The sequence below is a fragment of the Zwartia vadi genome (assembly GCF_030410375.1).
Classification (GTDB): domain Bacteria; phylum Pseudomonadota; class Gammaproteobacteria; order Burkholderiales; family Burkholderiaceae_B; genus Zwartia; species Zwartia vadi.
In genome coordinates this window covers 171513-229183 of sequence record NZ_JAUHHE010000004.1, presented here as the reverse complement: position 1 = coordinate 229183, position 57671 = coordinate 171513, and the positions used below count along the sequence as shown (strand labels likewise).

General features: G+C 49.3%; 53 protein-coding genes (1 of these 53 only partly in view). 37 read left to right on the top strand and 16 right to left on the bottom strand.

The features are described from left to right. Window positions 1-2349, bottom strand: the 5' portion of a protein-coding gene (locus QWY27_RS05290; RefSeq protein ID WP_290195428.1) for a S8 family serine peptidase. The gene continues 852 nt to the left of window position 1, outside the view; only the first 2349 of its 3201 coding nucleotides appear in the window; it begins with the start codon at window positions 2347-2349; its stop codon lies off the left edge, out of view. Between the two features lie 122 nt (window positions 2350-2471). Beyond that, window positions 2472-3845, bottom strand: coding sequence for a metal-dependent hydrolase family protein (locus tag QWY27_RS05285; protein WP_290195426.1), 1374 nt, complete (start codon window positions 3843-3845; stop codon window positions 2472-2474). A gap of 293 nt (window positions 3846-4138) precedes the next feature. Between QWY27_RS05285 and QWY27_RS05280 the strand changes: the two genes are divergently transcribed. The 5 genes from QWY27_RS05280 (at window position 4139) to QWY27_RS05260 (ending at window position 9910) form a co-directional block, all read left to right on the top strand. Beyond that, window positions 4139-4531, top strand: coding sequence for a VOC family protein (locus tag QWY27_RS05280; protein ID WP_290195424.1), 393 nt, complete (start codon window positions 4139-4141; stop codon window positions 4529-4531). Window positions 4532-4747: 216 nt separating this feature from the next. After that, a complete protein-coding gene (locus tag QWY27_RS05275) occupies window positions 4748-6463 on the top strand; it encodes a di-heme-cytochrome C peroxidase (RefSeq protein ID WP_290195422.1) in 1716 nt (571 codons plus the stop codon). After that, window positions 6439-8157 (top strand): di-heme-cytochrome C peroxidase, encoded by a 1719-nt coding sequence (locus QWY27_RS05270; protein WP_290195421.1) that lies wholly within the window; start codon window positions 6439-6441, stop codon window positions 8155-8157. The genes QWY27_RS05275 and QWY27_RS05270 overlap by 25 nt, the downstream gene beginning before the upstream one ends. Before the next feature lie 24 nt (window positions 8158-8181). After that, entirely contained in the window at window positions 8182-9036 is an 855-nt protein-coding gene (locus QWY27_RS05265) for a carotenoid biosynthesis protein (protein WP_290195419.1), read from the top strand. A gap of 100 nt (window positions 9037-9136) precedes the next feature. After that, on the top strand, window positions 9137-9910 hold the full coding sequence (locus QWY27_RS05260) for a c-type cytochrome (protein WP_290195417.1): 774 nt from the start codon (window positions 9137-9139) through the stop codon (window positions 9908-9910). A gap of 24 nt (window positions 9911-9934) precedes the next feature. Here the strand turns inward: QWY27_RS05260 and QWY27_RS05255 are convergent, their stop codons facing one another. Next, entirely contained in the window at window positions 9935-11425 is a 1491-nt protein-coding gene (locus QWY27_RS05255; RefSeq protein WP_290195416.1) for a M81 family metallopeptidase, read from the bottom strand. A gap of 141 nt (window positions 11426-11566) precedes the next feature. On the opposite strand from QWY27_RS05255, the gene QWY27_RS05250 reads away from it, so the two are divergent. Together QWY27_RS05250 and QWY27_RS05245 are read left to right on the top strand one after the other, a co-directional pair. Then, complete coding sequence (locus QWY27_RS05250) at window positions 11567-12085, top strand: DUF6790 family protein (protein ID WP_290195414.1); 519 nt, start codon at window positions 11567-11569, stop codon at window positions 12083-12085. Between the two features lie 2 nt (window positions 12086-12087). After that, complete coding sequence (locus QWY27_RS05245; protein WP_290195412.1) at window positions 12088-12798, top strand: hypothetical protein; 711 nt, start codon at window positions 12088-12090, stop codon at window positions 12796-12798. A 6-nt stretch (window positions 12799-12804) separates the two neighbouring features. On the opposite strand, the gene QWY27_RS05240 is transcribed toward QWY27_RS05245, so the two are convergent. Continuing rightward, window positions 12805-13692, bottom strand: a complete 888-nt coding sequence (locus QWY27_RS05240; RefSeq protein WP_290195409.1) for a proline iminopeptidase-family hydrolase — start codon at window positions 13690-13692, stop codon at window positions 12805-12807. Window positions 13693-13772: 80 nt separating this feature from the next. Here QWY27_RS05240 and QWY27_RS05235 point away from each other — a divergent pair, with 80 nt between their 5' ends. The 3 genes from QWY27_RS05235 to QWY27_RS05225 are packed head-to-tail and all read left to right on the top strand — an operon-like array spanning window position 13773 to window position 16734. Next, the gene (locus QWY27_RS05235) at window positions 13773-14411 is read left to right on the top strand and encodes a trimeric intracellular cation channel family protein (protein WP_290195408.1); all 639 of its coding nucleotides are present in this window, start codon (window positions 13773-13775) and stop codon (window positions 14409-14411) included. Between the two features lie 22 nt (window positions 14412-14433). Then, window positions 14434-16278 carry a nitrilase-related carbon-nitrogen hydrolase gene (locus QWY27_RS05230; RefSeq protein WP_290195406.1) on the top strand — a complete coding sequence of 615 codons (1845 nt, stop codon included), beginning with the start codon at window positions 14434-14436 and terminating at the stop codon, window positions 16276-16278. A 3-nt stretch (window positions 16279-16281) separates the two neighbouring features. Beyond that, window positions 16282-16734, top strand: a complete 453-nt coding sequence (locus tag QWY27_RS05225) for a hypothetical protein (RefSeq protein WP_290195405.1) — start codon at window positions 16282-16284, stop codon at window positions 16732-16734. 59 nt (window positions 16735-16793) lie between these two features. On the opposite strand, the gene QWY27_RS05220 is transcribed toward QWY27_RS05225, so the two are convergent. Next, window positions 16794-19340 (bottom strand): diguanylate cyclase domain-containing protein, encoded by a 2547-nt coding sequence (locus QWY27_RS05220; RefSeq protein WP_290195403.1) that lies wholly within the window; start codon window positions 19338-19340, stop codon window positions 16794-16796. A gap of 159 nt (window positions 19341-19499) precedes the next feature. Between QWY27_RS05220 and QWY27_RS05215 the strand changes: the two genes are divergently transcribed. After that, window positions 19500-20567 (top strand): ABC transporter substrate-binding protein, encoded by a 1068-nt coding sequence (locus QWY27_RS05215; protein ID WP_290195401.1) that lies wholly within the window; start codon window positions 19500-19502, stop codon window positions 20565-20567. Window positions 20568-20602: 35 nt separating this feature from the next. Then, complete coding sequence (locus QWY27_RS05210) at window positions 20603-21136, top strand: CIA30 family protein (protein ID WP_290195399.1); 534 nt, start codon at window positions 20603-20605, stop codon at window positions 21134-21136. Here QWY27_RS05210 and QWY27_RS05205 read toward each other — a convergent pair. Next, window positions 21130-21744 (bottom strand): alpha-ketoglutarate-dependent dioxygenase AlkB family protein, encoded by a 615-nt coding sequence (locus tag QWY27_RS05205; RefSeq protein WP_290195397.1) that lies wholly within the window; start codon window positions 21742-21744, stop codon window positions 21130-21132. The two genes, QWY27_RS05210 and QWY27_RS05205, sit on opposite strands and share 7 nt — an antisense overlap. 42 nt (window positions 21745-21786) lie before the next feature. Beyond that, entirely contained in the window at window positions 21787-22125 is a 339-nt protein-coding gene (locus QWY27_RS05200) for a hypothetical protein (RefSeq protein ID WP_290195395.1), read from the bottom strand. 327 nt (window positions 22126-22452) lie between these two features. Between QWY27_RS05200 and QWY27_RS05195 the strand changes: the two genes are divergently transcribed. Both QWY27_RS05195 and QWY27_RS05190 read left to right on the top strand, forming a co-directional pair. Then, window positions 22453-23919 (top strand): class II fumarate hydratase, encoded by a 1467-nt coding sequence (locus tag QWY27_RS05195; protein WP_290195393.1) that lies wholly within the window; start codon window positions 22453-22455, stop codon window positions 23917-23919. 65 nt (window positions 23920-23984) lie between these two features. Continuing rightward, the gene (locus QWY27_RS05190) at window positions 23985-24788 is read left to right on the top strand and encodes an MIP/aquaporin family protein (RefSeq protein ID WP_290195391.1); all 804 of its coding nucleotides are present in this window, start codon (window positions 23985-23987) and stop codon (window positions 24786-24788) included. A 42-nt stretch (window positions 24789-24830) separates the two neighbouring features. On the opposite strand, the gene QWY27_RS05185 is transcribed toward QWY27_RS05190, so the two are convergent. Next, window positions 24831-25814, bottom strand: a complete 984-nt coding sequence (locus tag QWY27_RS05185; RefSeq protein WP_290195389.1) for a Bug family tripartite tricarboxylate transporter substrate binding protein — start codon at window positions 25812-25814, stop codon at window positions 24831-24833. 286 nt (window positions 25815-26100) lie between these two features. Between QWY27_RS05185 and QWY27_RS05180 the strand changes: the two genes are divergently transcribed. Further along, window positions 26101-27315 (top strand): acyl-CoA dehydrogenase family protein, encoded by a 1215-nt coding sequence (locus tag QWY27_RS05180; protein WP_290195387.1) that lies wholly within the window; start codon window positions 26101-26103, stop codon window positions 27313-27315. Between the two features lie 19 nt (window positions 27316-27334). Then, on the top strand, window positions 27335-28495 hold the full coding sequence (locus QWY27_RS05175; RefSeq protein ID WP_290195385.1) for an acyl-CoA dehydrogenase family protein: 1161 nt from the start codon (window positions 27335-27337) through the stop codon (window positions 28493-28495). Here QWY27_RS05175 and QWY27_RS05170 read toward each other — a convergent pair. Beyond that, window positions 28483-29478 (bottom strand): Bug family tripartite tricarboxylate transporter substrate binding protein, encoded by a 996-nt coding sequence (locus tag QWY27_RS05170; protein ID WP_290195382.1) that lies wholly within the window; start codon window positions 29476-29478, stop codon window positions 28483-28485. The two genes, QWY27_RS05175 and QWY27_RS05170, sit on opposite strands and share 13 nt — an antisense overlap. A gap of 79 nt (window positions 29479-29557) precedes the next feature. Here QWY27_RS05170 and QWY27_RS05165 point away from each other — a divergent pair, with 79 nt between their 5' ends. From QWY27_RS05165 to QWY27_RS05140, 6 genes are all read left to right on the top strand, one after another. Beyond that, window positions 29558-30253, top strand: coding sequence for a response regulator transcription factor (locus QWY27_RS05165; protein WP_290195380.1), 696 nt, complete (start codon window positions 29558-29560; stop codon window positions 30251-30253). A gap of 100 nt (window positions 30254-30353) precedes the next feature. Then, window positions 30354-31316 (top strand): MBL fold metallo-hydrolase, encoded by a 963-nt coding sequence (locus tag QWY27_RS05160; protein ID WP_290195379.1) that lies wholly within the window; start codon window positions 30354-30356, stop codon window positions 31314-31316. Window positions 31317-31448: 132 nt separating this feature from the next. Further along, a complete protein-coding gene (locus tag QWY27_RS05155; protein WP_290195376.1) occupies window positions 31449-32684 on the top strand; it encodes a lytic murein transglycosylase in 1236 nt (411 codons plus the stop codon). 9 nt (window positions 32685-32693) lie between these two features. Next, complete coding sequence (locus QWY27_RS05150; protein ID WP_290195375.1) at window positions 32694-34274, top strand: cation:proton antiporter family protein; 1581 nt, start codon at window positions 32694-32696, stop codon at window positions 34272-34274. A gap of 153 nt (window positions 34275-34427) precedes the next feature. Further along, window positions 34428-35000, top strand: a complete 573-nt coding sequence (locus QWY27_RS05145; protein ID WP_290195373.1) for a chromate transporter — start codon at window positions 34428-34430, stop codon at window positions 34998-35000. Continuing rightward, window positions 34997-35590 carry a chromate transporter gene (locus QWY27_RS05140; RefSeq protein ID WP_290195371.1) on the top strand — a complete coding sequence of 198 codons (594 nt, stop codon included), beginning with the start codon at window positions 34997-34999 and terminating at the stop codon, window positions 35588-35590. The genes QWY27_RS05145 and QWY27_RS05140 overlap by 4 nt, the downstream gene beginning before the upstream one ends. A gap of 3 nt (window positions 35591-35593) precedes the next feature. On the opposite strand, the gene mtnP is transcribed toward QWY27_RS05140, so the two are convergent. After that, complete coding sequence (mtnP, locus tag QWY27_RS05135; RefSeq protein WP_290195369.1) at window positions 35594-36475, bottom strand: S-methyl-5'-thioadenosine phosphorylase; 882 nt, start codon at window positions 36473-36475, stop codon at window positions 35594-35596. A 150-nt stretch (window positions 36476-36625) separates the two neighbouring features. On the opposite strand from mtnP, the gene QWY27_RS05130 reads away from it, so the two are divergent. From QWY27_RS05130 to QWY27_RS05105, 6 genes are read left to right on the top strand one after another with little or no spacing between them, the layout of a single operon-like run. Beyond that, window positions 36626-37747 carry an FAD-dependent oxidoreductase gene (locus tag QWY27_RS05130; RefSeq protein ID WP_290195367.1) on the top strand — a complete coding sequence of 374 codons (1122 nt, stop codon included), beginning with the start codon at window positions 36626-36628 and terminating at the stop codon, window positions 37745-37747. A gap of 14 nt (window positions 37748-37761) precedes the next feature. Then, window positions 37762-38748 (top strand): arsenosugar biosynthesis radical SAM (seleno)protein ArsS, encoded by a 987-nt coding sequence (gene arsS / locus QWY27_RS05125; RefSeq protein WP_290195365.1) that lies wholly within the window; start codon window positions 37762-37764, stop codon window positions 38746-38748. After that, entirely contained in the window at window positions 38745-40928 is a 2184-nt protein-coding gene (locus QWY27_RS05120; protein ID WP_290195363.1) for a dihydrolipoyl dehydrogenase family protein, read from the top strand. Before arsS ends, QWY27_RS05120 begins: the two co-directional genes overlap by 4 nt. 4 nt (window positions 40929-40932) lie before the next feature. After that, window positions 40933-41619: a TIGR04283 family arsenosugar biosynthesis glycosyltransferase gene (locus QWY27_RS05115; RefSeq protein ID WP_290195361.1), complete on the top strand. Its 687-nt coding sequence runs from the start codon at window positions 40933-40935 to the stop codon at window positions 41617-41619. Next, a complete protein-coding gene (locus QWY27_RS05110; RefSeq protein ID WP_290195358.1) occupies window positions 41616-42269 on the top strand; it encodes a TIGR04282 family arsenosugar biosynthesis glycosyltransferase in 654 nt (217 codons plus the stop codon). Before QWY27_RS05115 ends, QWY27_RS05110 begins: the two co-directional genes overlap by 4 nt. A 16-nt stretch (window positions 42270-42285) precedes the next feature. Continuing rightward, entirely contained in the window at window positions 42286-43026 is a 741-nt protein-coding gene (locus tag QWY27_RS05105; protein ID WP_290195356.1) for a DUF3047 domain-containing protein, read from the top strand. A gap of 12 nt (window positions 43027-43038) precedes the next feature. On the opposite strand, the gene QWY27_RS05100 is transcribed toward QWY27_RS05105, so the two are convergent. The 4 genes from QWY27_RS05100 to QWY27_RS05085 all read right to left on the bottom strand — a co-directional run bounded on the left by QWY27_RS05100 (window position 43039) and on the right by QWY27_RS05085 (window position 46883). Next, window positions 43039-43386 carry an FKBP-type peptidyl-prolyl cis-trans isomerase gene (locus QWY27_RS05100; protein WP_290195354.1) on the bottom strand — a complete coding sequence of 116 codons (348 nt, stop codon included), beginning with the start codon at window positions 43384-43386 and terminating at the stop codon, window positions 43039-43041. A 24-nt stretch (window positions 43387-43410) separates the two neighbouring features. Further along, window positions 43411-44529 carry an LPS export ABC transporter permease LptF gene (lptF, locus tag QWY27_RS05095; RefSeq protein WP_290195352.1) on the bottom strand — a complete coding sequence of 373 codons (1119 nt, stop codon included), beginning with the start codon at window positions 44527-44529 and terminating at the stop codon, window positions 43411-43413. 88 nt (window positions 44530-44617) lie between these two features. Continuing rightward, window positions 44618-45571 carry an aldo/keto reductase gene (locus QWY27_RS05090; RefSeq protein ID WP_290195350.1) on the bottom strand — a complete coding sequence of 318 codons (954 nt, stop codon included), beginning with the start codon at window positions 45569-45571 and terminating at the stop codon, window positions 44618-44620. Between the two features lie 13 nt (window positions 45572-45584). Then, window positions 45585-46883: an NTP/NDP exchange transporter gene (locus QWY27_RS05085; protein ID WP_290195348.1), complete on the bottom strand. Its 1299-nt coding sequence runs from the start codon at window positions 46881-46883 to the stop codon at window positions 45585-45587. Between the two features lie 178 nt (window positions 46884-47061). On the opposite strand from QWY27_RS05085, the gene QWY27_RS05080 reads away from it, so the two are divergent. Then, entirely contained in the window at window positions 47062-47628 is a 567-nt protein-coding gene (locus QWY27_RS05080; protein WP_290195346.1) for a DUF2889 domain-containing protein, read from the top strand. Here the strand turns inward: QWY27_RS05080 and QWY27_RS05075 are convergent. Beyond that, window positions 47615-48553: a 1-phosphofructokinase family hexose kinase gene (locus tag QWY27_RS05075; protein ID WP_290195345.1), complete on the bottom strand. Its 939-nt coding sequence runs from the start codon at window positions 48551-48553 to the stop codon at window positions 47615-47617. The genes QWY27_RS05080 and QWY27_RS05075 overlap by 14 nt on opposite strands. Window positions 48554-48671: 118 nt before the next feature. Here QWY27_RS05075 and QWY27_RS05070 point away from each other — a divergent pair, with 118 nt between their 5' ends. From QWY27_RS05070 to QWY27_RS05035, 8 genes are all read left to right on the top strand, one after another. Then, a complete protein-coding gene (locus tag QWY27_RS05070; RefSeq protein WP_290195343.1) occupies window positions 48672-49565 on the top strand; it encodes an HpcH/HpaI aldolase/citrate lyase family protein in 894 nt (297 codons plus the stop codon). Window positions 49566-49587: 22 nt separating this feature from the next. Next, on the top strand, window positions 49588-50808 hold the full coding sequence (locus QWY27_RS05065) for a CaiB/BaiF CoA transferase family protein (RefSeq protein WP_290195341.1): 1221 nt from the start codon (window positions 49588-49590) through the stop codon (window positions 50806-50808). Window positions 50809-50931: 123 nt separating this feature from the next. After that, window positions 50932-52098, top strand: coding sequence for an acyl-CoA dehydrogenase family protein (locus QWY27_RS05060; protein ID WP_290195339.1), 1167 nt, complete (start codon window positions 50932-50934; stop codon window positions 52096-52098). Between the two features lie 9 nt (window positions 52099-52107). Continuing rightward, window positions 52108-52560 carry a MaoC family dehydratase gene (locus tag QWY27_RS05055; protein WP_290195338.1) on the top strand — a complete coding sequence of 151 codons (453 nt, stop codon included), beginning with the start codon at window positions 52108-52110 and terminating at the stop codon, window positions 52558-52560. A gap of 3 nt (window positions 52561-52563) precedes the next feature. Then, complete coding sequence (locus QWY27_RS05050) at window positions 52564-53874, top strand: MFS transporter (RefSeq protein ID WP_290195336.1); 1311 nt, start codon at window positions 52564-52566, stop codon at window positions 53872-53874. Window positions 53875-53883: 9 nt separating this feature from the next. Beyond that, window positions 53884-54471 (top strand): histidine phosphatase family protein, encoded by a 588-nt coding sequence (locus QWY27_RS05045; protein WP_290195334.1) that lies wholly within the window; start codon window positions 53884-53886, stop codon window positions 54469-54471. A gap of 89 nt (window positions 54472-54560) precedes the next feature. After that, complete coding sequence (locus QWY27_RS05040; RefSeq protein ID WP_290195332.1) at window positions 54561-55391, top strand: undecaprenyl-diphosphate phosphatase; 831 nt, start codon at window positions 54561-54563, stop codon at window positions 55389-55391. A gap of 44 nt (window positions 55392-55435) precedes the next feature. Then, a complete protein-coding gene (locus QWY27_RS05035) occupies window positions 55436-56308 on the top strand; it encodes a fumarylacetoacetate hydrolase family protein (protein WP_290195330.1) in 873 nt (290 codons plus the stop codon). Between the two features lie 108 nt (window positions 56309-56416). Here the strand turns inward: QWY27_RS05035 and QWY27_RS05030 are convergent, their stop codons facing one another. Continuing rightward, entirely contained in the window at window positions 56417-57613 is a 1197-nt protein-coding gene (locus QWY27_RS05030; protein ID WP_290195328.1) for a CaiB/BaiF CoA transferase family protein, read from the bottom strand. Window positions 57614-57671 lie beyond the last annotated feature (58 nt).

Genomic DNA, 57671 nt, shown 5'->3' with positions numbered 1-57671 from the left:
AGTTTTGCCAGGTCGACTCCACCGATTAAAATTTGAAGCACTATTCATCTCTCCCAACAGAAATAAAGTGTTCTGCTGAGCTAAGCCTAGAAGTTGCACATACGATACGCCAGCCAACTGGTCCATACTCACTGGCAAACTTGATGTCGATTGAGGTGCAAGTGCATCAAATAAAGTTTTGCGGGTGATGTCTGATTCTCGCACGCCTGCCGTAGGTCGAATCCCTTGCAAAATTCTTCCCAAACCATCGCGGTTGACGTTGCTTGAGACAGACGCTGCACTGATGTTTGCATAAGAAGCCGGCGTTACATGTAGCTTCAGCATATTTGGACTGTAAACCACATCCATTTGCGTGCCAGGCAACAACCCAGAAGTAGGCTGCTCGAGTGTAGTGAATGAATTCGATATGACACCGTAGGTCGAGAGAAACTCAAAACCCTGCCCAAGTGCTGGACTGTAATTGTTGTTTGCAGAAGCACTGATACCACGTAGCAAAACCTTTAAAGTGCCATTTGCGTTGAAGTTGCTATCTACTGATGTGAATATTAGCCGATCAAAATTGCCTGGACCATCAGACGTGCCTGGCCCGTCAATATCGATTTCAAGCACTGATTGAGGGGTCATCTGCATTGAGCCAGTACTCGTTACCGTACCCGGTGAATTACCCGGACGGTAACTTCCATTCATAGTGAGTTTGCCGAGGATGGCTCCACTGCCACTTAAGCTCAAGCCAGACGGGATAACCAGATCAGCGTTCCAGTCAGCGTTGAGTTTTAAATCTGCCACGATAGACATCGGCGTACCGATAAATGACAGCGTTCCCATTGAGCCATCTTTATTCGTTAAATCAATCAGCCCACCCGCATAAGAAATAATGTTTCCATTGGTATCGATGACCGCACCATTAGCACCCACTCCAATTGGTTTTCGCCATTGCCCATCAACGGCAGTCACAAAACCCGAACCTAGCCTTAAAGTCCCATTGGAAATCACCACCTGACTTTTATCTGAGCCAAGACTGACGTCTTTATCGGCGTAAAGCACACCCTCAAGTATTTCTGTTGGTCCCTTGAACGTATTGTTAGCAGACAGTCTCAAGGTGCCTTGCCCGATTTTCTTCAGCCCATAATCACCAGAAATCGGATTGCTAAAAATAGAAGTCATTTGTTTGGGCAGATTTGCAACGAATGTCTCTTCAAATATCGCTGGGCCATTGATCGCGCGATTCACGTCGAGCAGACCCCGTCCGTAAATAGGGCTTGGTGCATTGTGCGCTTCGCTTGCAGTTGTCAGAATGGTAGTGACCAGATTACGGTTGGTCATCCATGGATATTTTTCCGCCACCAAGGCAACCGCGCCAGCGACGATTGGTGCGGCCATGGAAGTGCCAGTCATTCCGACATAGCGGTCATTAACCGTGTAAATATTGGTTGAAGGATCCCGAGTTCCGGAGGCGGCACCATTGATCCCCTGCCCAGTTTCCGAACCGCCACCAGGCGCTGCGATGCAATATGAAGCTGCCACCCCGCAATAACTTGCATAACTCGGAATTCTTTCTGCTAGCGGACCACTGGTTGCAAGGTCCGTTGATGTCACGGCAATCCAGCCTCCGTAGGCGGCAATCGAAGGTATGTAAGTCGGCAATGCTGTGGGTGCTCCCGGGTTGAGTCCCATTCCTGGTTCGTCGCGATCATTACCGTTGGCAAATACGATCACCACGTTGTTTGCAAGTGCACGTTCCATTGCCTGCACCGTAAGCGGTGCATTCTTTACAAACGCGAGCGACTCCTGCTTCGGATCAAGGCCGGGACTGTTGTCACCCCAACTATTATTGATGACACGTACGCCTTGACTTGTCACATAATCAAAGGCTCTTCCCCATTGAGGATCCAGTCGGCTAAGTGCTTCCACCGGTGTCAATGTGGGATCTATACCATTAGCATCCCATCCTGCAATCACTAGGCTAGAGTTGTACGCGACGCCTTGCATGTTGTTTGGACGCGTACTGTTTCCATCTAGACGTGCTGCGGCAATACTCGCCACATGTGTGCCATGACCATCTCCTTTTTCATCATTGCTATCGTAAAGACGTCCTGTAAAGCCGGATAGCCCAGACCACACTGGGTTTGCTCCCGCACTCATACCGGCCAAAATTTTGTTGTTGAACTCGATATGGTCAGGATTAATACCGGAGTCGATGATACCGACCCTGACACCATTACCGGTAAAGCCCTGGTCATAAGAGGATGGGTTGAGTGGATCAGGGTTATGCACACCGATAATCGAGAGTGCAGGTTGGTTTTGGTATTCAGTACTGGGAACCCACTGAGCATAGACAGATGTGCTCATGGCAAGATGGGAGCTTGTTACTACAATCAAAAAAGAAGTGGACAACTTGAGGTTAGGCACCGCACTCTCATTATTCAAGGATGGCGAACATTAGTCACGCGATAATCGTGCGCGTTGAAACATCAATTTCTCTTGTTTACCTGAAGCGTATTCTTATAAATTTTTCCATCTTTCACTATCACGTTAAAGTTTTTATCAGGATCAGCGATCAATTGGATATTTTCAAGTGGATTGCCATTTACTAGAATCAAGTCCGCTAAAGCACCTTGCTCGATGACTCCAAGCTTTCCCTGATAAGGACTTCTCGGTCCTGATAGCGCCAACAACTCAGCATTATCGTGCGTCGCCATTTTCAGAATTTCTGCCGGTGAATACCATCTCGTGAGCTTTGTCAAAATCTTTCCTTGCTTGACTCCGCCTTCAGGAGAAAAAAGAATATCGGTACCAAACGCAGTTTTGACGTTGTATTTTTTTGCGAGTCGGTAAGCCTGCTCAGTACCTTTCTGAGTCATTTGCTTTTTTATGTAAGCCATTCCGGTTTGATGATTGGCGTCCTCATCATCCAAAAAAGGTTGCAAACTCCACCAGATACCTTTATCGGCCATCAGCTTAACGGTATCTTCATCAAGCAAATGCCCATGTTCAATTGCTTTAACACCTGCCTCGATCGCCATACGAACAGCTCTGGGTGTGTAAGCATGGACAGTCACATAGGTATTCCAATTTTCCGCTGCCTCGACTGCAGCTTTCATTTCAGCCAAAGAGTACTGGGAGACGTCAATGGGATCATACAGAGACGTCACTCCACCTCCGGCCATGATCTTAATTTGGCTCGCCCCTTGCATCAGTTGCTCTCTAACGCGTTTTTGAACTTCCGCGACACCGTCCGCAACGATGGCGTGATTATTTCGAACCATGAAGTTGGGCGCGTTACTTTCAGCCGCAGGAATCTCATTGATACTACGAAAGTCAGCATGCCCACTTGTCTGAGAAATGCCCGCTCCCGATACCCACATGCGCGGACCATTCACCACACCTTGATCGATTGCTTGTTTTAAACCATAGGTTCCTCCAGCCAAATCCCTGATGGATGTAAAACCGCGCATCAACACTGCTTGCGCCTCTCGTCCGGCACGATAGTATGCAAGCGATGGATCGCTCGTAAAAAACGAACTCATCTTACCCGACGCAAAAGCAGTGTGATAATGGTTGTCAATCAGACCGGGCATCAACACTCGTCCGGAACCATCAATAATCGTTATGCGCGATTGATTAGAAACGACAGGTTCAGTATGGGTAATGGACTCGATTTGGTTTTCCCTCACTAAAACGTAAGCGTTCTTTACAAGCTGAGGAGACTTACCGTCAAAAACATCTACATTTTTAAAAATAATCACACTTGGTAGATCGAGCTTTTCTGCTGAGTGAGCAGAAAGCGGAACTATCACAGTAATGAGAAGATATGATGCGATGAAGGATCTCAAGAAGATTTTCATTTTGTATCAATTCTCTATTAAATGGATAAAGTTAGATAATTATAGGAAGGAGAAATTCTTTAAATCCGACCAATAACGACAATCTAGCCGATGCTGTCGAGTATCAACTTTCTTGGTATTGATTAACTATGATGAAGATAGAGTGCTGGAGATCTTAAAATTCAATGTGCTATCAGCAAGTGACTTGTCGTGATCCATTGATCCCTGCAAATTTGTAGAGGATTTGGATCGATGACACAATAAAAAAATTTATAGTGATTTAAAGATAAATTAAAGATAAATGGAGTTTTGAGATGATTGAAAGACTTGATCACTTCGTCTTAACAACCTCACGGGAAAAAGCTTGTATTGATTTTTACACGCGTGTGCTCGGCATGCATCTTGAAAACTTTGTTGCAGGCTCGCCACCCATTCAACGCAAGGCATTCAAGTTTGGTAATCAAAAGATCAATCTTCATGTGCAGGGTGCTGAGCTTTCACCCAGGGCACATTTGCCAGTCCCCGGCGCGCTGGACTTATGCTTTATCGTCACGGACACATTGGATTCGGTGATCGAGAAAATCAATCATGCTAATTGGGAAATTTTAGAAGGCCCCGTTCAACGTACAGGTGCGATCGGCAAGATTCGCTCAATTTACCTTAGAGATCCGGACCTAAATTTAATCGAGTTGTCAGAGTTAATCTGAGATGCCATCGAGGCAAGACTTTTAGACTTTCTGATGCGGCACAGGAATTGTTGTTGCAGGATTTGCAGGGGTCTACAGACATTTTCGTGAATGAGTTTGGTTGCCTCAAATTCTTATGATGTCAGTTGTCAGAATTCGTAAGATTTATCCGGCTCTTTAACAGATAGTATTGATACGATTTCGTAGGATCAAAATCCGCAATTTTGAACACCTATCATGAAAAAAATTAAATTTTTATTTCTTTATTTAGCCTTGCTGACCCCTGTGCATGCAGCGCAAGACGGCCTACAGACAAAATGGCTGGACCAGGGCTGGACTAAAAACGAACGAGAGTACTGGCACTATCGTTCCCTGGGACAAGCACTTGCGCCGGTGAGTTGGCTTGTATCCGTTGAAAGAAAAGATTCAAATTCACTTTTGATGGGCCGAACATACCTCAAGAGTCTAGGTTTTCTGTTCGAGGAAAAGAACAAACATAATCCTTACGATCTCCCAATTGGTTTTGCTGTCGCACCAAAGGGTTCCTCCGTGCAGGGCCACGTAGGATTATCATGCTCTGCATGTCACACCAGTCAGATCTCTTATCAAGGCAAGTCGATCAGGATGGACGGTGGATCAGCAAACTTTGATATCAGCGGTCTTTTGGGTGAATTTTATGCTTCACTCGACAGTACCTTTAAAGATAAAGATAAATGGAATCGCTTTGTCTCGCGTGTGCAAAAAATCGAAAGCATCAGCGATGCTGATTTAAATAAGCAAATCACTCATGTACTGAGTAATATGGCCTGGAGTACGGAAGCATCAAACAAGGCGCCCGGAACGTCCACACAACCCGGACCTGGTCGAGCCGATGCATTAAACAGGATTGGAAACTATGTGTTCGGGCAGCGACTGCTTGAATCTTCCAATTTTCACAAAACGAATGCACCGGCTAATCATCCTCCGCTTTGGAATATTTGGAAATTCAATTGGGTGCATTACAACGCCTCGTTTAGTCAACCCATGGCGCGTAACATTCTTCAGGTTCTTGGCAACAACGGCACAACTAATTTTATTGATGCGAAAGGAAATCCTATTGAAGGTGAGGATCGATGGATCACTTCGGTTGATTTTTTAGCTGCGGCTGACATGGAGGAGGCAATACGTTCCCTCACTGCTCCCCGTTGGCCGGAGGACCTGCTCGGACGAATCGATCAGGGAAAAATAAATAATGGCAAAAAACTTTTTGAACAACATTGTTCAAGCTGTCATGCCGCTCATCCTATTCGACCCCCTCACAATCTCAAAGCTGAATTAGCCGTTGTGACTGTACCTCTTTCGATTATCGGGACAGATCCCGCCCACGCAAAAACTTATCATGACCGAAGATACGATCTATCGAAATTGAGTGGAAATTCAGCGCCTGTATCAGGCTCGGAGGGCTTGAAGTTTGGGATCGATTCGATTCAAAACTATGCCTACAACAAGTTACGTATTAGCAAAGACGAACGTGACAAACTAAATGGTTTTGGACGTGCCAATGAAATCCGTGGACCGCTGGCTTACAAGGCTAGAACGTTGGAAGGGATTTGGGCAACTCCACCCTATCTGCACAATGGTTCTGTGCCGAATATGTATGAATTATTGAGTCCTGTCGCTGAGCGCTCCAAACAATTCTGGACGGGGAGCTATGAGTATGACCCTGTCAAACTTGGCTATACCTCGACAAAATCCAATGGCAACTATTTCTTGCTCGATACTTCACTCGTCGGGAACTCGAATAGCGGCCATGAGTTTAATGATGGAAAAGGGCCTGGCATTATCGGTCCTAAACTCACACACAATGAACGGATGGATTTGATCGAATATCTGAAAGTACTTGATCAACTCCCACCTTCTCCAAGACCTGCAGTTGATTTTGATTGGGAATGGACTTCGAAATTCAAACAATGAAGACCTCTCTTTGGTTTAGAAATTTCCTTCAATTAGTGGCTGTGAGTGCCATATTTTTTCCAGTCATAAGCTGCTCATCCGACATTGCATTGACAGCGTTCGATCAACCGCAGGAATATCAGTGGCTCGATCAAGGCTGGACAGAGCAAGAAAGGAACCATTGGCACTATATATCCGCAGGCCAAGCCTTTGCACCAATTAACTGGCTGCTGGCTCTAGAAAGAGTCGGGACAAATCAAAAGCTGACCGATCAAAAGTTTCTTCAAAGTATTGGTTTTCTTTACGATAAAAAAACCAATAAAAATCCATATGAGTTACCAATAGGATTCGCCGTAGGCAAGGATGAGCTTTTCGCTAAGGGGATGGTGGGTTTTACCTGTGCAGCCTGTCACACCACTCAAATCAAATACGGTAAGAAGGGAGTCAGGATAGATGGCGGAGTCAGTCTGGTTGATTTGACTATTTTTTTTCAACAATACAGTGCTTCGCTTGTCGAAACTTATAACAATCCTGAAAAATGGCAGAAATTCAGCACAGCTGTTCGCCGAGGCAGTCAACAGACTGACAAAGAACTTCGCGATGAAGTGTTGAGTGTGCTGAATGCCAGAAAGTGGGCATCTAAGGAGCTGTCAGAGGTGGCGAAAGGCAGCGTCGTCAATGGTCCAGGCAGGCTTGATGCGTTGAATGGGATTGGCAATCTTCTTATGGGATTGAGCCTCAAAACTGCTTCGAATTTTCATGAAAGTTCCGCTCCCGTGAGTACTCCATTTCTATGGGATATCTGGCGCTTTGACTGGATGCACTACAACTCCTCGTTTAGCCAGCCCATGGCGCAAAACGTGTTGCAAGTTCTGGGTGCGAATGGTTACACGAATTTCATTGATGCGAAGGGAAATCCAAATCCAGTCCCTTCGAGATGGAATAGTTCAGTTGACATTAAAGCCCTCGAAAGTACTGACATCGGATTCAGAAAGCTTCTGTCGCCTGAGTGGCCAAGTGAGATTTTTGGGCCCTACGACACAATCAAGGCAGCGCGGGGTGAAAAACTCTTCGCATCACAATGTGCAAGTTGTCATGGCGCAAAGGCCAACCCTAATCCCCTAAACCAAAAATTTCAATTAAGTGTGACGAACATTCCCATTGAACGTATCGGGACAGATCCTGTTTACGCTCAAAAATTTGCAACGCAGACTTTCGATATCTCGAAAATATCGAATGAACAGGGAAGGGTGTCTGGTAGTACCGCTTTGTCGTACATCACTGAAATGGTTAAAAATCGAGCCTATGACCTGTTGAATTACACCCCTGAAGAACGTCGTATCGCTGACGGTTTTGGTCGATCAAACGTGATGCAAGGTGTGTTGGTGTATCGCGCACGAACCCTTAATGGCGTATGGAGCAGCCCACCATATTTACACAATGGTTCTGTGCCGAATATGTATGAACTTTTGAGCCCCGTTTCTGAAAGATCTTCGAAGTTCTGGGTAGGATCATATGAATATGATCCAGAGAAGCTAGGATTCATTCACACAAAAATTGAAAATGGTTTTTTGTTTGATACATCGATCACGGGTAACAGTAATCAAGGTCATGAGTTTTCAGATAAACCAGGTGCTGGTGTCATCGGTCGGTTACTGACCCATCAAGAGCGATTGGATATCATCGAATATCTGAAGTCTATGAAGCGACTTTAAAAACCCAATCAATATGGCTGACATATGCAAATCTCAACGCGTCTGACTTGGATTTTAGTTTTTACATATCTGTGCTTTATTGTTCTCAGAACATTCACAGGTTTGTTTTCCCCGACCGTCGCGATGATGTTGAATATGACGATTCTGGTGGCAATCACTGTTTTGCATGCTCAAGCTCATTACGGACTGAAGACTCTCGGTATTTTCTTTGTCATTGTTTTTGTGATCAGCAACGCATACGAAAACATGAGTGTGTTGACTGGATTTCCGTTCGGATATTACAACCATGCGGACTCTCTCGGTCCAAAACTCTTTCTGATCCCGCTCATCATCGCGCCTACTTATTTTGTTGTGGGGTATTTCTCCTGGGTGATTGCATTGGTTTTACTCAATGCCTTTGATAAAAAACTGACTGGCCACCAACTATGGAGTGTTCCGCTCGTTGCGTCGTTTGTCATGACAATGTGGGATCTGCAGGTAGACAGTATTTCATCTACGATTAGAAAGGGTTGGTTTTGGCATGACGGGGGACATATTTTTGGCGTTCCCTTTATCAATTACATGGGATGGTTATTGTGTACCTTTAGTTTTTTCCTTGTTTTTGCGATGTATCTTAAGCGCCGCTCAAACTCGGAGGGAGATCATCAAACGCCATTTGGTCGATCGCACTGGTATCAAGCAGTCAGTATATATTTCATTCTGAGTTTACCTATGATGGTCTTGCCGATGATCGGTGTCGATACCATCGTGACGGACCCCACAGGCAAAGAGTGGAATACGATGGATATTTACCAAAACACGGTACTTGTCACCATTTTTACTATGTGGTTTGTTTCGTTGATCACTACATTAAAAATTCACGACCATAAAATCGATTGAATTTTTCCCAGATGCAACATAGACTCAAGGCTTGAGGCTGTTTAGGTATAGCGGAGATTTTGCACAACTAGTCGTAAACGATTTGTTTAAGGAGATTTTTATGACAATCAAGTTTCGACTCGTTGGATGCTTAATCATGCTTGGCGCCATCAGTTACGCAAGTGCGCAGACTAATCTGGCAAATTTCATTGTGCCGCCTGAGTCGAGCATTCCTCCAGGGGAGCTTGGCGTCGCAATCAAGCAAGGCAAGAAACTCATTGATCAAACTCAATCACTCTTACCCAAAAATGTTGGGAATGGGTTGAATTGTTCGAGTTGCCATCTTAGCGCGGGTACTGTTCCTAAAACTGCGCCGTTTGTCGGCCTGTGGGGGGTATTTCCTGAATACAATTCGAGGGACGGCAAGGTGGTGACACTGTCTCAGAGAATTAATGATTGTTTTGAGCGATCAATGAATGGTCGTCCGTTGTCTTACACCTCGGACGAAATGATTAGCATGCTGGCTTATATGCAATGGCTTTCAACTGGTGTTCCAACTGGTCAGAGCGTCAAAGGTCGCGGATTTCAGGAGATCAATCAGAAACTGACTCCAGATCGCTCAAAGGGCCAAGCGCTGTATGCACAAAAGTGCGCCAGCTGTCATGGTGCCGAGGGTGCAGGCCTGAAACTGCCGACAGGAAGTTATGTGTTTCCCCCGCTCTGGGGAGATGAATCATTTAATGTGGCCGCAGGCATGGCCCGTACCTTTGCAGCTGCTGCTTTCATTCAATCCAAAATGCCGGTCGGTCAAGACAACTCTCTCACCGAACAAGAAGCAATCGATATTGCAGATTTTTTTGTGCATCAGCCCCGTCCCGCGTTCAAACCAAAATAACCATTCGTGAATGAGTGAGGGGACCTACGGCCGAGTACGAGTCGTTTTGGCCAGCTTGGTCCAGGGTAAATCGGCTGGATCTGCAGCCATCGGTCCCGCAGCCTTGGCAACCAATATATGCGAAGCGATAGGCGTGAAATCCGCGCGGAAGTGGTTTGAACTTTTCACGACCAAAACCTTCATCGTTTCAGGATGAACGCCTAGCATCCTAAACAGTTCGCGATCAAGAAGCTGTTTCTTGCCGCTGGCAACGGCAACCAATACGCCTTCAATTTCAAGCAGGGCGCACTGCCCGAGTCCGATTGTGGAACCCGTCATCATGGGGCCTTTGAGCGTTACCTTGCCATCAGAGAGCGCTTTGACTTTAAAGGTGCCCTGCACAGGCGGATCGCTGAGTTGTCCAGTGAAAGTCGGCACTGCCGTTCCGATGGATGTGGTGATCGAGGCGCCTAATCCAGCTTCGTGAGCCATAGTCGCCGCATCGCAATCAAATAACAAACCCAAGGCAACTTTGCCGGGAAGGCGTTTACCGGCATTTTTCTCAAGCAGAGCCCTTAACAGGCCAGTCGTGTTGCTATCGCCCCCAGCCCCCGGGTTGTCTTGAGTGTCGGCAATGACAACCGGTTTTTCGCTTGTTTCAGCGAGTAAGCAGGCACGTTCGACTGCATCCCGGGCGGAAAGCATTTCAAGTGCCCATTGAGTAGGTTCGCTGACTTTGTCATACAAACGTTGTACAGCCATTTCGGCTCGATCACCGTATCCCCAAACCATGGGTGCGCACTCGGCGATATCCGAGGCCGGAAATGCCATGCAGAAACTCAGACAGGTATCAAACTCGCGATCAAGATCAACGATTTCCTGATAGCGAGATTTTGCAGGTTCGAGCCAAGTGCTTTGAGCGTTGAGTGGGATCAAGAATGGCAGTCGGTGGAAGAACAAAGGTTCTTTTAAGCCCCGCTTCACGCGTCGTTTTAGAAGTGTTGCAGCGAGCTCTCCTGTTTTGGCCATATCCACGTGCGGATAGGTGCGGTAGGAAACAAGCGCATCGGCCTCGGCAAGCATGCGGTGCGTAACGTTGGCATGCAGGTCCAAACTCGCAACAATAGGGACATGAGGACCGACTGCTGCGCGAATACGCGCAATGAGTTCGCCTTCTGTATCATCAATGTGCTCGGCTACAGCGGCGCCATGCAAATCGAGGTAAACAGCATCAAACCCTCCTTGGTGAATATCGCTCAGGATCGAATCGCTGATTCGCTCGAAGGCGTCGCGGGTGACATGCGCAGATGGAATCGCTCCGCACCATGAGCCCGGAATCAGCTTCCAGCCTTCGGTTCGCGCCGCCTCCATAAATCCTGCAATAGGAATATTGACATCACGCAAGCTATCAAGCATTGGCTGGCCCTTGATAAAAGCCGGAAATGACTCGCCACGATTAAAAGCTGCCCAGTCTGCCTTGGTAGGGGCAAAGGTATTGGTTTCGTGCTGATAGCCTGCGACGTAAATTTTCAACATTTCACTCCAGCGAGGATGCTCTCATAAGCTAGCTAAATATTGACCATAGCAAATTTTAGTTTCCGAGGGAAGGTGAGAATGACTTATTATTTGAAGCGTCATGGATGTATTTGACAATGTTCATACATTTTGGAGATACATATGGCTGACATCATTAAATTTGCGGTATTTAATTTCACGCTCACATTTTTCGTGATTGGGATGTTGATTGCAGTCATACAGATCTTTAAAGCCTCACCTGAACACCGCACGGCAGAAAATATTTATGAAATAGTGTTCAAGTGGTTTGTACTTTTTTCAGTTGGCGTGACCTATTTCTACAACTTTATTGTGCATACTTTTTTTGGTGAAGTGTCAGCAAGATTTATTGGCTGGGCCGATAGCCCTTTTCAATTGGAAGTTGGTTTTGCAAGTCTAGGTTATGCATTCGTGGGATTCATCGCTTTCAAAAAGAACTGGTGGCTCAGGCTGGCTGCCGTAGTCGGCCCTGGCTTGTTTATGCTGGGCGCGGCTGGCGGCCATGTCTATCAGATGATCGTTGCCAATAATTTCGCCCCTGGCAACGCTGGGATTATGTTTTATTCGGATCTGTTCTTACCGGCTTTTGGTGTGTTGCTGCTGTGGCTGACCAAAGCAAAAGATCAATCACATACGGGGTGATCATGAAACGATTCGTCACGGCTTTATTTCTTTTTTTGATCGCTCACTCTGCTATCAGTGCACCTGCGCGTATTGTTGTGCTGAGACACGGTGAAAAGGAGAATGCCTATGCCTTGTGCGATGTCGGCCAAGATCGCTCGCTTGCTTTAAAGGCACAGTATCTCGGTAAAGGCGCGGAGAAATCACTCTTTCCAACAGCTCCGCCTGCTGCTTTTTTTGCTATCACTTTGCACACGCTGGAGTTGATTGCGCCTTCTGCGGATTCATGGGGATTGCCAGTCACGACCTATGCCGTCGTTCCGCTCAAGTCAATGAGCGATGCTGAGACTACTGTTTGGCTCAATAGACAAACGCAGCGTGCCGCTGCTGAGGTCATGACAGACTCTCGTTGGCGTGGCCAGACAGTTGTCATGGCTTGGGAGCATAAACATATCGCCAATCATAAATTACAAAAAAGCGAATCAGACGCCCTCATAGAGTTGCGTCAGTTACTGAAGATTGATCAGTTGCCAGAGCCTTATCGGCATCGTGTTCCGCACACTTGGAGCGGTAGTAATTACAATTTTTTTTGGGTCATTGATTACGATACATCGGGACAGCCAAGTGCATTCAACATCATGCGTCAAGACTTTACTGGCAGATTTTCAAACGTGCCGAATAATGATTGGGGTGCGCCAGAAGGTCTGCCAAGCAGCAGTCTCTGTAAGCAGTGATTGAACTCAGTGATTGAGCCGGTCCAAAAAGTTTTGAATGATCACAAAATATTCGTTAGGGTTTTCAAAGTTAGGTAGATGTGAGCAGCCGGGCATCATGACCCACGTTGAATCAATAAGTCCGCGGTGGAGCACTTCATTAACTTTCGGTGTGGATTCATCAAACTCACCAGAAATAATCTGAATGGGGAGTTTGATCGCTGACAGCTCTTTACTGCGATCCCAGTCCTTTAAGTTACCAGTCACGGTAAATTCATTTTTGCCCCACATCACTTCATAGACTTGATTCGTGGCTACCATCTTTTCCAGAATATGTTTTGGAAATGGCTGCAGCCGGAGCACATGCTGTGAATAAAAATTAAACAAGATTTCTTGATCATGCGAGGCTTGATCGACTTCGCCTTGAGCGGCTTGCTCACGCGTAGAAGATTTTTTTAAAGTGAGCGCACTTACCAGACGTTGAATTTCATCGCTAAACGCAGGAGCGCTCGATAATGCGTTGGAGAGAATGCCGCCGATGACACCCTTTGGTTGAGTTAAGAAGTACTCAATCGCAAGCATGCCTCCCCAAGATTGGCCATAGATCACGACTTTGTCGAGTCCAAGCGACTTTCGAACTGATTCGATTTCGGCAATAAAGCGCGGGAATTTCCATCGGTTGGGATCATCTGGCGCATCGGAACGCCCGCAGCCGAGTTGATCGTAGAAGATGATTTTTTGTCTGTCGCTCGCAAGTGCTTCAAGATTGTCCAGATAGTCGTGACCCATCCCTGGCCCGCCATGGAGCACAAGCAAAGGTGGTCGTTCATACGGCGCGCCACCGCCGATAGATTGCGTCCAGACCTTGTAGCCATCTTCGACTTCAACATATGATTCAGTTTTGATCGTTTTCATATCAATCCTAATTTTCCTTAATATTTTGACCAATTTGTTAAAATTAATAAATATCCCATTCCTTATTTTGAGAATAAAAAATGCTTGAGACAATGCCGACGTTGCCGTTATGGGTTGATGTCACTGCGATGGCAACAACGGCAATTTATGGTGCTGCGACTGCCCGCAGTCGGAATGTCCCTGTCGCTGGGACCCTGTTTGCCGGGATTTTGGGTGGTGCGGCAGGTGGGATTGTCAGAGACCTATTGTTGGGTTTGGAGCCGATCGCGATTACGGGTCCCTATTATTTCCCCTGGATTCTATTGGCGACAGTTTTTGGCGCATTCTTTTTTTATAAATTTATTTCGGAGCGAATTCCCTACCTTGTTTTAAAAGGTGTAGCGATTGGTTTGCTCATTTCAATTGGGTGCCAAAAGGCGCTCATCCATGAAGTGCCGTTTGTCTCGATTATCTTGTGTGGCGTGTTAACAGCGACCGTTGGTGGCATGGCGATCGATACCTTGACACGCCATAGGGCTGCCGTCTTTAGTCAGGCGCACTGGTATGCAACGGCTCTCATTATCGGAAGCCTTGTTTTCTATGGATTGACCATCACTACAAATTTCTATGTTGCGACTGCGGGCGCAACACTGACTGCTTCCGTCCTATATGTCACCAGTGTGCTTCGAAATTGGCCATCACCCACGTGGCCAAAAGAAGGCTCCGACATGTCTGCTTGAACTCAAATGCTAGGAAAAAAATATGTCAGTTGTGAAAGAAGCTTTTAAAGTCGCTGCTATTGAGTTCAATCCGGAATTCATGGAACTTGATAAAAATATTATTGCTGCGACTGCCATTGCAGAGGAGGCGGCAAAAAATGGCGCACGACTCATTGTGATGCCTGAAGCAGCCGTATCGGGTTACATCTATCGTGATCTTGAGCAGTTCTTGCCTTATATGGATACTGTTCCTGGCAAGACAACTGATTCTCTTGCAGGCGTGACCAAGAAATATAACTGTTACATCGCGATCGGCATCGCTGAGATTGATCGAGATACGGGTTTGACTTACAACACTGGGGCGCTCATCGGTCCCCAAGGATTCATAGGTAAATATCGTAAGAATGGATTAAATCCTTCTGACGTTTTGTGGTTTGTGCCTGGCAATACTGGTTATCCAGTCTTTGAGACTGAGCTCGGGCGCATCACGATGATTATTTGTTACGACGATACGTATTGGGAACCTGCGCGTGTGGCAGCCTTAAAAGGTTGCGACATGATCGCCTACATTTGCTCCTCTGATCGGTTGTTGCCGCAACTCGGAGAGCAGGCTGCTGGCAAGCATTCAACGATTGCTGCTGTTCAACACCAGAGCGCCTGGAGCGGTCTGGCAATGATTGCTGCAGATCGTAATAATGCCGAGACTAATCCCACCACTGGTGTGACCGTTACGTATGGTGGATCAGCCTCGATCTGGCAGGCTGACGGAGAGCGTATCGCGCACGCGTCCGCGACCGACTACAACAAAACCATGACAAACAAGCCATCCATCATATACGGAATGATCGATCCCGCTCGATTTGATAACGCGCAAAAGCAGACGCTTGAGCGTCGCCGTCCTGAGTTGTACAAAGAGCTTGCTTTTTATAGAGCTCCGACAGATACGGCTGCCACAAAAAATCCTTGTGAAGTCTTTGCCGCAGCCGTGCAATATCGCCTCGACGAAAATGACTTCGAGGGGAATTTAAATCGGTGCGATGCATTGATTCAAAAAATGCAGGGAGGATCGGCAGCGTTCAATTTGGTGGTCTTGCCTTCGCTTTCGTTTAGCGGCCCTGTTTCAAAGAACAATGTTGAGCAAATATCTGAAAAAGCTCTTGGTCGATCCACGCAAGCCGCAAGTGATTTTGCTGTGCGTTTAAAGACCCATCTTGTCGCGAGTTTTATTGAAAAGGATGGAGCACGCTATTTTCATACTGCGGTGTTGCTCGCCCCTGATGGAAAAGTACTGGGTCAGTATCGTCAAACTCATCTCGATCCTGCTGAAAGTGAGTTTTTAAGTGCGGGCGATGATCTGCCTGTGTTTGAAACCTCGATCGGAAAGGTTGGGATTTTATTGAATGATGATTTCCGGTTCCCTGAAGCCTCAGGGATGTTGTCTTTGCGTCGCGCAGATATTATTGCCGCACCAGTAAATTGGTCTGGTCAATATGGAGGGCGATTGCAAGATGCGGCCGGATTGTTCGATCATCCTTACGCTGCCAATACGATGGTTTTTTGGTATGCAGCTGCTAAAACAGCTCAGGCTTACACGGTCGTGGCCAACTCTGTCGGAAACGGCTGTCTGGGATCCAGCGGGATTTTTACAATCAATCCAATCGATTCGCTAGAAATACCTGTTGTGGGTTCTCTTGATAATGAAGAGGTTGTTTCGCTCAAGTTCACCACACTCGGTCAGGGCTATTGGATGAATCAGAGCAAACTCATCGGCGGGCGTCGTGCGGATCTTGCCTCGCCACTTGTCTTCCCTTCGCAGTCCAAAGCGCTGCAACGATGGCGGGCCACACCGGGTTTTGATGTTGACGCTTGGTCAGCTTATAAGCAATGAAGCATGAACAACACTGCGATGAATTATGTTTTTAATTTTGATGCCCTGATTTTAGGGTGCGTGACGATTTTGCTTTGCTTGGTTGTGCAAACATTGTTCGTTATGATTGTCACGACCAAGTTTAAGCTTGGTGTTCGAAATCTAATTAATAGTGACAGATGGATATTGGCACAAATCGTATTTTTCGCCGGAATCTTGTTGTTACTGATTTCTCATTTGGTACAAATTTACGTGTGGGGACTTTCTCTCAATATTTTTGATATTATCCCCAACATGCACCAAGCGATGGTCTTTGCTGGAAGCACCTACACGACAGTCGGTTTTGTTAGTGATCCGCTACCTGTTCATTGGCAGCTCATGACCGTGATCATGGCCGCTTCAGGATTTTTCTCGTTTGGTTGGAGCACGGCTGTGATGTTTCTGTTGTCACAAGCTCTTTTTCCATCTGAAAAATAACGAACCCTCATATCTGTGATACTGGCAGACTGGGTGTGTCGTGATAAAAGATGATGTTCCTACACAGCGTTGCAAACATGAATGTTATTTCGACCCGCAATTTTGGCTTCATACATTGCAGCATCAGCTCTGTTCAAAATTTTCATTTGATTAAGCTCTTTCCCTAAAAACAAAGTCAGTCCAATACTGGCTGTACAAATGTGAGAGTGACCATCGAGATGGGTGCCTTTCTCTCCATCCCTGATCAAATAGGGTTGAGAAACGGATATCCTTATTTTTTCAGCGACCTGATATGCATATTGTTGGGCTTTTGTTGGATCCTCAGACAAGGATTCCAATAAGATGACGAACTCGTCTCCACCTAGGCGGGCGACTGTGTCAATTTCTCTCACGGAGGCAGTGAGCCTTTGCGCGACATCAATCAGGAGTTGATCGCCAGCCGCGTGACCATATTGGTCGTTAAGAGGTTTGAAATTATCCAGATCGAGCATCATCAATGCGCCGTACTGGCCACTGCGCTGGCTTGTCGCCATAGCAAGGGCAAGGCGTTCATTGAGTTTTTGTCTATTCGGGAGCTGCGTTAGAGGATCATGCAAGGCAAGCTGTTCGAGCCTGATTTGCTGTTGCTTTTGAAGACTGATGTCGGAGAACATCGCAACGAGATGCTGGATCGTGCCATCGTCAGAGCGCACGGCACTGACTTTGAGTTGTACGGGAATCGGTTCCCCGCTTTTTCTTTTGAGCTCAATTTCTCCCGCCCAGAAGCCGATATTGTTTACGCTCGACAGAATATTATCGAACATGTGGCTCTCGACATCTGTAAAACCCACGATTTTGTAATTTAATCCGATCACTTCGTTTTTTTCAAAGCCTATGATTCTTGTGTAGGCGTGATTAACATCCGTGATGATGCCCCGTGGGTCTGTGATGACGATCGCTTCGAGAGCAGCATTAAACACGCTCGCTGAAATGATTAGTCTATCTTCTTGCTGTTTACGCAAGGTGATGTCGCGTATCAGCATCAGTATGAATTTTTTCCCTGCCCACTTTGCATGGCTGATTGAGATTTCCGCTGTATATAACGAGCCATCTTTTCGACGATGGTTCGACTCAAAGACTGCTCCTTCATGCACCATTTGATTGATTTTTTTAACAAAATCGATCGTTTGAAAACCCAGGTCCCAGTCAGAAATTTTTAATAGTTTGAGTTCATCAGATGTGTAGCCAAGCATAGAAAATATTTGTGGATTTGCCTCAAGTATTTCGCCTTGTTCGCTCAGGATCATCACCCCATCCGTCACACTATTGAAAATAGCGCGACGTCGCGAGGCTTCGTCCGATATTGATTGTTGAGCGGCGGCTTGCTCTTGTTCTTGTCTGGAGATGGTATTCAGGAGTTTATTGACGTGTTTGGCTAAATTTCCAAGCTCATCGCGTCGCTCGATATTTTCAATGCGTGCGAGCCGATTGCCTTGACTGAATCCTGTGATGATGTCTGTGATTTTTTTAATTTGTATAACGATTGCCCGACCAGCTTGCAGATAAATCAAGGAGATAGTCAGCATGATCAAGCCGAGCATGGCACTCACGATTCCTAACAGCAACCATGCCGTATTGGTATAGGGCGCGAGAGGAAAGCCTACAGCGAGAGCGGCGATTGTTTTTTCATCGCCATCCATAATAGGAGACACAGCTAATCCAAATTTAACTCCGCCAATTTCTTGTGTGCCGTATTTATTAGGCGCCAAGATGACATGAATATCTGGAGATAGGTTCGCGTCGAGGATGGCTGAATGAGAGCCGAGCGTTTTTAAGCGACTGTTAATGACACTCTGATTGTCGACGAATATTCCAACAAAGCCTTCCGAGCGTTCGGGTAGTTTACCTGCGGGATAAATGATCTCTCGCATGTGATCGATCAGCGCAGTATTGTTGTTAAGGAATAGTCCTCCGATAAGCACAGCGTCTTGTTCAGTCACTGACAAGGGAAAGTGTGCCGCAGCATTGATGAGTGTTGCGCGCGTGGCGGGTGTGACAGGTGCTGCATTGAGTTGTTTAGCTCTTTCAGGGGAAAAAGCTAATAACTGATCTGGAGTGAATTGTTCAAAACCTGAGCTCGCAACACCAATTTGCGCTTGCTTGATGACATAACTCTCCGGGACGCGAGCGTCTTGGGCCACCCGGCTGCTTGAGCCCAGAATGGTGCCATCTTTGTCTACGATGAGTAAGAAATCAAAGCCGCTACCTCTTAAAGTTCCGGCAAGCGTCTGATCAATGAGTTGTCGGGATGTTTTTTCTTGTACAAGTTGAGTGATACGTTCAGACTGGACAAGGTCTGCGATGCGCGATTGGAGTTCTGATTGCACGACGCGTAAATAGTTTTGCGCACCTGACAAATTGCTGTTCAGTTGGCTTTGAATTAACTGGCTAAGTTGAGTGCTGCCTGATATGCCTAGGGAGAGCAGCACGATGGGGAAGGCGACTAGCAAAGGCATGAGACCAAGCCATAAAAGCTTGAATCTTAAGGAGTGGTTCCAGGCGTGCCTCAGTCGTCGATAAATTGGTTCGGCGGCTAGGGTGTCTGCATTATTTTCGGATGTGCTCACGCAGTTCCCTATTCATCGTCCGAAGGTGCAAATTGGATTTAATTTCCAGTTCGCAGATCATCTTACAGCAATGTGTATAAAATGTTTAAACGCATCTTATTTTAAAAGTGATTGATTCAAATGATCAAAATAGCCCGGTACCTTCTCGCATTAATGCTGATGACTTTTATTGTCGGTTGCGGAAAACAAGAACCTATTTTGGTTGGTTTTATCGGTGGTTTATCAGGCCCCAATTCAGATAATGGTCAGGCGGGACTCAATGGTGTCACACTCGCAGTTGAAGAATTCAACCGGGAAGGCGGTGTGAAAGGCCGATTGGTTGAGCTAATCGCCAAGGATGACGGACAAAATAAGGCAAAAGCAGAAGCCTCGACTAATGAGCTGGTACAAGCTAAAGTTCAGGCGATTATCGGGCCTTTTACAAGCGGAATGGCGGAAGTTATTGTTCCAATCGCAGGTAAAGCCGGAATATTTGAAGTCAGTCCCACGATTACTTCCATGGACTTTTACGGTCAAGATGACAATCTTTTCCGTATTAATCGAACCACCCGAGATAATGCCATTGATTATGCAAAATTTCTGGTGAATCAGGGTACCAAACAAATATCCGTTGCGTATGATCTGAGGAATAAAAACTTTACTGAGTCATGGCTCAGTGAGTTCAGAACCGCTTTGCAGAGTCAGGGTGGTCAGGTGGTTTCAGCGATCCCCTATGAGTCAGGCAGTACGACGCCTTTTGATCGGGTCATGGAGAGTATGCTTGGAGCCAAACCACAAGGACTCTTGTTTATTTCCGGTGCGCTAGACGTCGCTCGACTGGCACAGCAAGCGAGACGACAGGCGCCTGAGTTAGCCATCATCGCGTCTGAATGGGCGGCAACAGAGCAATTGATTGATTTGGGTGGCAAAGTCGTTGAAGGTCTGATCATCGTCCAGAACTATGACCGTGATGACACCTCGGAGAGATTCAAACAGTTTAGCGAAGCGTATTTCAAGCGTTTCCAGAGATATCCAGGTTATAGCTCAGTATCTGCATATGACGCTGCGATTGTCGTGCTTCAAGCGCTTAAAAACCAGAAGAAAGGCGAGTCAGTTAAAGAGTCCGCTCTTCGCAATGGTCCATATCCCGGACTCCAGCAAAGCATCGTGTTTGACAAGAACGGCGACACGACAAGGAAGGTATTTTTTACAAAAATTAATAACGGACAATATCAGAAACTTCAATGAGCGTGAGCCGTAGGATCGATTCGATGAAAATAATCATGAGTATCGTCCTGCTTGTTTTGGCCGGATCGTCTTTTGCTGGAGATCGTCCGATGATGGATAACTTTTCGAACAAGCCTGAAGCGCGTTGGGAGTTCCTGACAGATCAGGTCATGGGTGGCGTTTCCCAAGGACGTCTGAACTTTGTAACCATTGATGGAAGTCCTGTTGCGCATTTGTCCGGGACTGTCAGTACAGCTAATCGCGGTGGCTTTATTCAGTTTCGTACGAATCTTCAGGAGCCATTAGATAAGAGTCTCAGTGGTGTCTGGGTGAAGGTCAAGGGCAATGGAGAGCGTTACTTCGTGCATCTCCGCACAAAAGGCACTCTTTTACCTTGGCAGTATTATCAAGCTGGTTTCGATACGACCGGTGAGTGGCAGACAATCCAACTGCCTTGGTCTATGTTTAAAGCGTCTGGAAATTTTCTTGCGGAAATACCCAAAGCTTCTTCCGTTCGTTCCATAGGGATTGTTGCTTTTGGGAAAGATTACGAGGCGGATCTCTGGGTTCAGGCTGTCGGATTTTATTGAGTAGATCTGAACGTCAAGTTGATGCGAGGGGCCACTGGTCGCTTGGTTTTAAGCAAGCTATGGTGCCAGTGCTCTTGGGTCGGGGCGTGCATAATGAGGACGCTGCCATTTTCAAGAGGGAGCGACACGCTCTCTCTGTCAGCCTTATGTTTAAAAGAAAATTTGCGTTCACCTCCAAGGCTCAAAGAAGCGATTGGGGCCGCGCGCTCTAGCTCTGGCTCATCATCGCTATGCCATCCCATCCCTTCGCTGCCATCGTGATAGAGGTTCAGCAGACAAGAATTAAATTTCCATTTTGAGATTTCTTCTAGTTGATTTTTGATATCGATCAGCTCAGGAGTCCAAGCTTGTGGAGTTTTTTTAACCCCTGAGTAAGTATAGGAGCAACCCTCATCGGCGACCCAGGCGACTTTTCTCTTGGTGGTAATCAGCTTGCCAAACATGTAAATCTGATCGACTTGCCAATCGAGCGAGTGAGTGAGTGCGTTGACCAATGCTGCGCAGGTGTCAGGGTCAAAAATGGCTGGGTAATAATCGACACGCCCATCCCGGGACAACACGTGAATGGCCGAACCTGAACGGCATGTTTCAAACAGATTCGTTTGCATACCGGTATTCAATGTGGGGTGATCGCGACACGGTTTTGTGAGTTAACTGGAAATTGACTCGTCTTTTAACTGCGGTGTTCGGTCTTTGAGTGAGCTGCAGATGAAAAGGTAGACGGTTGCGGCAGTCAGTAATTGAAAGGGCAGTAGTGCCACGATCATCAGGAATCCGGTTGATATGAAATAACCGTGGGCTTCTTCCGATGTGGCTAATAAATGAAAACCAATCATAATAAGCGCAGACAAAAGTGGACCGCTTGAAGTGAGCAATAGCGTCCAGCGCCAGAAGTAAGGCGGATTGTAGGGACGTGTCGTTTTGAGAGGTAGCCAATTAAACCAGGCTACAAAACAAAGATAAGCAATGAGAAAGAAGTTGCCATCCACAATTCGGACGATCCTTGGTTGCGCAAAGTTACACGCTAAGCGTGTGTGTGAGCGAGTATGCTGTTGTGGTTTTAGTCTAGCTCATATTGGACGCTTACTTGGCTCAAATCAGGCCGCTCTCCCGTTGACCCCACTTGTTTTAAGTCTTAGTATCCGTTGCGACATCAGATAGTTGAGGTACACCAAAAAGGATAGAGGCTTTCATTGACAACCATATCTGATTCTGTTGTCATGCCTGAAATTTAGAGATTTAGCCTCTCATTTGCTTTTGCATTTGGTATTTTGATGCCAAATTTGTTTTTATTTGTTTCCTCTTAGGACTTGCTCATGACCACTGATTCCGCACCAAAAATCCTCGACTTGCCTATTGGAATCTCCGCAACGGGTTTGCGTCAAGAATTCGACAGTATTGGACAAGTCCAGGTACCGGCAGACCATTATTGGGGGGCGCAGACTCAGCGCAGCTTGATTCACTTCAATATTGGTCATGACAAAATGCCCAAAGAGGTTTATCACGCTTATGGTTTTGTTAAAAAAGCGGCTGCGATCGTCAACACGAAGGCCGGACGTTTACCACCCTGGAAAGGCCAGTTGATTCAACAAGTGGCCGACGAAGTGATAAGTGGCAAGCTTGATGCCGAGTTTCCTCTGTATGTATGGCAGACTGGTTCTGGCACGCAGTCCAACATGAACGTCAACGAGGTGATCTCGAATCGTTGCATTCAGTTAGTCGGTGGCACCCTAGGCTCTCAAGAGCCCATTCACCCTAACGACCATGTCAATATGGGTCAGTCGAGCAACGACACGTTTCCGACCGCGATGCATATCGCCGCTTACAAGATGGCGACTGAAAAAACCATCCCGGCTTTGAAGCGTCTGCGCGATGCGCTCGATACAAAATCTAAACAGTGGGCCAACATCGTCAAGATCGGTCGTACCCACTTGGAGGATGCGACACCTCTGACAGTTGGTCAAGAATGGTCAGGCTATGTCGGCGCGCTCGACGATGCGATTGCAGATGTCGAGTATGCCACACAGGGATTGTTGCAGGTTGCCATGGGCGGCACTGCCGTGGGAACTGGATTGAACTCGCCTGTCGGTTTCGGTGATGCAGTTGCTGCAGAGCTGTCGGCGTTGACGGGTTTTTCCATCAAGACGGCGGACAATAAGTTTACGGCTCAAGGCACCTTGGATCGTATGGTGCGCGCGCACGCCGCACTCAAGGCCGCTGCGGTCACGCTATTCAAAATTGCCAATGACATGCGTTGGTTGGGTTCGGGCCCGCGCACGGGTCTGATGGAAATGACTTTCCCCTCTAATGAGCCAGGCTCTTCGATCATGCCCGGCAAAGTCAATCCAACTCAAGCTGAAGCCATGTTGATGGTGTGTATACAGATCATGGGTTCTGATGTGGCGGTTCAGATGGGTGGTGCCGAGGGTAATTTTGAGCTTAATGCGTTCCGTCCAATTATCATTAGCAACTACCTCCATTCCGCCTTGATTATGGCTGATATGTCTGATCATTTCCGTGAGTTCATGATCGAAGGTGCAGTCGTCAACGAGGCGCAACTCAAGTCAAATATCGACAATTCGGTCATGATGGTGACAGCCCTGTCCCCCGTGATTGGCTACGACAAGGCATCCTCGATTGCGCACTATGCGATTGATCACAACACCACGCTCAAGGCTGCGGCGTTGGCTTGCGGTGTGGACGAGGCGCTGTACGATCGTGTGGTCGTGCCGATCAACATGACCAAGCCCGGCTCTGCAGATATTCCGGCCAAAAAGGCTTAATCTCTGCGCATCGAATGCGTGAACGGATCGCTTCATAGACAACTTTTTAATTGGTCACACGAATCTTGGAATCGAATACTCAGACTAGTCTCACGGGTGAAAAAGCCTTACAACAGCAAGTCGGCAGTCGTTTTTATGCGGACTGGAAAAGTAATGACCATCGTGCGAGGAGACTAGTCTCTGAGTTTATCGGGACTTCGGGATTGACCTTTGTGTTGTCGGGTGGCGCAGCCATCCTCGCCGGTTATGGCGGTGGCGATTTGGCTCCGTATCAGTACGCTTTCATCCTGTCGGCCATTGCGGCGCTGTGGCTGACGGCTGCTGTATATTTTTTGGGTGATATTTCTTCTCACTTCAACCCTGCTATGACACTTGGTTTTGCACTACGGGGCGACATGGGTTTTCCCATGGCGCTTTGTTACATGGTGGTGCAATTCACTGCGGCTGCAGCGGGTTCCGTCACGGCTGCCGCACTGTTTGGTACGGGTGGAAATTTGGCTGCGACGGTGCCTCAACCTGATATGCACGTTCAAGCCGTGATTTTCGAGGCGATCTTGACCTTTGGTATGGTCTTGCTGATTCTGGGAATGACGGATGGACCCAAGTTGCTGGGTCCTTCAGTCCCGCTAGCCGTTGGTGCTTACGTGATGGCGATGGGCACAATGGGTGGGCCATTCGATGGCGCCGCCTTTAATCCGGCTAGAGCTTTTGGTCCGGACTTTGCAAGGGGTGATTTCTCGACCTACTGGATCTACCCTTGCGGTTCTTTGATCGGCGCGTTGATCGCTGTCGGTGTGGCGCGCTTTTTGCGGGGTCCAGCCAAAGCGCAAGAAGCAAATGCTGCAATGGGAAACCCCCTGGATCAATAGATCAGTCAATCAAAGATACATGCCGTTTGATTGTCAAACGGCTTAGAGACCGCTCTGTGCAATGATTCGCGACCAGTTTGTTGAGTAGGCGCTTTCGCGTTGGGCAAGTGTCGGTCCAGTCATGTATTCAACGGTTAGCCCCAATCCGGTCAATCGTTCACGCACTTGAGGGATTTCAAGGACCTGCTTCAAGGCGCTGCTGTAGCGCTCAAGAATCGAGGCAGGTGTCCCTTTTGGAGCAAAGATGCCGTAATAGGGCAGGTCTTCAAAACCAGCTATACCGAGCTCGGCAAAGGTTGGTGTGTCCGGGAGCAGGGCTTGGCGCTGTGCACCCATCACTGCAACCATACGCAACTTGCCTGACTTTTGAAACTCGATCAAGTCTGGCACGGAGGCCACACCGGCGGGTATTTGTTTGCCAAGCATGTCGGCAATCATCGGCGCGCTTCCTTTGTAGGGAACTGCAATGAGGTCGAGCTTGTATTGTTTAGCAAGAATTTTGACAAGAAACTCGGGAACGGATTGAGGTGCTGGTACACCGACTGCTGCTTTGCCTTGTTTCTCACTGCGAACAGCCTGGGCAAATTGCTCAAGTGATTGTTGCGTCAAATAACCGGATAGTGCGATGCCGTTTGAAAAGCTTGCAAAACCTGCGACGGGCACAAAATCAGTTGCTGGACTAAACCCGACATTCTTGTTGATGAGGGGCAAAATTGAAATCGTATGATCGTGCGAAAGGAAAAGAACGGAACCATCCGTTGGGGCAGATTTAAGCGCTTGAGCAGCGATCTGACCTCCGGCACCGGCTCTGTTTTCCACAATTACTGGCGTGCCAAGTATTTTTGCAAGTTGCTCGCCTAGCACGCGTGCGATCACATCAGTACCGCCTCCAGCTGGAAAACCCACCATTAATTTGATCGGTGTCTGTTGAGCGAAACTGATCGGGCTTGAGAGGCAGCAAACCCATAACAAAAGCGCTTTAAATAATCGTGCTTTAAAAGTTTGAGAGCTGAGTGGCTTAAACATTATGCGTCCTCTACCTGTCACCTAAGAAAAATGTTTTGAATTTTATGCATAGATTCTAAGTACAAATTCCTTGCGCCGTACTGATTCGGGTAACTTTTATTCAATTTTGCGTTTTATTTATTGTTGTGCGACGCAACAATCTTTTGCTTGCTTTTTAAGCTCTGTCACGGCGAGGACTTTCACAATCCGGACAGAACAATTAGGTTTCTTCTCAAAAAATCATTTCACAAGAGGTATCCTTTCACTATAACTTGCTTGATGTACACAATATTGGAGATGGTATTCAATGAACTTCACATTTAGCCCCGAAGAGGAAAAGCTGCGCGCGGAGGTTCGTGCATTTCTTGTGGAACATTTCACTGAAAAGGTGCGTGCAGAGAATGCCGCGGGCAAGCGCGGAGAGGGGTGGGGAGAAGCCATCCGCGATTTCTTTGAAAAAGTGAATGCAAAGCGTTGGTTTGCTTGGAGTTGGCCAACGGAGTTCGGCGGCGGTGGCGGAGATCGCACGGCGCAGTTCGTGATCGAAGAAGAGTTTTACCGCTACACCGGCATCACACTGGGTGGTGGCACTGGAGCACCATCCATCTTGATGTTTGGCACGGAAGCTCAGAAAGCTGAGTTTGTTCCCCGCTCAATTAAGCGCGAAATTATTTTTTGTCAGGGCTATAGTGAGCCAGGCTGTGGTACCGATCTTGCGGGGATACGTTGTCGCGCCAAGCGCGTCGGTGATAAATACATTATCACTGGTCAAAAAATCTATACAACCAATGCTCAAAACGCGACCCATATTTATTTAATGGTGCGCACGGATCCTGAGTCTGTGCGCCATCGTGGCCTGTCCATTTTGCTCGTGCCCATGGGCATGCCAGGGATGACAGTCCGTCCGCTCTGGACGGTACAAAACGATCCGCCCGCACCATTTGGTACAACCTATGGCGAAGAGCGTACCAACGAGGTGTTCTTCGATGATGTGGAAGTGCCTGTATCCTGCCTCCTGGGTGAGGAGGGTGGTGGCTGGGAAGTCGCAAGACGTGGTTTGAATTTGGACCGTGTGGGAGCATGGCGCTATCTGATCTCTGTGATGCGAGACGAGGATATCGTCAATTGGTTGCATACGGACGGGGAGCTGCAAAACATGCTGCGAGAGGATCCTCAAGTGCGCGATAAGATCGCCGAGATGTGGACAGAGGCAGAGGTGTGCCGACTGATGACAATGCGCAGTATCAGTATTGAACAGCGTGGCGGAAAATTCACCTACGAAGGCTCGGCGGAAAAAGTATTTGCTCCTGAACATAGCGTGCGCGCCACCGAAGCGTACAGTCAGATCCTGGGACCCTTTGCGCAGTTGATGCAGGGATCACCTGCCGCGATCGAGAAAGGCATTTTTGCCCACAACATTCTAGGTGCCTATCAGTCAACCATCAATCATGGCAGTGTGCAGGTGATGCGTGATCAGGTTGCACGTGTTGGACTTGGTTTGCCTCGCGCCGCGAAATCATAAAGAGACAGGTGATTAGAAAATGGATATTTTGCTTGATGATCAAGAAGTACAAATTCGCGAGGCGGCAGCCGAATTTCTAGAAGGGGAGTGCACACCTGCGCTGGTACGCAAAGTCGAAACCGATCCCTTGCAGTATTCCCCCGAGCTGTGGTCTAAGTTTGCAGAGAATGGCTGGTTGCAGCTATGTCTGTCCAACAAAGCGGGCGGCGAGGAGCTGCCATTACCGTATCTCGGTTTGCTGTTTGAGGTGGCTGGCTATCACATCGCCCCGATCCCCTTGCATGCGACGATGGTCCCTGCTCTGATTATTGATCGATATGGTAGCCAGGAGCAGGTGGCTTTATTGCAGTCGGTCATCGCGGGCGAGTTGATTATGAGCCATGCAGTGGCTGAGCAAACTGGACGCTGGTCGACTGATGCGATCGCATTGCAGGGCCGTATCGAGGGCAATGAGTTGGTCTTGAACGGTTCTAAAACGTTTGTGGGTAGCTTTCGTGCGTCGCAGTTATGCATGGTGATTTATCGTGAGGCTGGTGCGTCAGGCTCGCTGGGTGTGGCCTTGGTTCCAACGGATGCCAAAGGCTTGAGCAGTGAAGCACTTTTGTCGATGGCAAAGGATGGTGAGTCCAATATCAGCTTTCAGGATGTACGGGTCCCGCTTAGCGCACGGATCGGTCATGCGCAGTCTGGAAACATGATCGCGCGTGAATTGATGGATTTATCCTCGGTCCTGTATGCTTCAATGATTGCAGGTGCAGCGCGTCGAACGCTCGATATGGCTGTCGCACATGCTAAACAACGTGAGGCATTTGGTCAGCCGATCGGCGCCTTTCAGGCTATTCAGCATATGTGCGCAAATATGATGAATGCGATAGATGGCACCACCATGCTCTCCAGGGAAGCGCTTTGGAGGATGCAAGAGAAGCTTCCCTATCAAGTCAATGTTGCGCAAGCCAAATCTTTTGGTAATGAGCAGTGCATGATGGTGGTGCGCTCCGCCCAACAGATCCATGGCGGGATGGGTTTCATCCGTGATTTTGATTTAAATCTTTGGTACCGCCGTGTCAGCTCGTGGAGCCTGAGAGGCGGTACGGCCGCAGAACATCGAAGAACGATTGCCGCGGCGTTAATCGATCAGCCCGGACGTGTGAGGATTGGCTCGATCCCTCACTCAGGTTGAATCCCGGCTGCTTGAATTGTTTTGCCCCATTTCTTGATTTCATTATTCAAGAAGGCGGCGAACTCTTCAGGCGTCATGGCAACGGGCTCCTGACCTGCTTTATTCATCATTTCGATGACTTGAGGATCTCTCAGGACTTTGTTGAGTTGAGCATTTGCTTGTCTGACAGCCTCGGGTGGCGTACCTTTAGGTGCGACGACACCTGACCAGGAATAAGCCTCATAGTCTTTGACACCTGCAGAGGCGATGGTGGGGAGATCAGGGAAAAAGACCGAAGGCTCGGGATTACCCACTGCAAGAGCGCGTACACGTCCAGACTTGATGAACGGCAGGGCTGAAGTGGCGTCAGCAAACATCAGCTGAACCTGTCCACCCACGAGGTCCTGCATAGCGGGTGAGCTACCTTTGTAGGGAATATGCTGCATTTTCACCCCTGTCAGACTGGTGAACAACTCGCCGGCCAAGTGCGTACCACCGCCTGTTCCTGCCGAGCTATATGAAAGCTTGTTTGGATTGGCTTTGGCATAGGCGATCAATTCTTGCACCGACTTGACTGGCAAGGAAGGGTGGACGACCAGCACGATCGGGTAGCGGGCACCCATGCCGACTGGCACGAAATCTTTTTGGATATCGTAGGGTAGCTTGGTTTTTAAGCTTGGTAAAACAGCGTGATGAATCGCTGCAAAAAAGAAGTGGTTGCCGTCAGGCGCGGACTTGGCAGCCGCTTGCGCGCCCACAATACCGCCTGCACCTGCTTTGTTGTCAATCACAGCAGGGGTTGACCAGTTTTTAGACATGGCCTGTGTGGTCAGTCTGGCTGTGGTGTCGACAGGACCGCCGGGGGGAAAGGGCACGATAAACGTGACGGCTTTGTCTGGCCAGACAGAGGGAGTCTGGGCTTGCGCGCCTCCGGCGATGCTGGCGCAGGCAATCGCCAGTGCACAGGTGCGTAAAAAACGGCTTGAAAAGTTTAGTTGGCCCATATCAATCCTTGTCAGGTACTAGGTTTAATTAACTAGATATTGCGCATAAAATGCAAGATTAACTTAAAAACAATGCGAGATGAATAACCGGTTTGTCTTTGTCGTCGAAGATGATGAGTCCTTGCGCACTTCCTTAAAAGGAGTGCTTGAAGGGCATGGTTATTCTGTGCTTGAATTTTCCAGTGCTGAAGAGTTCCTTGCGCACTGCCATGCAAACATCGATCAGTTTCATCCGTTTAGTCGGCAGACATCGGATGAACACATCTCTTACTGTATTTTGATGGACGTTGGCCTTGCAGGGATGACGGGTATCGATGCCCAGGTCAAGTTTAGGAAAGATTTCCCGCACATTCCTATGATCTTTATGAGTGGTGAATGCAATGCGCAGGCAGTCAATCAAGCGTGGCGAGATGGCGCCCATGATTTTATTTTCAAGCCATTCCAAATCGCCGAACTTTTGAAACTGATAGACCGCGCATGTCGCCATTATCTTTCAATCCTTGCGACAGAGTCGGTTCATATAAATAGTATTGATGTACCGAACAATGCAATCGAAACGTATCAGCAGACATCCCTCACAAAGCGTGAACTGCAAGTTCTGCAGTACATATCCGAAGGTAATAAAAATCAGGTCATTGCAGACTTGTTGGGCATCTCGTTACGCACGGTCAAGATGCATCGATCCAATTTAATGCGCAAACTCAAATGCGCACATGTTGCTGACCTGGTCAGATTTTACGAGCGCTCGCGTTCGCAACTCTTTCAATCAGGGTGATATATCCTTTGGTGAATAAAGCTGCTAAATTAGGTCGGCATTCACACTTGCCGCTCGTGCTCTTCGCACTTAACTCATTGCTTGTCATCAGGAATACGCCATGATCACTAGATTAAAATTTCTCGGTGTTGGCATTGCTGCCGCCGCCACGCTTATGTTTTCACCAGTTTGGGCGCAGACTGCTCCTGATCTCGGTACACCAACGTTACCTACTCCTGGTTTTAAGAAGCTTAAAGTCGGCGAGATCGAAGTCATTTCTCTGAATGACGGCGCCGCGCGTCGTCCTCTTGCAGCTGAATTCGTCAAGAATGCTCCGTTAGATGAGGTCAAAGCTTTGTTGGCCTCACAAAATTTGCCGACAAATTACATCGATGTGCCCTTCACCCCCTTTTTGATTGTCAACGGTAATCAACGTTATTTGATGGATACAGGCTTTGCCAACAATGGCGGCCCAACGACTGGAAAGCTGATTGAAAACATGGCTGCTGCAGGTTACAAGCCAGAGGATATCAACAACGTTGTGATCAGTCATTTCCATGGCGATCATATCAACGGCTTGCTTTATAAAGACGGATCCTTGGTGTATCCCAATGCAAAGGTACATGTTCCCTCAGAAGAATATGATTTCTGGATGGACAAAGAGCGGCTGGAGAAGGCTCCTGCAGGCTTAAAGGCTGCAATGACTAATGCTCAGCGCGTATTCAATAACATTCCCGCCGATCGTTTGGTCAAGTTTAAAGCGGGATCTGAGGTCGCGCCTGGAATCACATCTGTTGCTGCGTTCGGTCATACTCCTGGCCATTCGCTTTTCACGGTGAAGTCTGGCGGTCAGTCATTCATCTACGTAGCTGATCTGACAAACGTCCCAGCATTGTTCGCCCGTAATCCCGACTGGGCTGTTGTCTTTGATATGGATCCCGAAATGGCGCGCCAATCACGACGTAAAATTTTCGACATGATTGTCAAAGAAAAGATGATGGCGGGCGGTTTTCACTTTCCTTTTCCTGCAATGGGGACGATTACACAATCGGGTAATGGATATCAGTTCAATCCAGTGAAATAAGTCCGGCTGCGTGGTGTCTGTGCATGCGCCACACTAAACCCCCTTTAATTTGAGAAATCAAGCTAAAGGGGGTTTTTACGTTCAGGGGTCTTACAATTAGCAAATAGATTACTTTTTTTTCGGGCGTGGCACATGAAATTTGAGAGTCGTCGATTGTTGACGTTGTGGGCGAGTGGGTGCAAAAAATGGATTGCTCCAGTTTTGTTGTTGCTCGGAGCAACCGCAGTTTCAGCACAAACAGCGAGCTTTAACAGCTGTATTCAGGGGCTTCGCCAGTCGGCTCTTTCTCAGGGGATCAGTGCGACTGTCTTTGATCGGGCGATGGCTGGCGTAGAGCCAGATCCAGATGTGCTCAAGGCATTTTCTTTTCAGCCTGAGTTCAGAACGGCGATTTGGGATTATCTGGCAGGCCTGGTGGATCAGGAACGTGTGGATGATGGCCGTGCCAAATTAAAAGAGTGGTCCAAGGTGCTGGCCGAAGCCGAACAAAAGTACGGAGTCGATCGTCATGTCATCGTGGCAGTATGGGGTGTGGAATCCAACTACGGTCGCATTCAGGGCAAGCGCGAATTAGTGCGCTCTCTAACGACATTGATATGTGCAGACAAACGCCAGGCCTTTTTTAAAGGAGAGTTGCTTGCGACGCTGCGAATTTTACAAAGTGGCGATATCCCTGCAGAGGCTTTAGTGGGCTCATGGGCAGGTGCGTTTGGACAAACACAGTTCATGCCCACAACATATCAGCGTTTGGCTGTTGATTTCGATGGTGATGGTCGTCGAGATATCGTTGGTTCGGTACCCGATGCGTTAGGCTCAACGGCAAACTTTTTAAAACGCGCTGGATGGGTTTCTGGTCAGCCCTGGGGTGTCGAGGTAAAGTTACCTGCGAACTATTCAGGTCCTTCGGGACGTCGAACCAAACAATCTTTGGCGCAATGGAAGAGCCTTGGCATTCAGCCCGCAGGGATCGGAAATCTTCCTGATACGGCTCAGGCGGCGCTGTTGCTCCCGGCCGGACCGCAGGGACCTGCATTCTTGGTGTTTCGTAATTTTGATGCCATTTACAGCTATAACGCTGCGGAGTCCTATGCGCTGGCCATCGCACATTTGAGCGACCGTTTGCGTGGCGGTGGCGTATTTAAAACCGCATGGCCAACCGATGATCCGGGGACAAGCCGTGCGGAGCGACGTGAAATCCAACAAGCTTTAGCTAATCGCGGCTACGACATCGGTGAGATCGATGGTTTGATCGGAGCGAAGAGCCGCGAGGCAATAAGCGAATTTCAAAAAACCAAAGGCATGACTGTGAATGGCAGAGCAGGGCAGCAAGTGCTCAAAGCGCTGCGCGAACCTGTTAAGACTCGTTGAGAGAGTTGGATGTTAGTCACGCTTGTCGGACTCGCTTTTTTATTTGGAATCTTGCTCAAACGCGTGGGCCTACCACCTATGGTCGGTTTTTTGCTGGCGGGTTTTGTATTCAATCTTTCAGGTTTTGAGGCACCTGAAGGCCTGAGCATGATTTCACAGTTGGGCGTCACTCTACTGCTCTTTTCTATCGGTCTTAAACTTGATTTCAAAAGTTTGGCGAATAATGAAATATGGGGTGTATCGCTGGCCCATATTGTGTTCTCAACCTTGTTTTATGCTGCGGTCTTGTGGTTGGGTAAGACCTTGTTTCCTTCGCCAATATTCGATATTTCGCCGCTTGTGATTTGGCTGTTGGCTTTTGCTTTCTCGTTTTCCAGTACGGTTTATGCCGTCAAGGTCCTCGAGGATCGCGACGATATGCGGGCATTTTATGGAAAGGTCGCAATCGGCATTTTAGTGATGCAAGATATTTTCGCTGTGATTTTTTTAACGATTAGCGAAGCCAAATACCCCTCGGTGTGGGCACTTTCATTGTTGCTATTGCCGGTTATTAGAAAAATATTATTCAAGCTGCTTGATGCGGCGGGCCATGGCGAGTTGCTTGTTCTGAGCGGTTTGTTTTTTGCCCTGGGTGCCGGCTTCGAATATTTTGTCTCAATCGGAATCAAAGGCGATTTAGGCGCTCTTGTATTTGGCGCTCTGCTGGCCAATCATCCTAAGGCAAGTGATTTGTCCAAGTCACTTTTCAGTTTTAAGGAACTCATGCTGGTGGGTTTTTTTCTCTCGATCGGCATGCAGGGACTCCCCACACCTGAAATCATTTTTGTCTCTTTATTGTTATGTGTAGTGCTCCTGTTTAAAGCATTTTTGTATTACGTGATTCTTGAGTATTTTGCCTTACGCGCGCGGACTTCTTTGTTTGTGGCGATTAATCTTGGAACGTACTCGGAGTTTGCGCTGATTGTCGCCGCGCTGAGTGTGACGCAAGGTTGGTTGCCTGTGGATTGGCTTATCATTATGGCGATATGCGTGAGCTTTAGTTTCGCACTTGCGGCGCCATTTTCGATTGGATCCGAGCAAATTTATAAACGCTATAAAAATTTTTGGAATTCATTTCAAAAAGCTGTCTATCATCCTCGCGATCAGCTGATCCAAACTGGCGAGGCGCGAGTGCTTGTCATTGGTATGGGTCGTGTTGGCTGTGGAGCCTACGACAAACTTGGCTCTTATTTTGATCAAAAGATCATTGGGATCGAACACAATACGCAGCGCGTCAAACAGCAGCGGGAAGCCGGTCGCAATGTCGTATACGGAGATGCAACAGATACAGATTTCTGGAGCAAACTCAAGGCGGGCACTACGCTTGAACTGATTGTCCTGGCAATGCCGAATCATCGTAGCAATGTCTACGCTGCCGAGCAGATCGCCAGCAGCGGCCTGGCATGTAAAGTGGTTGCTATCGCAAAGTTTGCTAGCGAGGTTGAGGAATTGGCCGCGCTGGGTGTACCGTCCTTCAACATCTACTCTGAGGCTGGCACAAGTTTGGCGAGGCATGCTCTTGATGCGATTGAGGACCGTGCACGGGCGTGAGTTGTTGTCGAAAAGCCTCGACTTTTCAAGATCTATGGGCCTCTTGCGCTCGACCAAGATGTTTAGCGAAGGATTTTGGAGTTAAATGGAGACCTATTGATCAGTCTTTAAGAGTTTCAGCATGCTGAGCTCCTAAGTTTCCTCGTTGCACACATGACCACACCGCATACACCTCATCCAAAATCACTCGGCGAATTATTCAACACGTTCAGCATGCTCGCGATCCAAGGATTTGGAGGGGTTCTGGCTTTTATTGAAAGAGAGCTTGTCGAGAAAAAGAAATGGATGACGCGTGCGGAGTTCGTCGAAGAGTGGGCAATCGCACGTACCATGCCAGGACCTCCGGCATTAAACCTTTGCATTATGGTGGGTGCCAAGTACTTTGGTTGGAGAGGCGCGCTTGTTTCCTTGGCGGGTATGTTCATGTTTCCAACCATGATCATTTTGACCTTGGCGATCGCCTACGCTCACTTTGGTAATCAAACTCAGGTTGTGGACGCTTTGCGCGGAATGGGGGCAGTCGCTGCAGGCATGATTGGCGCGACAGGACTGAAATTACTCTCGGCACTTAAGACGAACCCGCTCGGCGTGAAAATTTGCGCCGCACTGGCCATACTGACGTTTGTTGGTATTGCGATTTTACAATGGCGTCTTCTGTATGTGCTGATTGTGTTGGGTGGGATCGGCTATGTGCTTGCTTTCCTCAAACTCAAGGATCAGGCATGAACGAGACCTTGAGTGTTGCGATGTTATGGACCGATTGGTTCAATTTGTTTAAACACTTTGCTTCCATTTCGATCGCATCAGTCGGTGGTCCGCTGGTGTTGCTGCCAGAGATCTATCATTTCCTGGTGAATCAGCAGAACTGGCTGACAGACGAGCAGTTTAGCGCCTCGGTTGTGATTGCACAGGCCTCGCCTGGTCCCAATGTCATGTTTGTCGCACTAATGGGTTGGAATATCGGTTTGAATGCCGGAGGTTTCGGCTGGGCGGCATTTTCAGCCTTGCTCTGTATGGCGGGAATTCTGTTGCCCAGTTCAGTGCTGATTTTTGTGACTGCCCGCTGGGTACAAGCGCATCAAAATCTTCGAGCCGTGCGCGCTTTTAAATTGGGTTTGAGTCCGGTTGTGATCTCGATGATGGTGGCAGCAGGTTGGCTGCTGGCGACAGCTAACACCGACGGATTACGTCACTGGCCGTTATGGTTATTGGCAGCTGTCACCGCATTGATTGTTTACCGCACCAAAATACACATGTTGCTGCTGCTTGCAATCGGCGCGGCACTTGGTGCAAGTGGTCTGCTGGTGGTTGGATAGCTTTTATTTGCCCAGGATCACACGCAGTCTGTTAAAAACATCCGGGCTCATCTCTTTGGGTTGTGTCACCAATCCACTCGCCAGGGCTTGATGCGCCTCAGAGTCAGGGAGCTCCTTGCCGACGAGAGCAATGGCTTTGATCAGGATTTTTTGAGCAGTTGCAGCGTTTTTCATGAGATTCGCGATAGCGGATTCGGCTGTGACGTTGGCCTCGCGCGGATGCCAACAATCGAAATCAGTCACCATCGCCAGACTGACATAGGCGATTTGGGCCTCTCGTGCGAGCTTTGCCTCGGGCATGTTCGTCATGCCGATGATGCTCGCACCCATTGAGCGATACCAGTTTGACTCGGCAATTGAAGAGAATTGAGGCCCTTCGATACAAACATAAGTGCCACCCTGGTGGAGGATTGGCTGGTCCATGGTTTGAGTCTGTCCGCCACTCTCAACCCAGGCGCGTGCCAAAATATGCATGAGTTTGGTGCAAACAGGTTCAGCCATTGAGACATGTGCGACAGCCCCTTCGCCAAAAAAGGTATTGTCACGTTTTTTTGTGAGATCGATAAACTGATCAGGTAGCACCATGTCGAGCGGGCGATAGTCTTCGCGTAAAGAGCCGACGGCCGATACGGAAAGCAGATATTTGACACCGAGTTGTTTGAACGCGTGGATATTGGCGCGATAGGGGAGTTCGGAAGGCAGCAGTTGATGCCCGCGACCGTGCCGAGCTAAAAAAGCGACTGGGACCTCAGCGACTTTGCCTGTAATCAAGATATCGGACGGTGAGCCAAAAGGAGTGGTTAAGCGGTGTTCGATTGGATGCTCGAGTGCGTCCATCTGATAAAGACCGCTTCCTCCAATCACGCCTACTATGGCTTCTTGCATACATGTCCTCGCGCACAAAATGCTATTTTAGGGATCTGTACCGATTGTTTGCCACTATGATGTAAAAGTGTAAGAAATCGGTGTGCAATCTCGACTATACAGACAGAATGCAAAAAATGTGCAGTGCGGCTCGTCAGCCCAAGGAGTCTCATGAAGCGATTGGTTTTAGTAGGTGGTGGACATGCTCACCTTTCTGTCCTGGAGAAACTCACACGCGATTCCTTGCACGGCGTTGAGGTGCTGCTTGTAACGCCGAATCGTTATCAAAATTACTCCGGGATGTTGCCCGGCTGGATTGCAGGCCACTATACCCGTGAGCAAAGCCGGATCGATTTGTTAGGTCTCGTCAACAAGGCCGGTGTGCAGTGGGTGTCTGGAAGTGTCATCGGTTTGTCGGCACAAACGCGTACGCTGACTTTAGCGGATGGTCAATGTCTCGATTATGATTATTTGTCTCTGGACATAGGCAGTGAGACTCAAACCGACGGGCTTGAGGCTCTCGGCATGCGTTTGCTTCCGGTTAAGCCACTTGATGTATTTTTTGATTGCTGGCCTGAAGTACTCAGCCAGGCAATTCGTCGAGACAATTACGCACTTGTCGTGGTCGGTGGCGGGGCGGCTGGTGTAGAGCTCGCCTTGGCTACTCAATATGCATTGAAACAAAGTGGTGCAACAGGTCACGTCACGCTGGTTGTATCAGCGGAAGGCTTGCTGAAAGGTCACAACGAAGGCGTACGAAAAAGAGTCTTGGCTTATACCAGACAGGTAGGTATCGTGCTCCAGCAGCAAACTGCATCAGGCTTGGCGGATGGTTTGCAATTTGCGGACGGTCATAGACTCTATGCGGATCAAGTCATCGCAGCCACCGGGGCGAAACCTCTTTCCTGGTTAAAGCAGTCAGGTTTGGCCCTCAACGGACAGGGTTATATTCTGGTGGATGCCAGCCAGCGCTCACAATCGCATCATGAGGTGTTTGCTGTTGGCGACACCTGCGCGCGAACCGACGTCCAGATGGCGCGTTCTGGCGTGCATGCTGTCAAGGCAGGGCCAGTACTTGCTAATAACCTTTTTACTGTCTTAAAAGAGTCTTCATCCGTTTCAACTCGGCTGGATACCTACCAGCCCCGTGCTCACTCTTTGTATTTACTGGCTTGTGGACCAAAATATGCGATTGCTTCATGGGGTCCTGTTTCATTTGAGGGACGTTGGGTGTGGCGATTGAAAGACTGGATTGATCGCGGTTTTATAAAACGTTTTAGCCATTTTCATTAGTTATCAGGAAAATCATGCACGCCACGCTTCCATTGCTCAAAGACACCGACTTTCCCAGAATCAAACGGGGAGCATTGACAACACTTCAGGTCAATCTGGGTTATCGCTGCAACCAGTCTTGTGTGCATTGCCATGTCAATGCCGGTCCGAATCGCACGGAAATGATGGACGAAAACAATATCGATCTCGTCTTGCAGGTACTACAAGACAGAAAGATCGAAGTGCTGGATCTGACAGGCGGAGCTCCAGAGTTACATGTCTCGTTCAGGCGACTGGTGGTCGCAGCGAGAGCCATGGGAGTGAGGGTAATAGACCGCTGCAATTTAACTATATTGCTTGAGCCGGGTTACGAGGATTTGCCTGAATTTTTCGCCGAGCAAGGGGTTGAGGTGATCGCATCCATGCCTTGTTACTCCCCGGAAAATGTCGATAAGCAGCGTGGGCATGGTGTGTTTGATAAGAGCATTGTGGGGTTGCAGCGACTCAATGCGTTGGGATATGGGCAACCTGAATCCTCACTGGTCCTAAATCTTGTCTATAACCCACAGGGGCCATCTCTGCCCCCAGAGCAAAGCGCTTTGCAAAGCGATTACAAGCGCGAGTTAGCCAAACACTTCGGGATTGTCTTTAATGAACTCTTCGCATTAACCAATATGCCTATTCAGCGCTTTGGCTCCATGCTGATATCAAAAGGCACGTTCAAAAGCTATATGAGTTTGTTACGTGACAATTTCCAGCAGGCAAACCTTGCTAGTGTGATGTGTCGTCATCTTGTGAGTGTGGATTGGGAGGGTTATCTCTATGATTGCGATTTCAATCAGCAATTGGGATTACCACTGCCGCATGGTCTTAAAAATGTTTCTGACATAGATCGTGGGCTTCATCTCAAAGACTTGCTCGGTACCGATATCTCTGGCTACTCAATATTTGTGGCGGACCATTGTTATGGATGCACCGCAGGTCAAGGCAGTAGTTGTGGCGGAGCATTAAAAGAATCATGAATAAAAAAATATTCATGCGAGTCGTGATTTTGATCGTGGCGATTATGCTGCTGGGTTTGTTTTTTATTTTTGATATGCATCAAAAAATGACACTGGAAGGACTGAAGTCCGGTCTAGGTCAATTACATGCCTGGCGGGATATCGCAGCGATTCAAATGGCGCTTGGATATTTTCTGTTGTACGTTGTGGCGACTGCCTTGTCCTTGCCGGGAGCCTTGGTGTTGACACTGGCGGGCGGTGCGATCTTTGGTTTTCTTGAAGGCTTTTTACTGGTGTCTTTCGCCTCTACGGTCGGCGCAACCCTTGCATTTTTAGCTGCCCGATTTGTCTTGCGCGATTGGGTACAACAACGCTTTGGTGAAAAACTCAAGTCGGTCAACGAGGGAATTGAAAAAGAGGGTGCATTCTATCTTTTCACCTTGCGTCTTGTGCCGGTTTTTCCATTCTTTCTCATCAATTTGTTGATGGGACTCACCAAAATGCCTACGTTTACGTATTACTGGGTAAGTCAGATCGGCATGCTGGCTGGTACGGTGATATACGTCAACGCGGGTACGCAGTTGGCAGCGATTGATTCACTCAGTGGCATTGTTTCTCCGACCATGATCATGTCACTGGCTGTATTAGGCTTTTTTCCGCTCATCACAAAAAAAGTGCTCGCATTAGTTAAGAAAAATAAAATTTATGCACGATGGAATCATCTAAAACCAGCCACATTTGATCGCAACATCGTGGTGATTGGCGCAGGTGCCGCGGGTCTGGTGACGTCATATATTGCGGCAGTTGTGAAAGCCAAAGTGACTTTGGTCGAAGCCCACAAGATGGGGGGTGACTGCCTGAACTATGGGTGCGTCCCAAGCAAGGCTCTGATTAAGAGCGCCAAGCTTGCCCAGCAGATTCGACAGGCGGATCAATACGGTTTATCAGTATGCGAGCCTGTGATCAGTTTTCGTCAGGTGATGGCAAGGATCAACGACGTCATCAGAAAGATAGAGCCGCACGACAGTGTCGAGCGCTATACCGCGCTGGGTGTGGAAGTGCTGCAAGGCTATGGCCGTGTCGTCAATCCTTGGACGGTCGAAATTAAGGACGAGCATGGTGTGATCAGGCGTTTGACAACACGAAGTATCGTGATCGCTGCAGGTGCCAGGCCATATATCCCCTCTTTGCCCGGACTCGAGGATGTAGGCTACGTCACAAGCGATACGTTGTGGGATGAGTTTTCTCGGTTTGATCATCCACCTCGTCGTCTGGTTGTTCTCGGGGGAGGTCCGATCGGCTGCGAGTTGGCGCAGGCCTTTGCCAGACTTGGATCACATGTCACGCAAATCGAGATGTCCGAACGATTAATGAATCGTGAGGATCCAGAGGTCTCGACGATTCTGATGGAATCGATGCGAAGCGATGGTGTTACAGTCCTTGCTGGACATCAGGCGCTGCGTTGCGAAAAAAACGATATTGACGGGATGACCGTCAAAAGTATCGTTGTTGAGCGCGAGGGTATTGAGCATCGCGTTGATTTTGATGTCTTGCTCTGCGCAGTCGGACGCGTTGCCAGACTGGAGGGCTATGGCCTTGAGGCGCTTGGAATCCCGACTTCGCGCACGGTTGTCACCAATGAGTATCTTGAAACGCTTTATCCCAACATTTATGCCGCAGGCGATGTCGCTGGTCCCTATCAGTTTACGCATACTGCCGCGCATCAGGCCTGGTATGCCTGTGTCAATGCCTTGTTTGGTCAATTCAAGCGATTCAAGGTTGACTATTCAGTAATTCCCTCTGCAACCTTCACCTCCCCTGAGATTGCGCGCGTGGGTCTGAATGAACAAGAGGCAACAAAAAATGGCGTTGCTTTTGAAGTCACGCGATATGGTATTGAGGATCTCGATCGCGCCATTGCAGATGGGACGGATCATGGTTTTGTGAAAGTCTTGACCGTTCCGGGCAAAGACAAGATTTTGGGTGTGACAATCGTAGGTGAGCATGCGGCTGATTTGATGGCTGAATTTGTATTGGCAATGAAACACGGCTTGGGTCTAAACAAAATATTGGGAACCATACATACCTATCCGACCCTGGCCGAAGCGAATAAATATGCAGCGGGAGAATGGCGGCGCGCGCGCACAAACCCAACTGTGATGCGCTGGTTGGGACGCTATCACGCATGGCGGCGAGGTTAGTAATATGAAAACCGCGATCATCGTGCCGGTGTTGAATGAAAGTGCTGTGCTCACTCAAAAATTAGGTGAGTTGGATCTGCTGCGTGCGATGGGTGCGCAGGTGTTGCTGGTCGATGGAGGAAGCACGGATCAGACTGTCGCGATGGCGCGCGATGCAGGGTTTGAGGTGTTGTCTTCAGAAAAGGGGCGCGCATGTCAAATGAACGCAGGCGCGTATGCAACGAGGAGTGAGATTTTAGTTTTTCTGCATGTGGATACGCGCCTGCCAACGTATGCGCTGATACAGATAGAAAATCATCTTAATCAAAAAATAGGGTGGGGACGGTTTGATGTGCGTATCGTTGGCGCATCACCTTGGCTAAAGGTGGTTGGGTGGATGATGAATATTCGCTCCAGAATCACAGGAATTGCTACAGGCGATCAAGTTTTGTTCATGACACGTACGCTTTTTGATCATGTTGGTGGCTTTCCAGAACAACCGCTGATGGAAGACATTGAGATCAGCAAACGCCTCAAACGTGTGAGTGCACCGATATGTTTGCGCGAACAGGTCGAAACCTCAGGCCGACGCTGGGATCAACATGGTGTTTGGCGGACTATTTTGCTGATGTGGCGCTTACGCTTTGCTTATTGGCGAGGTGTTCCGAGTAGCGAGCTTGCGGGTTTATACCGCTCGGGACCTCATCAATGACTGAATTCACAAGTGCAATGGATACCAGCAGGAAAACTCGGATCATTATTTTTGCCAAAGCGCCAATACCAGGTTTTTGCAAAACTCGTTTAATTGGTGCACTGGGCGCAGAGGGGGCAGCAGAACTCGCTGCAGAGATGCTGCGTCGGACAGTGGCGATTGCTAAAGAGTCGCAAATTGGCCCTGTTGAGTTGTCTGTCGCGCCCGATCTTGATCACGTGATTTGGCAAACGATAAATTTGGACGGGGATATTCTTTGGACCCGCCAGCCCGAGGGTGATTTGGGTAGTAGGATGGCGACGGCGATTCGAAGATCACTTTCCGAGGGACAGAGTGTCCTCTGCATCGGTACGGACTGCATCGATCTTGAGGCTTCGCATTTGCGGGACGCGGCAATTTCCTTGACTCAACACACAACAGTGATTACCCCCGCTTTGGATGGCGGCTATGTGTTGCTGGGTTTAAATCGCTTTGATGACAGCATTTTTGAGGGTATTGCTTGGAGTACCTCGAGTGTGTGTGTGGACACCATCTCGCGGATCAGGCGCTTAGGTTGGTCAGTCGCTGAGATGAAAGCTTTACGCGATATTGACGATGAAGAGGATTTGGCTTTTTTGCCTGAAACCTTTAGAAAAAAGTCACTGCTTTGACACAGAGAAAGTCAAAATGAAATTTTCTCTACTGATGGCATTGCTGTCTTTAGCAGGTGCAGTATCCGCCCAAAGCGAGCCAAATATAGTTGGGAGTTTTCCAGCGAGGACAGGTGAGGTCTCTGAACCTTGGCGTCTCATTCAATTTGATACCAGTATTCCGCCAACGACTTATCAAACGCGCGTCTGGGATGGTGTGCCCTCTGTAGAGGCGACCGCTCATTCAAGTATGGCTTTGCTGGCACGCGAGGTCGATGTGGATTTGCTTGCAACACCCATATTGTGCTGGCGTTGGCGTGTGGATGATGTTGTTAAAAGTGCCGATATGAATACAAAAGCCGGTGATGATTATGCTGCGCGGGTATATGTTGCCTTTAAGTTGCCTGCAGATAAGATTGATTTTGGTTTGCGTTTAAAACTTCAGTTCGCACGGAACCTTTACGGCGAGCATGTTCCGGATGCTGCCTTGAACTACGTATGGGACAATCAACATCCTGTGGGACATCGACAGTTCAATGCCTACACAAATCGAACGCAGATGATTGTGCAGCGCAGTGGTGCTCAGCAGGCGGGTGCATGGGTATCTGAGCGCGTGGATGTCTTGTCCGATATCACCAAGGCCTATGGAAGCGATCTCGCAAAAATAAGTTTGTTGGCCTTGGCTTCAGATACCGACAACACAAAATCCAAGGCCCGCGCGGGGTTTGCGGATTTGCACTTTGTGAGTCGCGACAGACCTTGTGTATTTTCTAAATAGATCAATTTTTTCTTAGTTGACTTCAAGAAGCTCAACATCAAAAACCAGTGTGGCGTTAGGTGGAATGACGCCACCGGCGCCGCGTGCGCCATAGCCCATTTCGGGAGGGATGATCAAGGTGCGCTTGCCGCCGATTTTCATGCCGGCAACGCCTTCATCCCAACCACGAATGACATGACCCGCGCCCAAGGGGAAATCAAAGGGATCACCGCGGTCGCGCGAACTGTCAAATTTTGCACCTTTATTTTCTGGTGCGGCAGCATCATGCAGCCAACCGGTATAGTGGACGGTGACATGGGCGCCCTTGGTGGCTTCTGTGCCACTACCCACTGCGACTTCAATTTTTTCAAGTGTGCTCATAGATTGATTCCAGTGTGAAGTTGATCAGGTCGCATTGAGTACGACAGGTGGTTTTGGTGTTTTGACACGCAAACGGTGCCAAAGAAGAACAATGGTCAAGAGACCAAAGACTGCATGCACAAGCCATACCCCCACGCTGAATGACAGCTTGCTGTTGATGATCCAGCCTTGGGAAATATTGATCAGGTTGAGATAAAGCATGGCAATGAGTCCGGCAATGAGCAGGTCTCCGGAGCGACCCATGCGGGGGTTGACTGCGCCAAGCGGAATCGCCATTAGTGCAAGGTTAAGTGCCGCCAGTGGCACTGCCAGACGCCACATGAGCTGGCCGAACGATGCTGGAACTCTGTCGGTCAGCAGAAGCTCGGTCGGTCGCGCACGACGGCTGGCTAGTGTACGCTCTCGCGCATTTTCCAGTGATTTCTCACCATCTTTGCTTTCAATACGGGCGCCAAAGCCCTCAAACTGGGCAAGCCGCATTTCGGGCGCCCCTAATTTCACGTCATAGCGTTGCCCAGGTCCCAGAACCAGGAATTTGTCGCCATTAGGCTCGATAGCGGTAGTGGCGGAGGAGGCTGTAATAAGGGTGTGCCAGTCCGGATCGATGATGCGCATAAAAACCTGGCCAAGCGGTCCATCGGGGACGCTTGGGCCTTCAACAAAAAAGACGCGTCCGCCACCTTCGGTTTCCAGAAACTGGCCCGGGGTAATTTTCGACAAGTCAGAGCGCAACTCAAATCGGGCGCGGTACTCACCGATCTGACGGTTTGCCCAAGGCGTGCCAAATAATGTTAGCGAGGCAATCAGGGCTGCAACAGGTATGGCGACTCTGAGCACCGGATTGATCCAGTTCAGGAGCGAGAGTCCGCTCGAGAACCAGACCACCATTTCAGATTCTCTGAAGTTGCGGGTAACGGTGGTTAGAACGCCAATGAAGATGGAGACGGCGAGAATAATCGGTAAGGCGGCGATCGTTGTCATGGCCGCCAAGCCCACGACGACATCCGCACCAATGCGCCCGGCAGCGGCTTCGCCTAACAAGCGAACCAACACAACACTGAGCCATACGACAATCAGCGTCGAAAGTACGACGCTGAAGTGGTTGGTGATTTCGGAGACGACGGAACGTTTAAATAAGGACATTATGCGCGATGCGATTGGGCATCAAAAAAATGGTGCGGCGCAAACAACGCCGACACCATGAATTTAGCACAACGGAGGGCAATGGGTCTTAAGCGTTGGGCAGGCCGTCAATCAGCTGGATCATCCGTTTGCGCATCGCAGCATCCGGCAGTCGGCCAACCCCTCCCGCCATATTGTCGATCACATTGGAGACGCGGCTTGTGGCAGGGGTAATACATGTCACCGCAGGGTGGCTGGCCACGAATTTCAGGAAGAATTGGGCCCAGGTGGTCGCGTCGAATTCGCGTGCCCAATCCGGTACAGTTTGTCCTTTGACCCGGCTCCATAAACGTGTGCGACCAAAAGGTGCGTAGACGAGCACCGCGATGCCGCGTTCTTGCGCAAGCGGCAAGATCGTTTTTTCGGCGAACAAGTCGTCAATGGCATAGTTGGTACCGATGAAGTCTATTTTTTGCGTGCGCATGGTCTCGATCATGCTGTCGTATTGATTGCTGAATGTGGTTGTCACGCCGAGATACCGTATCCGGCCCTTTTCTTTGGCTTCACGCAAGATTGGCAGCTGCGTCTGGATATCGCCCATATTGTGAATTTGTACGAGATCAATAACGGGTTTGCCAATTCGTTTAAACGATGTTTCCAGTTGTGCGCGGGCCGCTGCAGCATCGGCGGCACCACCGCCTCGCGGCGCGACATTGAGTTTGGTTGCCCAGAATAGTTTTTGCGCAATACCGAGATCTTGGGCGATTTTTCCGGCTACCTCCTCGGAGGCGCCATAACTTGGAGCGGTATCAAAAACGGTCCCCCCCAACTCCACCATTTTGGCCATGACATTTTTAAGTGCTTCGCGATCCTCGGAGCGGGCAACTTGCGCGAAAGTGGCTGAGCTGCCTAAGCCAATGATAGGCAAGCGTTGACCGCTTGAGGGAATGGCGCGCGTGATAAGACTGCCAGTATTGGCCAGAGCATTCGTCCAGACACTCGAAAGCGTGGGGACACTGGCGGCAGCGAGTGCGGTTTGAAGCCACGTGCGACGGTTCATCATGGAAGTCTCCTGATCAGGAAATTTTAAAGTGTGAAGGGGGCGTGACAGGTATGTTGCGTTTGTTTTGGGTGTAGCCCAGCCAGAGACCCAGACTCATCCAAATGACCGCGAGCGGGACTGCAAACCAAGCCAGGCCTGCTAACCCCATGCCTAGGCGGCCCAACAGACCTTCGGTTTGAGAGCCCAGTGCATCGCCACCGCGATATACAAACGTGTCAATAAACGCCTTGGCTTTGTAGCGTTCGGCGCGAGGAACCGTTGTGAAAAGAGTTTCACGCGCGGGTCGCATAATGCCGCGCTGGACGGCGCGAAAACTTGCCTCAAAGGCAATAAGCGCCGCCAGGGAGCCTAACAGGGCAAGCCCAATAAATCCCAGGGCAACAGTGATAGGCAGGAGCGCGAGGGTCAGTGCAATCCCAAAGCGTTTGATGAGATGGCTGGTGAGAAAGGCTTGCAGAACAAAGGTGGCAGCTTGCGTGTACAGGTCGATGCGAGCAAACGCAGCCGTTCGTGTGTCCGTGTCGAGCGAGAGCGCTGCGACCATCTGCAGGCGTGTGAAATAAAGCAGCGTAGCGACGATCGCTAGAATCAGCACATAGGCTGAAATACCCAGCAGATAGGGTGAGCGGATGACGGCTGTAAAACCCTCCCAAGCGCTTCCGCCGATGATGGCTTCCTCTGAGTCGACTTGCGCACTGTTCGCCACTTCATCCTTTAAGTACGAGAGCCACCACGCGCTTGCCACAGCACCCATGAGAAAACCCGCTGCAATGACGAGCAGGAGTGGAGTGCCAAATGGTTTAGCGAGAGTACTCGCCAGCCACGGTCCAAACATGGCGCCAAGCGTCCCTCCTAAAGAAATAGCCGCAAAGAGTCGCTGGCTTTGTTCTTTTGAAAAACGATCACTCATTAATGCCCAAAACAGCATTGTGGCGAAAAGATTAAAGACACTGAACCAGACATAAAAAACCTGTCCGCTGACAGAGCCGATATGCGCGGGAGAGAGAGTCAACAGTGCATAGAAGCACAGTAGTCCGAGCGCAAAAAAGGTGTAGGTCGTTGTGATGAAAATCAAGCGTCGAAAGCGACTGACCAACAGACTGAAAAGAGGATTGACCAGCAGAGTGACCATTAGTGTGGCCAGAAACAGCCAGCGAATTGCTTCGATGCCTCGCTGCATCCCCAGCGCTTCCCGCGCGGGGCGCACAACCATGAGCGCGCTGAGAATGCAGAAAAAAAACAGTCCCGCTACCAGCGTGGGCAGCACTTCTTGCCGTCTGATATTGGTAAAGGTTTGCAGCAGGGAGGTCATCGACGTGTCGGTTCCGAGGCTCAGGTCATAGGCGCCCGATTATCTTACTGAGGAATGATTGTCTTTTGGAGATTTGTTTTTTCACAAGAGGAAATTTTCGGCTTCCTCAAGAAGGATAAAATATCACTCAGCCCAAGCGATTTTTGCTTCTGTATAGCCTGCTTTTGAGAGAAATACCGTGCCACTATCCCCCACAGTTGAACGCGAAGAAGTTCATCAACGCCAGGTTGTAATGAAAGCTTACAAGAGGTCTGATGGCCTGTACGACATCGAGGGGCGCGTGATTGACACCAAGACTGCGCCCTTTCTCCCGCCTCTGGCGCAGGTCGAGAGAAAAGCCGGCGATCCTGTCCATGATATCTGGGTGCGTCTGGTCATCGATGAGTGGTTTGAAATCAAAGATGTGGCGGCAAGTTCGGATTCGACGCCTTTTTCCATCTGCAAGGATGCCCCGCCTACGCTCAGATCATTGATTGGTGCAAAAATCGGGGCAGGCTGGTCCAAACTTGTCAGGGAAAAACTCAAAGGCGCTGCAGGCTGTACGCATATGATGGAGTTGCTCGGGCCGATGGCAACAACGGCGTATCAGGCGCTATGGCCGGTGACCAGCAAGCGCCCGCAACCTGTCGATGTGAACGGGCGACCGACAAAAATCGATAGCTGCTTTGCGTATGCGAGCGGGACTGAAACTGTGGCAAAACTTTGGCCAGAGCACTATACCGGTCCCAAGCTTACAACTGAGTGATGCGGACTTTGTCGTAAAGTTTTCTTAGATCGCTGGGGTCGCACAAGTTGCTCTGCGCATTCATCACGGCGGCTGCGGCGCTTGCCATGCCGTAGCCGAAAGCCTCTTTAAGCGTCAAATTTCGGCAAAGTCCCCATAAGATGCCTGCCACGAAGTTGTCCCCGGCGCCCACAGTGCTGACGACTTTGACGGGTACAGCTCGGGCAATGAAACTCTCATCGGCGGTGATGAGCATAGCCCCGTCCTCACCTAGTGAAAGCGCGACGATTTCGGCTTGGCCACGCGCAACGATCTCACGCGCAGCCATATGCCTCTCAGTTTGCGAGGAAAGTGTCCGCCCAAGTAGTTCCTCAAGTTCACGCAAACTAGGTTTAAAAAGATAAACACCCACTTCGAGCGCTTTTTTAAGTGCTGTGCCAGAGGTGTCGAGAACGAAACGATGACCATTCTCTTTGGCGTGTTTAGCCAGTCGCGCATAAAAGTCGTCTCCCACGCTGGGCGGAAGACTCCCGCTTGCCACAACAAAGCGCGCAGTTGCCCCCAGTCGTTGCACGGCATCCACGCAGGCTTGCTGTTCGTCGTCACTGAGGGTGGGACCTGGCAGCAGGAATCGAAAATCCTTGCCGCTGGACGTTTCATGAACCGTAAAACATTCCCGCGTTTCTTGGGCAATGGATATGGAGTGGATGTCAACATTTTCTTGAGCCAGCAACCGGGTCAGGATCTGTCCGGTAAAGCCTCCACAAGGGTATATCGCTGTTGTGGTTCCATCTAAACGCCTAATTACCCGAGAGATGTTGATGCCTCCCCCTCCAGGCTGGGTTTTTTCCTCGGTGCAACGAAGTTTGTGTGTCGGAACGACCTGAGCGACCGAGGTGGAAATGTCCAAGGCGGGATTCATGGTCAAGGTCAGTATTTGGGTCATGCAGGCTCGCTCGATGAACAAAACACCTTTGAATTATCGCTGAATCCCGCCAAGCTATACTCGAACAAGAATATGCAGGTGATTTTGCGATGCCTGGACTAGACGATGGAGATGTGTCATGCGTTCCTTGCTGTTTGTGCCCGCGGACAGCCCCCGCAAGTTGGAAAAATCCTTGCAGAGCGGCTCAGATGTGTTGATATTTGATTTAGAGGACGCGGTTTCGCTTTCTCGCAAACAAGAAGGTCGTGTGGAATTGGTCAAGTTTTTGACCGAGACCAAACGCGCCGGACTTCATACGCCCGAATTATATGTGCGCGTCAATGCGCTGACGACTGGCATGACATTGGCGGACTTGGCGGCGGTGATGCCCTGTCGTCCGGCAGGGATCGTATTGCCAAAATCGACAGGTGCTCGAGACCTCGGTCTGTTGTCGGCATATCTGGAGGCTTTTGAACATTTGTATCCAATCGAAGCCTCCAACGGAACTCCAGCGTTGACTTCCATTATTGCGATCGTGACCGAAACGGCCGATTCCCTGGCTGGCTTAAATGAGTATCGCGGTGCGACGCCCAGACTCGCTGGCATGATGTGGGGCGCTGAGGATTTATCAGGCGATATTGGTGCCCTGACCAATAAAGAAGAGGGTTCCTCGGAATGGACCTCCCCCTTCAAATTGGTGCGTTCGCTCTGTCTGTTTGCGGCAGCGGCAGCTGGTGTTCCAGCCATTGATACCGTGCCAACCGAAATCAACAACGTTGATGCCTTGATGCGCGAAACCCGCCAAGCTTATCGGGACGGCTTTTCTGCCAAGGCTGCCATTCATCCCGGTCAGGTACCGGTGATTAATGAGGCCATGACTCCTGATGCGGCAACCCAAGAGTGGGCAACTCGCGTGATTGCAGCGTTTGCGGCGAGTGCAAGTGTCGGTGTGGCGACGCTAGATGGAAAAATGCTCGATACGCCTCATTTACGTCTGGCTAAAAAGATTATCGCTGCAGCGCAACGCGCCTAAAGCACCGAGGAGTGTCTCAATCATGGTAGGTCCTTTGGATGGAATTCGCGTCATTGATATGACATCGATTTTGATGGGTCCCTATGCGGCTCAACTCATGGGGGATATGGGCGCAGATGTCATCAAAGTCGAATCTCCTCAGGGTGATATGGTCAGAGATGTCGGACCGATGCTACATCCCCGAATGGGCTCGCTCTATTTGCATGTCAACCGCAGCAAGCGCGGCATGGTGCTCGATATCAAAAAGCCCGAGGGTCTCGAAGCGATTAAAAAACTCATCGCAACGGCCGATATCTTGCTCTACAACGTGAGACCACAGGCGATGGCTCGGTTGGGATTGAGCTACGAGGTTGTGCGTGAAATCAACCCGCGAATTTTGTACGCAGGAACCTTTGGCTTTGGTCAGGATGGTCCCTATGCGCACAAACCCGCTTTTGACGATCTGATCCAGGGGGCGATTGGCTTGCCTTCACTCATCAAGCAAGCAGGTTCGGATGTGCCGCGCTATGTGCCCTCCAATATCGTCGATCGCACAGTTGGCCTCTACGCCACATCCTCACTGTGCGCAGCGCTTTATCATCGCGAGAAAACTGGTCGTGGCCAGCGTATTGATATACCGATGTTTGAAACAATGATCAGCCATTTACTCAGCGATCATATTGGCGGAAAGACCTTCGATCCGCAGTTTGGCCCACCGGGCTATCCGCGCTTGCTGGCTTCAGAGCGTCGTCCTTACAAAACTTCGGATGGTTATGTGTGTGCGGTGATTTACAACGATAAACAGTGGGCATCATTTTTTAGTGCAATTGGTCGCTCAGAAATATTTGAAAATGATCCGCGTTTCAAAAGCCTGAGTGTTCGCACACAACATATCAATGATCTCCAAGGTTTAGTCGCAAAGATTTTCTTGGAAAAAACCACGCAGGAATGGTTGGAACTGTTGGAAAAGGCGGATATCCCCACTATGCCTCTTCACGATCTTGAGACAATCTTTGAAGACCCTCACCTTGAGGCCATTAACTTTTTTCAATGGGAAGATCACCCCACTGAAGGTCGTATTCGTCGTGTGGAAGTTCCCACGACCTGGTCTGATAGTCAGCCTCAGGCTGGACGTCCCGCGCCGATGCTGGGTCAGCACAGCGAGGAAATTTTGCGTGAACTTGGCTACAGCGAAGAGTCGATTGCTCGATTTATTCAACTAGGCGTGACGCACACTGCTGCGATCGGCAAGGAAGCGTCATGACAGTCGGGCAGGCGTCGGCATGGCAACCGCCCAAGCCCGTATCTAGGCGAGGAAACAGAATTTTTTTCAATGAGATTAAAGGTACTCCGCACGGAGTAGTCTGATACGCATGAAGGAATAAATATGGATTTTTCTTTTTCCCAAGATCAGCAAACGATTCGCGAAGCAATCAACAAAATTTGTGAACAGTTCGATGATCAGTATTGGCTCGAAAAAGACCGTCTTGGCGGTTTCCCCGTCGAGTTGCATCAGGCACTCGCCAAAGATGGCTGGTTGGGAATTTGTATTCCTGAGCAATATGGCGGCTCCGGACTAGGCATTACAGAGGCCACCATCATGATGCAGGCGATTAGTGAGTCGGGTGCTGGAATGACAGGTGCATCGGCTGTGCACATGAATATTTTCGGTTTGAATCCCGTCGTGCAGTTTGCAACTGAAGAGCAGAAAAAGCGGATGTTACCGCCTCTTGTCTCCGGACGTGAGCGTGCGTGCTTTGCGGTGACTGAGCCCAACACAGGTCTGAATACAACACAACTCAAGGTCAAAGCCGAGCGTGCCGGTGATCATTATGTTTTGAGTGGCACGAAGGTCTGGATATCAACGGCGCAAGTCGCCGAGAAAATGTTGATCTTGGCGCGTACGACACCACTCGAAGAATGTAAAAAACATACCGATGGCCTGAGTCTTTTTTATACGGATCTTGATCGAAATTTTGTGCGCGTCCATGAAATTGAAAAAATGGGCCGCAAAGCGGTGGATTCGAACGAGCTATTCATCGATGGACTGAAAGTGCCTGTAGAAGACCGCATCGGCGAAGAAGGAAAAGGCTTTCACTACATCATGCATGGCATGAATGCCGAACGTATTTTGATTGCGGCCGAGGGCATTGGGTTGGGACGTGTGGCGCTCAAGCGTGCCACGGAGTATGCCAAGGAAAGAATTGTGTTTGACCGACCGATCGGGATGAATCAAGGCATTCAGCATCCTCTTGCAGCGTGCTGGATGGAGTTGGAGGCCGCTAATCTGATGGTGTTTAACGCCGCGACCTTGTTTGACAAAGGCGAGTCTTGCGGTGCGCAAGCCAATGCTGCCAAATACCTCGCTGGTGAAGCTGGTTTCAATGCGTGCCAGCAAGCGGTGATGACGCATGGTGGTTTTGGTTATGCCAAGGAATACCATGTGGAGCGCTATTTGCGAGAAGTTTTAATTACACGTATAGCCCCTGTCAGTCCGCAATTGGTTTTGTGCTTTATTGCTGAACGCGTACTGGGCTTGCCAAAGTCATACTAGGAGATTGAGATGGCTGGTTTGTATTATGAAGAGTTTGAAGTCGGTCAGGTATTTAGGCACTCAATGACTCGCACGGTCACGGAAATGGATAACGTTCTGTTTTCGACATTAACAATGAATCCGCAGCCGCTGCATCTGGATGCCGAGTTTGCATCCAAAACAGAGTTTGGCCGGATCCTGGTCAATAGTTTGTTTACCCTGGGTCTGGTGATTGGCATTTCGGTCGGTGAAACCACGCTTGGTACGACGATTGCCAATCTCGGTATGACAGATACACGATTCCCTAGCCCTGTGTTTTATGGCGACACGATTCATGTTGAGACGACGATCGTATCCAAGCGACTGAGCAAATCGCGAACAGATGCAGGTATTGTTGAGTTTGAGCATCGCGGTATCAATCAGCGTGGTGAGATCGTGTGTATCTGTCGCCGTTCTGGATTTATGAAATGTAAACCGGCCTAATTGATGACGCTGCACCAGGCAGGGCCGAAGCGGCATCTTTCCGACGCAAAGATGGCGTTGGTGGTTCTGCTGATTTGTTTTTTGTTCAATATGCTGGGGCGTGGAGTCGGCGATACCTACGTCACCTTTTTGCTACCGCTCGAAGAGGAGTTTGGCTGGAGTCGCTCCGAGCTCTCGAGTGTCTACAGCGTTTACATGGTCGCCAATGGTTTGTCTGCTCCCTTTGTTGGGGTGCTGTTTGACCGCTGGGGTCCTCGTCTCGTTTACTGCCTGGGTGTCGCCAGTTTGGGCTCTGGGTACTTTCTGGCGGGTAGCCTGACGCAACTCTGGCAGTTTCATCTTTGTATCGGCGTAGCAGGTGGAATCGGTATTTCCGCGATCGGTATGGTGCCTTCCGCAAGTTTGATTAGCAGATGGTTTCCCAGCAGCACCAGTACTGCAATGGGTATTGCCTATGCGGGCTTTGGTGCCGGGACCCTGGTGCTAGTGCCTTTTGCGCAGTACTTGAATCAGGCCTTGGACTGGCGCGATGCCTATCACGTTCTGGGCGGATGCTTGCTCATCACGTTGCCAATCGTGATGTTCTTGCCTTGGCGGGTGATCCGTGCGGGGTTTGGTGCGCGTGAGCGTCAAGCAAAACAGGAGCTTGGTTTTTCATCATCAAAAAATTCTCAGAAGGTTGAGATGCAGAGTTTGAACATACCTGTTGGCTTGATACCCAATCCTTCACCTTTGCGCGCGGCGTTAAGACACTCTGGGTTTTGGGGGCTGGCGCAGGCGTTCTGTTTTACCTCCGTGGTGGTCTACACGGTCTTGGTGCAGATGATTGCCTATCTTGTATCGACGGGTTTCTCACCGCTCGAGGCGGCCAGTGCGTTTGGCTTTGCAGGTATTTTGTCTGTATTGGGTGTGAGTTCCGCGGGGCGTTTGGCGGATATTCTTGGTGCGCGCAGAACAGCGACGCTGACTTTCGTATGCACCTTTCTTGGTCTGGCAAGCTTGCTGGCTTTGAGCTATTTTCCTTCCCACTGGTTTTTATTTAGTTTTGTAGGCTTCTTCGGGATCGCCCAAGGCGCGCGGGGACCGATCATTTCCGGACTATTTTCAAAACTGTTTCCGGGGCCGGGACTGGCGACGATTTATGGTGTCGCCTATGCGTGCATGTCGGTCGGCGCTGCGACGGGGGCGATGATGTCCGGGCTTTTATACGACTGGACGGGGGGTTATCAGGCCAGCATTATTTTTTCCATGTTAAACGTGATCTTGGCGGTTTCGCCATTCTGGGTTTATCGTGAACTTAGAAAGTTTGGCTGAGTCAAAAATATGAACAGATCATTTTGGTTAGCTTGCTTCTCATTGTGCATGGTCTTGTCGGCCCAGCCCGCGCGGGGAGCCTCTGCCCTGCTCAGCGCACTTACAGATGGCCAGCATATTTTGATGATTCGACATGCTGATGCCCCGGGTGTCAGTGATCCCCCGCACATGAGGCTGGGCGACTGTTCAACGCAAAGAAACCTGGGTGAGCGGGGTCGCAAACAAGCGCAAGAGTTGGGGCGCTGGCTCAAGCAACAAGGAATCGATTCAGCGGAGATACTCTCGAGCGCCTGGTGCCGTTGCGTGGATACGGCGACCCTGCTTGGGCTCGGGCCTGTGAAGGTCGAAGCTTCACTTGGCTCTTTTTTCCGGAACATGTCGGATGCAGATTCCCAGACGATTGCGCTGCGGGCTTTGCTTTCTGACCGCCTCAAGGCACCGTTGCCGCGAAAACCTTTGATTCTTGTGACGCATCAGGTGAATATTTCAGCCTACACGGGCGAGTTTGTTGGCCAGGGTGACGTGATGCTCGTGCGCGTCGCACCAAATGGGCAGTTCGTCTCTCATCGAGCCATACCAGTCCCTCAGCTTAACTGAGTTGACTTTAAGCCAATCTGAGCCACGATGACACTAAATGCGGTGATAATAGCGACTCTTTAGCATGCGTGTTTAGGGGTGGCATCGGCATGACCGAGCAAACGATATATTTATGGAAGGCCTTTTTTTTAGGCATCGTAGAAGGCATCACCGAGTTTTTGCCGATTTCAAGCACAGGGCATTTGATTCTGTTTGGTGACTGGATCAATTTTGAATCCAACGAAGCGAAAGTATTCGAGGTGGTGATTCAACTGGGGTCGATTTTGGCTGTCGTGTGGATCTTTCGTCATCGGCTCTTTCAAATGATCGGAGGCACTTTACGCTTGGAGCCTGTTGAGGTTGCCTTTACCCGTAATTTGTTGATTGCATTTCTACCTTCAGCGATCGTCGGCCTCTTGTTCATCAAGGCTATTAAGGCGTTATTTTTCCATCCAGGTGTCGTCGTCGTGACCTTGGTGCTGGGTGGACTCATTATGTTGTGGGTTGAACGTCGGCGTCCCGCAAACACCTCGGATGCGCCATCCAATCAAGTACAGTCCTTAGAAAAAATCAGCTGGAAACAAGCACTGATCGTAGGTTTGGCGCAATGTCTCGCGATGGTGCCAGGTACTTCACGCTCGGGCGCCACGATCATTGCAGGGATGCTCTCTGGCATCCAACGCAAAACCGCAACGGAGTTTTCGTTCTTTTTGGCAATGCCAACAATGCTGGCTGCCGCTGTGTATGATTTTTACAAACACGCAGATTTACTGACACAACAAGATATGCTTGCCATTGCGGTGGGTTTTGTGAGCGCCTTTGTCTGTGCGCTTGTTGTGGTGCGTGCGATTTTGGTGTTCGTTTCACGCCATACTTATCGGGCTTTCGCTTGGTACCGTATTGGACTCGGGCTGGTCGTCGGCGCTTGGCTGTGGCTTTAAAGTTTCAACATTTAGTGTCATCAAAAAAATAAGGGAGAGTGAGGATGCGGTTATTCAGCTATCAAGATAAAAGCAATCAAAAGCGTGTGGGTGTACTCAAATCAGCGGGATCGCAAGAGTTTATTGATTTGGCCGCAACAGATGCGAGTTTGCCCAAGACTTTACTTGAGATCATCGCGACACCAGGCGCCATGGAGCGTGTCAAGCAGGCTGCTCAAAGCCCGAAAGCTGTCGTGCATACACTCAACGGTATTCGCTTTATTCCGCTGATTGACCGACCAAGCAAAATCGTTTGTCTGGGTTTGAACTACGCGGATCATGCTGCAGAGGGTGGTCATGCCCGTCCGGAGTATCCGAGTTTTTTCATGCGAGGACCGAGCTCCATGGTGGGTCACCTCGAACCGATGATCCGCCCCAAAGCTTCAGATAAATTTGATTTCGAAGCTGAACTTGCGTTCGTGGTGGGCAAGACTGGACGTCACCTGACTGCTGAAAATGCCCTGGAGCATGTTGCGGGTTACAGCGTCTTTAACGATGGTAGCTTGCGTGACTATCAGCGCAAATCAACCCAATGGACGATTGGTAAAAACTTTGATGCGACGGGCGGTTTTGGCCCATGGCTGGTGACCCCCGATGAGTTGCCTCCCGCAGCTGATGGATTGCGTATTCAGTCTCGTCTCAATGGTCAGATCATGCAAGATGCCAACACAAAAAGTTTTTTGTGGGGAGTGGTGGAGACGCTGGTCTTGATCACCGAGTGCATGACGCTTGAGCCGGGTGATGTGGTGATCACAGGTACGCCTGCGGGTGTGGGCTATGCCAGAAAGCCACCCGTATTCATGAAGCAGGGTGACACCATTGAGGTGGAAATCGAAGGCGTTGGCTTATTGAGCAATCCAATCGTTGACGAGAAGTAAATGTCTTGCAGTAAAGTTTTGCAGTAAAAAAAGGAAGCACCGCGGGTTGATATACCGTGCGGTGCTTCCTTTTTACTTTTTATTGAGCGAAGGTTTGGCTGTCTGAGCTTAGACGATGCCTTGTTCCTGGAATTTAGCAATCTCTTCGGCGGAATAGCCGACCTCAGATAGAACTTCCTGAGTGTGCTCACCCCATTGCGGTGCAGTGGTCACGACATCCGCAGGTGTACGGCTCAGTACAGCCGGTTGCGTGATAAACCCCTTTTCTTTTCCAGCCTTGTCCTTGACCATTTTCGAGATGTTGGCTTGTTTGACATGCTTGTCGGCAAACATCTGGGGAACGTTATAGACCGGTCCGGCAGGAACGCCCGCGTTGTTCAGGGCTTCGACCCAATACTCGACAGGTTTGGATTTAAAGACTTCACTCAACAGCTTGTTGCAGCGCACTCGATTGACTGTGCGTGATTTTTCATTCGCAAAATCTGGATCGGCAATCCATTCCGGATGTCCGATCAGTTCACATAAACGCACCCAGTTACCCTGACCTGAAGCTCCGAGGTTGAAAGATCCATCGCTTGCTTCAAATAAGCCCATGGGTGTGGAGGTCGGGTGATCGTTACCGGCCTGACCTGCCACATCGCCTTCGTTGAGGTAACGCGCAGCTTGGAAATCCATCATGGCGATCTGTGCGTGAAGCAGTGATGCATGCACCCATTGACCCTTGCCGGAGCGCTCGCGTTCAAGCAGTGCTGTCAGGATGCCAATACCCGCATAGAGACCCGCACTCATGTCAGCCACAGCGAGGCCTGCTCGGACGGGACCTTGACCAGGGATGCCGGTCACTGACATCAATCCGCCCATGCCCTGCATGATTTGGTCGAAACCTGGCCGCGAGGCGTAAGGACCTTCTTGGCCAAAGCCGGAAATACTAGCCAAAATAATGCGAGGATTCACCTTGGCCAACGACTCATAATCGATGCCCAGTTTCTTTTTGATATCTGGACGCCAGTTCTCAACGACCACGTCCGCTGTCTTGACCAGGCGCATCATGATGTCGAGCGCGCCGGGTTTTTTCAGGTTTAGCGTCATCGCGCGCTTGTTGCGGTTCAAGTTTTGAAAGTCGCCGCCTTCGCGATTGCCAGCAAACATGCCTTCGTTGGGGTCGACACCTTTTGGCGGTTCGATACGAATGACATCTGCGCCAAAGTCTGCGAGCAGGCGCACACAGTTTGGACCCGCGCGGACGCGCGACATATCAAGTACACGAAGATTGGAAAGTGCGGATGAAGCCTGAATTTTCGACATGATTTTTTATAAGAGTTGAATAATGGACTGTATGTTTTATATGTTGCTTTGAGAATTA

Bases quoted from the DNA above. Each gene is read 5' to 3' on its own strand.
- QWY27_RS05050 (WP_290195336.1), top strand. From the start codon at position 52,564: ATGACGCTGCACCAGGCAGGGCCGAAGCGGCATCTTTCCGACGCAAAG.
- QWY27_RS05165 (WP_290195380.1), top strand. From the start codon at position 29,558: ATGAATAACCGGTTTGTCTTTGTCGTCGAAGATGATGAGTCCTTGCGC.
- QWY27_RS05275 (WP_290195422.1), top strand. From the start codon at position 4,748: ATGAAAAAAATTAAATTTTTATTTCTTTATTTAGCCTTGCTGACCCCT.
- QWY27_RS05130 (WP_290195367.1), top strand. From the start codon at position 36,626: ATGAAGCGATTGGTTTTAGTAGGTGGTGGACATGCTCACCTTTCTGTC.
- QWY27_RS05250 (WP_290195414.1), top strand. From the start codon at position 11,567: ATGGCTGACATCATTAAATTTGCGGTATTTAATTTCACGCTCACATTT.
- QWY27_RS05160 (WP_290195379.1), top strand. From the start codon at position 30,354: ATGATCACTAGATTAAAATTTCTCGGTGTTGGCATTGCTGCCGCCGCC.
- QWY27_RS05055 (WP_290195338.1), top strand. From the start codon at position 52,108: ATGGCTGGTTTGTATTATGAAGAGTTTGAAGTCGGTCAGGTATTTAGG.
- QWY27_RS05100 (WP_290195354.1), bottom strand. From the start codon at position 43,386: ATGAGCACACTTGAAAAAATTGAAGTCGCAGTGGGTAGTGGCACAGAA.
- QWY27_RS05195 (WP_290195393.1), top strand. From the start codon at position 22,453: ATGACCACTGATTCCGCACCAAAAATCCTCGACTTGCCTATTGGAATC.
- QWY27_RS05230 (WP_290195406.1), top strand. From the start codon at position 14,434: ATGTCAGTTGTGAAAGAAGCTTTTAAAGTCGCTGCTATTGAGTTCAAT.
- QWY27_RS05150 (WP_290195375.1), top strand. From the start codon at position 32,694: ATGTTAGTCACGCTTGTCGGACTCGCTTTTTTATTTGGAATCTTGCTC.
- QWY27_RS05075 (WP_290195345.1), bottom strand. From the start codon at position 48,553: ATGACCCAAATACTGACCTTGACCATGAATCCCGCCTTGGACATTTCC.
- QWY27_RS05115 (WP_290195361.1), top strand. From the start codon at position 40,933: ATGAAAACCGCGATCATCGTGCCGGTGTTGAATGAAAGTGCTGTGCTC.
- mtnP (WP_290195369.1), bottom strand. From the start codon at position 36,475: ATGCAAGAAGCCATAGTAGGCGTGATTGGAGGAAGCGGTCTTTATCAG.
- QWY27_RS05280 (WP_290195424.1), top strand. From the start codon at position 4,139: ATGATTGAAAGACTTGATCACTTCGTCTTAACAACCTCACGGGAAAAA.
- lptF (WP_290195352.1), bottom strand. From the start codon at position 44,529: ATGTCCTTATTTAAACGTTCCGTCGTCTCCGAAATCACCAACCACTTC.
- QWY27_RS05155 (WP_290195376.1), top strand. From the start codon at position 31,449: ATGAAATTTGAGAGTCGTCGATTGTTGACGTTGTGGGCGAGTGGGTGC.
- QWY27_RS05185 (WP_290195389.1), bottom strand. From the start codon at position 25,814: ATGTTTAAGCCACTCAGCTCTCAAACTTTTAAAGCACGATTATTTAAA.
- QWY27_RS05175 (WP_290195385.1), top strand. From the start codon at position 27,335: ATGGATATTTTGCTTGATGATCAAGAAGTACAAATTCGCGAGGCGGCA.
- QWY27_RS05205 (WP_290195397.1), bottom strand. From the start codon at position 21,744: ATGCAAACGAATCTGTTTGAAACATGCCGTTCAGGTTCGGCCATTCAC.
- QWY27_RS05140 (WP_290195371.1), top strand. From the start codon at position 34,997: ATGAACGAGACCTTGAGTGTTGCGATGTTATGGACCGATTGGTTCAAT.
- QWY27_RS05105 (WP_290195356.1), top strand. From the start codon at position 42,286: ATGAAATTTTCTCTACTGATGGCATTGCTGTCTTTAGCAGGTGCAGTA.
- QWY27_RS05030 (WP_290195328.1), bottom strand. From the start codon at position 57,613: ATGTCGAAAATTCAGGCTTCATCCGCACTTTCCAATCTTCGTGTACTT.
- QWY27_RS05235 (WP_290195408.1), top strand. From the start codon at position 13,773: ATGCTTGAGACAATGCCGACGTTGCCGTTATGGGTTGATGTCACTGCG.
- QWY27_RS05170 (WP_290195382.1), bottom strand. From the start codon at position 29,478: ATGGGCCAACTAAACTTTTCAAGCCGTTTTTTACGCACCTGTGCACTG.
- QWY27_RS05285 (WP_290195426.1), bottom strand. From the start codon at position 3,845: ATGAAAATCTTCTTGAGATCCTTCATCGCATCATATCTTCTCATTACT.
- QWY27_RS05085 (WP_290195348.1), bottom strand. From the start codon at position 46,883: ATGACCTCCCTGCTGCAAACCTTTACCAATATCAGACGGCAAGAAGTG.
- QWY27_RS05245 (WP_290195412.1), top strand. From the start codon at position 12,088: ATGAAACGATTCGTCACGGCTTTATTTCTTTTTTTGATCGCTCACTCT.
- QWY27_RS05215 (WP_290195401.1), top strand. From the start codon at position 19,500: ATGACTTTTATTGTCGGTTGCGGAAAACAAGAACCTATTTTGGTTGGT.
- arsS (WP_290195365.1), top strand. From the start codon at position 37,762: ATGCACGCCACGCTTCCATTGCTCAAAGACACCGACTTTCCCAGAATC.
- QWY27_RS05090 (WP_290195350.1), bottom strand. From the start codon at position 45,571: ATGATGAACCGTCGCACGTGGCTTCAAACCGCACTCGCTGCCGCCAGT.
- QWY27_RS05255 (WP_290195416.1), bottom strand. From the start codon at position 11,425: ATGTTGAAAATTTACGTCGCAGGCTATCAGCACGAAACCAATACCTTT.
- QWY27_RS05240 (WP_290195409.1), bottom strand. From the start codon at position 13,692: ATGAAAACGATCAAAACTGAATCATATGTTGAAGTCGAAGATGGCTAC.
- QWY27_RS05265 (WP_290195419.1), top strand. From the start codon at position 8,182: ATGCAAATCTCAACGCGTCTGACTTGGATTTTAGTTTTTACATATCTG.
- QWY27_RS05145 (WP_290195373.1), top strand. From the start codon at position 34,428: ATGACCACACCGCATACACCTCATCCAAAATCACTCGGCGAATTATTC.
- QWY27_RS05065 (WP_290195341.1), top strand. From the start codon at position 49,588: ATGGTAGGTCCTTTGGATGGAATTCGCGTCATTGATATGACATCGATT.
- QWY27_RS05180 (WP_290195387.1), top strand. From the start codon at position 26,101: ATGAACTTCACATTTAGCCCCGAAGAGGAAAAGCTGCGCGCGGAGGTT.
- QWY27_RS05210 (WP_290195399.1), top strand. From the start codon at position 20,603: ATGAGTATCGTCCTGCTTGTTTTGGCCGGATCGTCTTTTGCTGGAGAT.
- QWY27_RS05070 (WP_290195343.1), top strand. From the start codon at position 48,672: ATGCGTTCCTTGCTGTTTGTGCCCGCGGACAGCCCCCGCAAGTTGGAA.
- QWY27_RS05040 (WP_290195332.1), top strand. From the start codon at position 54,561: ATGACCGAGCAAACGATATATTTATGGAAGGCCTTTTTTTTAGGCATC.
- QWY27_RS05035 (WP_290195330.1), top strand. From the start codon at position 55,436: ATGCGGTTATTCAGCTATCAAGATAAAAGCAATCAAAAGCGTGTGGGT.
- QWY27_RS05045 (WP_290195334.1), top strand. From the start codon at position 53,884: ATGAACAGATCATTTTGGTTAGCTTGCTTCTCATTGTGCATGGTCTTG.
- QWY27_RS05270 (WP_290195421.1), top strand. From the start codon at position 6,439: ATGGACTTCGAAATTCAAACAATGAAGACCTCTCTTTGGTTTAGAAAT.
- QWY27_RS05110 (WP_290195358.1), top strand. From the start codon at position 41,616: ATGACTGAATTCACAAGTGCAATGGATACCAGCAGGAAAACTCGGATC.
- QWY27_RS05060 (WP_290195339.1), top strand. From the start codon at position 50,932: ATGGATTTTTCTTTTTCCCAAGATCAGCAAACGATTCGCGAAGCAATC.
- QWY27_RS05225 (WP_290195405.1), top strand. From the start codon at position 16,282: ATGAACAACACTGCGATGAATTATGTTTTTAATTTTGATGCCCTGATT.
- QWY27_RS05260 (WP_290195417.1), top strand. From the start codon at position 9,137: ATGACAATCAAGTTTCGACTCGTTGGATGCTTAATCATGCTTGGCGCC.
- QWY27_RS05120 (WP_290195363.1), top strand. From the start codon at position 38,745: ATGAATAAAAAAATATTCATGCGAGTCGTGATTTTGATCGTGGCGATT.